Annotated in this window: 54 protein-coding genes, 2 tRNA genes and 1 pseudogene (1 of these 57 only partly in view); 26 read left to right on the top strand and 31 right to left on the bottom strand. The window is 62.8% G+C overall.

The genetic code is table 11. From position 1 onward, the window contains the following. Positions 1 to 608, bottom strand: the 5' end (the start) of a protein-coding gene (locus ACWF6P_RS30120; RefSeq protein WP_452623485.1) for a phosphoketolase family protein. The gene continues 1762 nt to the left of window position 1, outside the view; the window shows 608 of its 2370 coding nt (coding positions 1-608); its start codon is at positions 606 to 608; its stop codon lies off the left edge, out of view. A gap of 242 nt (positions 609 to 850) precedes the next feature. On the opposite strand from ACWF6P_RS30120, the gene ACWF6P_RS30115 reads away from it, so the two are divergent. Both ACWF6P_RS30115 and ACWF6P_RS30110 read left to right on the top strand, forming a co-directional pair. After that, a tRNA-Arg gene (locus tag ACWF6P_RS30115) sits at positions 851 to 926 on the top strand. A 122-nt stretch (positions 927 to 1048) separates the two neighbouring features. Beyond that, positions 1049 to 1222, top strand: a pseudogene (locus tag ACWF6P_RS30110) (LysR family transcriptional regulator); the annotation flags it as partial. Between the two features lie 67 nt (positions 1223 to 1289). On the opposite strand, the gene ACWF6P_RS30105 reads toward ACWF6P_RS30110, so the two are convergent. Next, entirely contained in the window at positions 1290 to 2819 is a 1530-nt protein-coding gene (locus tag ACWF6P_RS30105; RefSeq protein ID WP_378449319.1) for an MFS transporter, read from the bottom strand. A gap of 85 nt (positions 2820 to 2904) precedes the next feature. Between ACWF6P_RS30105 and ACWF6P_RS30100 the strand changes: the two genes are divergently transcribed. Both ACWF6P_RS30100 and ACWF6P_RS30095 read left to right on the top strand, forming a co-directional pair. Continuing rightward, a complete protein-coding gene (locus ACWF6P_RS30100) occupies positions 2905 to 3282 on the top strand; it encodes a MarR family winged helix-turn-helix transcriptional regulator (protein WP_003941367.1) in 378 nt (125 codons plus the stop codon). Positions 3283 to 3515: 233 nt separating this feature from the next. After that, a complete protein-coding gene (locus tag ACWF6P_RS30095; protein WP_378549249.1) occupies positions 3516 to 4667 on the top strand; it encodes a N(5)-(carboxyethyl)ornithine synthase in 1152 nt (383 codons plus the stop codon). Positions 4668 to 4676: 9 nt separating this feature from the next. On the opposite strand, the gene ACWF6P_RS30090 is transcribed toward ACWF6P_RS30095, so the two are convergent. The 5 genes from ACWF6P_RS30090 to ACWF6P_RS30070 form a co-directional block, all read right to left on the bottom strand. Then, the gene (locus ACWF6P_RS30090) at positions 4677 to 5048 is read right to left on the bottom strand and encodes a limonene-1,2-epoxide hydrolase family protein (protein ID WP_452623480.1); all 372 of its coding nucleotides are present in this window, start codon (positions 5046 to 5048) and stop codon (positions 4677 to 4679) included. After that, positions 5045 to 6199, bottom strand: a complete 1155-nt coding sequence (locus tag ACWF6P_RS30085) for a 3'(2'),5'-bisphosphate nucleotidase CysQ (RefSeq protein WP_452623478.1) — start codon at positions 6197 to 6199, stop codon at positions 5045 to 5047. Before ACWF6P_RS30085 ends, ACWF6P_RS30090 begins: the two co-directional genes overlap by 4 nt. After that, positions 6196 to 8040, bottom strand: a complete 1845-nt coding sequence (cysC, locus tag ACWF6P_RS30080; protein ID WP_452623477.1) for an adenylyl-sulfate kinase — start codon at positions 8038 to 8040, stop codon at positions 6196 to 6198. Before cysC ends, ACWF6P_RS30085 begins: the two co-directional genes overlap by 4 nt. Next, entirely contained in the window at positions 8040 to 8966 is a 927-nt protein-coding gene (gene cysD / locus ACWF6P_RS30075) for a sulfate adenylyltransferase subunit CysD (RefSeq protein ID WP_452623476.1), read from the bottom strand. The genes cysC and cysD overlap by 1 nt, the downstream gene beginning before the upstream one ends. Before the next feature lie 145 nt (positions 8967 to 9111). Further along, a complete protein-coding gene (locus tag ACWF6P_RS30070; RefSeq protein ID WP_452623475.1) occupies positions 9112 to 10047 on the bottom strand; it encodes a helix-turn-helix domain-containing protein in 936 nt (311 codons plus the stop codon). Positions 10048 to 10163: 116 nt separating this feature from the next. Between ACWF6P_RS30070 and ACWF6P_RS30065 the strand changes: the two genes are divergently transcribed. Genes ACWF6P_RS30065 through ACWF6P_RS30055 form a run of 3 tightly spaced genes read left to right on the top strand, consistent with a single transcriptional unit; the run spans position 10164 to position 13262 of the window. Next, on the top strand, positions 10164 to 11330 hold the full coding sequence (locus ACWF6P_RS30065) for a hypothetical protein (protein ID WP_452623474.1): 1167 nt from the start codon (positions 10164 to 10166) through the stop codon (positions 11328 to 11330). Positions 11331 to 11332: 2 nt separating this feature from the next. After that, positions 11333 to 12115 (top strand): SDR family oxidoreductase, encoded by a 783-nt coding sequence (locus tag ACWF6P_RS30060; RefSeq protein WP_007726165.1) that lies wholly within the window; start codon positions 11333 to 11335, stop codon positions 12113 to 12115. Positions 12116 to 12122: 7 nt separating this feature from the next. Next, positions 12123 to 13262 (top strand): sulfotransferase family protein, encoded by a 1140-nt coding sequence (locus ACWF6P_RS30055; protein WP_452623473.1) that lies wholly within the window; start codon positions 12123 to 12125, stop codon positions 13260 to 13262. A 72-nt stretch (positions 13263 to 13334) separates the two neighbouring features. On the opposite strand, the gene ACWF6P_RS30050 is transcribed toward ACWF6P_RS30055, so the two are convergent. Further along, positions 13335 to 14180, bottom strand: a complete 846-nt coding sequence (locus ACWF6P_RS30050; protein ID WP_452623472.1) for an alpha/beta fold hydrolase — start codon at positions 14178 to 14180, stop codon at positions 13335 to 13337. Beyond that, the gene (locus ACWF6P_RS30045) at positions 14177 to 15967 is read right to left on the bottom strand and encodes an N-acyl-D-amino-acid deacylase family protein (RefSeq protein WP_452623471.1); all 1791 of its coding nucleotides are present in this window, start codon (positions 15965 to 15967) and stop codon (positions 14177 to 14179) included. Before ACWF6P_RS30045 ends, ACWF6P_RS30050 begins: the two co-directional genes overlap by 4 nt. A gap of 97 nt (positions 15968 to 16064) precedes the next feature. Here ACWF6P_RS30045 and ACWF6P_RS30040 point away from each other — a divergent pair, with 97 nt between their 5' ends. Together ACWF6P_RS30040 and ACWF6P_RS30035 are read left to right on the top strand one after the other, a co-directional pair. After that, a complete protein-coding gene (locus ACWF6P_RS30040; RefSeq protein ID WP_452623470.1) occupies positions 16065 to 16712 on the top strand; it encodes a TetR/AcrR family transcriptional regulator in 648 nt (215 codons plus the stop codon). A gap of 394 nt (positions 16713 to 17106) precedes the next feature. Then, complete coding sequence (locus ACWF6P_RS30035; RefSeq protein ID WP_452623469.1) at positions 17107 to 17232, top strand: hypothetical protein; 126 nt, start codon at positions 17107 to 17109, stop codon at positions 17230 to 17232. 82 nt (positions 17233 to 17314) lie between these two features. Here ACWF6P_RS30035 and dcm read toward each other — a convergent pair whose 3' ends face one another. Both dcm and ACWF6P_RS30025 read right to left on the bottom strand, forming a co-directional pair. Further along, positions 17315 to 18610 (bottom strand): DNA (cytosine-5-)-methyltransferase, encoded by a 1296-nt coding sequence (gene dcm, locus ACWF6P_RS30030; protein WP_452623468.1) that lies wholly within the window; start codon positions 18608 to 18610, stop codon positions 17315 to 17317. Positions 18611 to 18769: 159 nt separating this feature from the next. Continuing rightward, positions 18770 to 18840: transfer RNA gene (locus ACWF6P_RS30025), tRNA-Cys, on the bottom strand. 234 nt (positions 18841 to 19074) lie between these two features. On the opposite strand from ACWF6P_RS30025, the gene ACWF6P_RS30020 reads away from it, so the two are divergent. Continuing rightward, entirely contained in the window at positions 19075 to 20343 is a 1269-nt protein-coding gene (locus ACWF6P_RS30020) for a multidrug effflux MFS transporter (protein WP_378549283.1), read from the top strand. Here ACWF6P_RS30020 and mraY read toward each other — a convergent pair. Further along, entirely contained in the window at positions 20340 to 21416 is a 1077-nt protein-coding gene (gene mraY / locus ACWF6P_RS30015; RefSeq protein ID WP_003941316.1) for a phospho-N-acetylmuramoyl-pentapeptide-transferase, read from the bottom strand. The two genes, ACWF6P_RS30020 and mraY, sit on opposite strands and share 4 nt — an antisense overlap. 85 nt (positions 21417 to 21501) lie before the next feature. On the opposite strand from mraY, the gene ACWF6P_RS30010 reads away from it, so the two are divergent. Then, on the top strand, positions 21502 to 22035 hold the full coding sequence (locus ACWF6P_RS30010; RefSeq protein ID WP_054825961.1) for a MarR family winged helix-turn-helix transcriptional regulator: 534 nt from the start codon (positions 21502 to 21504) through the stop codon (positions 22033 to 22035). A 91-nt stretch (positions 22036 to 22126) separates the two neighbouring features. On the opposite strand, the gene ACWF6P_RS30005 is transcribed toward ACWF6P_RS30010, so the two are convergent. The 11 genes from ACWF6P_RS30005 to ACWF6P_RS29955 form a co-directional block, all read right to left on the bottom strand. Further along, entirely contained in the window at positions 22127 to 22903 is a 777-nt protein-coding gene (locus tag ACWF6P_RS30005; protein ID WP_452623467.1) for an enoyl-CoA hydratase, read from the bottom strand. Then, a complete protein-coding gene (mmsB, locus tag ACWF6P_RS30000; RefSeq protein ID WP_452623466.1) occupies positions 22903 to 23796 on the bottom strand; it encodes a 3-hydroxyisobutyrate dehydrogenase in 894 nt (297 codons plus the stop codon). Before mmsB ends, ACWF6P_RS30005 begins: the two co-directional genes overlap by 1 nt. A 23-nt stretch (positions 23797 to 23819) precedes the next feature. After that, complete coding sequence (locus ACWF6P_RS29995) at positions 23820 to 24878, bottom strand: enoyl-CoA hydratase/isomerase family protein (RefSeq protein WP_452623465.1); 1059 nt, start codon at positions 24876 to 24878, stop codon at positions 23820 to 23822. Further along, positions 24875 to 26035 (bottom strand): isobutyryl-CoA dehydrogenase, encoded by a 1161-nt coding sequence (locus ACWF6P_RS29990; protein WP_452623464.1) that lies wholly within the window; start codon positions 26033 to 26035, stop codon positions 24875 to 24877. Before ACWF6P_RS29990 ends, ACWF6P_RS29995 begins: the two co-directional genes overlap by 4 nt. A 14-nt stretch (positions 26036 to 26049) precedes the next feature. Continuing rightward, positions 26050 to 27600 (bottom strand): CoA-acylating methylmalonate-semialdehyde dehydrogenase, encoded by a 1551-nt coding sequence (locus tag ACWF6P_RS29985; RefSeq protein ID WP_452623463.1) that lies wholly within the window; start codon positions 27598 to 27600, stop codon positions 26050 to 26052. Between the two features lie 132 nt (positions 27601 to 27732). Then, positions 27733 to 28452 (bottom strand): copper homeostasis protein CutC, encoded by a 720-nt coding sequence (locus tag ACWF6P_RS29980; RefSeq protein ID WP_452623462.1) that lies wholly within the window; start codon positions 28450 to 28452, stop codon positions 27733 to 27735. A gap of 1 nt (position 28453) precedes the next feature. Continuing rightward, positions 28454 to 29233, bottom strand: a complete 780-nt coding sequence (nagB, locus tag ACWF6P_RS29975) for a glucosamine-6-phosphate deaminase (RefSeq protein WP_378449301.1) — start codon at positions 29231 to 29233, stop codon at positions 28454 to 28456. Beyond that, positions 29221 to 30462 carry an N-acetylglucosamine-6-phosphate deacetylase gene (locus tag ACWF6P_RS29970; RefSeq protein ID WP_452623461.1) on the bottom strand — a complete coding sequence of 414 codons (1242 nt, stop codon included), beginning with the start codon at positions 30460 to 30462 and terminating at the stop codon, positions 29221 to 29223. The genes nagB and ACWF6P_RS29970 overlap by 13 nt, the downstream gene beginning before the upstream one ends. Further along, positions 30459 to 32132 (bottom strand): phosphoenolpyruvate--protein phosphotransferase, encoded by a 1674-nt coding sequence (gene ptsP, locus ACWF6P_RS29965; protein ID WP_452623460.1) that lies wholly within the window; start codon positions 32130 to 32132, stop codon positions 30459 to 30461. Before ptsP ends, ACWF6P_RS29970 begins: the two co-directional genes overlap by 4 nt. After that, a complete protein-coding gene (locus tag ACWF6P_RS29960) occupies positions 32132 to 32401 on the bottom strand; it encodes an HPr family phosphocarrier protein (protein ID WP_019749212.1) in 270 nt (89 codons plus the stop codon). Before ACWF6P_RS29960 ends, ptsP begins: the two co-directional genes overlap by 1 nt. A gap of 2 nt (positions 32402 to 32403) precedes the next feature. After that, positions 32404 to 33747: a PTS transporter subunit EIIC gene (locus ACWF6P_RS29955; RefSeq protein WP_378449298.1), complete on the bottom strand. Its 1344-nt coding sequence runs from the start codon at positions 33745 to 33747 to the stop codon at positions 32404 to 32406. A gap of 329 nt (positions 33748 to 34076) precedes the next feature. Between ACWF6P_RS29955 and ACWF6P_RS29950 the strand changes: the two genes are divergently transcribed. Together ACWF6P_RS29950 and ACWF6P_RS29945 are read left to right on the top strand one after the other, a co-directional pair. Continuing rightward, a complete protein-coding gene (locus ACWF6P_RS29950) occupies positions 34077 to 34307 on the top strand; it encodes a PTS glucose/sucrose transporter subunit IIB (protein WP_283307394.1) in 231 nt (76 codons plus the stop codon). After that, a complete protein-coding gene (locus tag ACWF6P_RS29945; RefSeq protein ID WP_378449297.1) occupies positions 34304 to 34762 on the top strand; it encodes a PTS sugar transporter subunit IIA in 459 nt (152 codons plus the stop codon). The genes ACWF6P_RS29950 and ACWF6P_RS29945 overlap by 4 nt, the downstream gene beginning before the upstream one ends. 54 nt (positions 34763 to 34816) lie before the next feature. On the opposite strand, the gene ACWF6P_RS29940 is transcribed toward ACWF6P_RS29945, so the two are convergent. The 3 genes from ACWF6P_RS29940 to ACWF6P_RS29930 all read right to left on the bottom strand — a co-directional run bounded on the left by ACWF6P_RS29940 (position 34817) and on the right by ACWF6P_RS29930 (position 39302). Next, positions 34817 to 35566, bottom strand: coding sequence for a GntR family transcriptional regulator (locus ACWF6P_RS29940; RefSeq protein ID WP_452623459.1), 750 nt, complete (start codon positions 35564 to 35566; stop codon positions 34817 to 34819). 149 nt (positions 35567 to 35715) lie between these two features. Next, positions 35716 to 36489, bottom strand: a complete 774-nt coding sequence (locus ACWF6P_RS29935; protein WP_378449295.1) for an SWIM zinc finger family protein — start codon at positions 36487 to 36489, stop codon at positions 35716 to 35718. Then, a complete protein-coding gene (locus tag ACWF6P_RS29930) occupies positions 36486 to 39302 on the bottom strand; it encodes a DEAD/DEAH box helicase (protein WP_452623458.1) in 2817 nt (938 codons plus the stop codon). Before ACWF6P_RS29930 ends, ACWF6P_RS29935 begins: the two co-directional genes overlap by 4 nt. A 92-nt stretch (positions 39303 to 39394) precedes the next feature. Here ACWF6P_RS29930 and ACWF6P_RS29925 point away from each other — a divergent pair, with 92 nt between their 5' ends. Both ACWF6P_RS29925 and ACWF6P_RS29920 read left to right on the top strand, forming a co-directional pair. Next, entirely contained in the window at positions 39395 to 40315 is a 921-nt protein-coding gene (locus ACWF6P_RS29925; RefSeq protein WP_452623457.1) for an NADP-dependent oxidoreductase, read from the top strand. A gap of 80 nt (positions 40316 to 40395) precedes the next feature. After that, complete coding sequence (locus ACWF6P_RS29920; RefSeq protein WP_452623456.1) at positions 40396 to 41097, top strand: HNH endonuclease family protein; 702 nt, start codon at positions 40396 to 40398, stop codon at positions 41095 to 41097. Between the two features lies 1 nt (position 41098). On the opposite strand, the gene ACWF6P_RS29915 is transcribed toward ACWF6P_RS29920, so the two are convergent. Continuing rightward, entirely contained in the window at positions 41099 to 42331 is a 1233-nt protein-coding gene (locus ACWF6P_RS29915; protein ID WP_452623455.1) for an amidohydrolase family protein, read from the bottom strand. A gap of 176 nt (positions 42332 to 42507) precedes the next feature. Between ACWF6P_RS29915 and ACWF6P_RS29910 the strand changes: the two genes are divergently transcribed. Next, a complete protein-coding gene (locus ACWF6P_RS29910) occupies positions 42508 to 43143 on the top strand; it encodes a TetR/AcrR family transcriptional regulator C-terminal domain-containing protein (RefSeq protein WP_452623454.1) in 636 nt (211 codons plus the stop codon). Here ACWF6P_RS29910 and ACWF6P_RS29905 read toward each other — a convergent pair. Further along, positions 43130 to 44704 (bottom strand): molybdopterin-dependent oxidoreductase, encoded by a 1575-nt coding sequence (locus ACWF6P_RS29905; RefSeq protein ID WP_378549325.1) that lies wholly within the window; start codon positions 44702 to 44704, stop codon positions 43130 to 43132. The genes ACWF6P_RS29910 and ACWF6P_RS29905 overlap by 14 nt on opposite strands. Before the next feature lie 128 nt (positions 44705 to 44832). On the opposite strand from ACWF6P_RS29905, the gene ACWF6P_RS29900 reads away from it, so the two are divergent. Continuing rightward, entirely contained in the window at positions 44833 to 45651 is an 819-nt protein-coding gene (locus ACWF6P_RS29900; protein ID WP_452623453.1) for a shikimate 5-dehydrogenase, read from the top strand. A gap of 12 nt (positions 45652 to 45663) precedes the next feature. Next, a complete protein-coding gene (locus ACWF6P_RS29895) occupies positions 45664 to 46125 on the top strand; it encodes a DUF6328 family protein (RefSeq protein ID WP_452623452.1) in 462 nt (153 codons plus the stop codon). Position 46126: 1 nt separating this feature from the next. On the opposite strand, the gene ACWF6P_RS29890 is transcribed toward ACWF6P_RS29895, so the two are convergent. Beyond that, positions 46127 to 46963, bottom strand: a complete 837-nt coding sequence (locus ACWF6P_RS29890) for a sulfurtransferase (RefSeq protein ID WP_452623451.1) — start codon at positions 46961 to 46963, stop codon at positions 46127 to 46129. A gap of 22 nt (positions 46964 to 46985) precedes the next feature. Further along, entirely contained in the window at positions 46986 to 47609 is a 624-nt protein-coding gene (locus ACWF6P_RS29885; protein WP_378539414.1) for a LysE family translocator, read from the bottom strand. Between the two features lie 102 nt (positions 47610 to 47711). Here ACWF6P_RS29885 and ACWF6P_RS29880 point away from each other — a divergent pair, with 102 nt between their 5' ends. The 3 genes from ACWF6P_RS29880 to ACWF6P_RS29870 are packed head-to-tail and all read left to right on the top strand — an operon-like array spanning position 47712 to position 49906. Next, complete coding sequence (locus tag ACWF6P_RS29880) at positions 47712 to 48185, top strand: Lrp/AsnC family transcriptional regulator (protein ID WP_003941284.1); 474 nt, start codon at positions 47712 to 47714, stop codon at positions 48183 to 48185. A gap of 36 nt (positions 48186 to 48221) precedes the next feature. Then, positions 48222 to 49460, top strand: coding sequence for a benzoate/H(+) symporter BenE family transporter (locus ACWF6P_RS29875; RefSeq protein WP_378449284.1), 1239 nt, complete (start codon positions 48222 to 48224; stop codon positions 49458 to 49460). Continuing rightward, a complete protein-coding gene (locus tag ACWF6P_RS29870; protein ID WP_378549340.1) occupies positions 49457 to 49906 on the top strand; it encodes an acyl-CoA thioesterase in 450 nt (149 codons plus the stop codon). Before ACWF6P_RS29875 ends, ACWF6P_RS29870 begins: the two co-directional genes overlap by 4 nt. On the opposite strand, the gene ACWF6P_RS29865 is transcribed toward ACWF6P_RS29870, so the two are convergent. Continuing rightward, entirely contained in the window at positions 49903 to 50931 is a 1029-nt protein-coding gene (locus tag ACWF6P_RS29865; protein ID WP_378640166.1) for a phosphotransferase family protein, read from the bottom strand. The two genes, ACWF6P_RS29870 and ACWF6P_RS29865, sit on opposite strands and share 4 nt — an antisense overlap. A gap of 220 nt (positions 50932 to 51151) precedes the next feature. Here ACWF6P_RS29865 and pdhA point away from each other — a divergent pair, with 220 nt between their 5' ends. Genes pdhA through ACWF6P_RS29840 form a run of 5 tightly spaced genes read left to right on the top strand, consistent with a single transcriptional unit; the run spans position 51152 to position 56309 of the window. Then, complete coding sequence (gene pdhA / locus ACWF6P_RS29860; RefSeq protein ID WP_452623450.1) at positions 51152 to 52240, top strand: pyruvate dehydrogenase (acetyl-transferring) E1 component subunit alpha; 1089 nt, start codon at positions 51152 to 51154, stop codon at positions 52238 to 52240. Then, complete coding sequence (locus ACWF6P_RS29855; RefSeq protein ID WP_452623449.1) at positions 52237 to 53214, top strand: alpha-ketoacid dehydrogenase subunit beta; 978 nt, start codon at positions 52237 to 52239, stop codon at positions 53212 to 53214. The genes pdhA and ACWF6P_RS29855 overlap by 4 nt, the downstream gene beginning before the upstream one ends. Then, complete coding sequence (locus ACWF6P_RS29850) at positions 53211 to 54410, top strand: dihydrolipoamide acetyltransferase family protein (RefSeq protein ID WP_452623448.1); 1200 nt, start codon at positions 53211 to 53213, stop codon at positions 54408 to 54410. Before ACWF6P_RS29855 ends, ACWF6P_RS29850 begins: the two co-directional genes overlap by 4 nt. Positions 54411 to 54420: 10 nt before the next feature. After that, on the top strand, positions 54421 to 55626 hold the full coding sequence (locus tag ACWF6P_RS29845; RefSeq protein ID WP_452623447.1) for an MFS transporter: 1206 nt from the start codon (positions 54421 to 54423) through the stop codon (positions 55624 to 55626). A 29-nt stretch (positions 55627 to 55655) separates the two neighbouring features. Further along, positions 55656 to 56309, top strand: a complete 654-nt coding sequence (locus ACWF6P_RS29840; protein WP_452623446.1) for a hypothetical protein — start codon at positions 55656 to 55658, stop codon at positions 56307 to 56309. Positions 56310 to 56724: the final 415 nt, after the last annotated feature.

Raw genomic sequence — 56724 nt, 5'->3', positions numbered from 1 at the left:
ACGTGCAGGATCGGCAGGACCGCGCCGTCGCGTCGTGGATTCAGGAACGCCGGGAGCTTCCACGAGCCGGACAACGGCCCGGTCTCCGCTTCGCCGTCGCCGATCACGCAGGCCACCACGAGGTTCGGATGATCGAAGGCAGCACCGGCCGCATGGGCAAGGGCGTAGCCGAGCTCGCCGCCTTCGTGAATGCTTCCGGGTGTCTGCACACTCACGTGGCTGGGCACCCCGCCGGGAGCGGAGAATCGCCGACACATCCGGTGGATACCCTCCGCGTCGTCCGAGACTTCCGGATAGATCTCCGAGTACGTTCCCTCGAGATACGTCGACGCGACCAGCGCCGGACCGCCGTGCCCGGGACCGGTCACGTAAAGCCAGTCCGCGTCGGTGGCGACGATGTGCCGATTGAGGAGCGTGTAGATCATCGACAAACCGGGACTGGTCCCCCAGTGCCCGAGCAGCCGAGGCTTGATGTGCTCGGCACGTAACGGTTCCCGCAGAAGCGTGTTGTCTTTCAGATAGATCTGCGCAACGGTCAGGTAGTTGGCCGCTGCCCACCACTTCAGGTCGAGCGCGAGCTGGTCTTCGGAATAGTGGTGATCGGTCATCAACGACTCCCGTACCTCACGAGGGTGCCCGAGCAGTCCGCCCGAGCCTGTGCTCACAGGCGAGCCTAGGCGTAAAAAGCATCCGAGTCAGTCGGTACAGATGATTCGACGACCATGGTCCCCGTCCGCATACTCGACGGCCTGGAGCGAGGACGCCATGCCGAGACGGGACCGGTTTGGTCCTGTGGCCCCGTGATGCGCTACGCTAACGCAGCCCAATCGGCACACCGAAAGTTCGGTGCGCCCCCGTAGCTCAGGGGATAGAGCGTTCGCCTCCGGAGCGAAAGGTCGCAGGTTCGAATCCTGCCGGGGGCACCACGAAGACACAGGTCAGCGATGCATCTTTCGCCTCTTCACGGTGCCACGTCAAAAGTTTCAGGGTCATCTGCCCGAATGCTGTCGATCTAACACCTCGCATCGATCCTGCTCCCACGTACACGATGCGTCAGCTTGCCGCGTTTGTCGCAGTGGCCGAGACCGGGACGACGCGGTAGCCGCGGCTCGAACGCGCGCTCAAAGTTCAACTGTGCGTTCGCCGTCGCTCATTCGGCATTCAATTGACCCGCACCGGTGAATCCGTCCTGGTGCGTGCGCGGGCACTACTTCAGCATGCCGAAGGCAACTCGGCCGCGCAGGAGTCTCTCCTACGCGGCCGAGCGCATTCGCGGATGAAGCAAGTATTCAGTTGACCTCGGCCAACTCCTTTTCTTCCTCAGCGCGCCTTTCACGCACGGATCTTCCACGCAGCGAGCTCCCACGTACGAGCGGCGAGACGGTGATCGCCAAGCCCACCAGTGCGACCCCGGTGACCAGGATCAGTCCGGGATGGAACTGCTCGAACCCGGCGGTACCGGCGCCGGACGCGGTGTGGGATCCGGCGGTCACGAGGGCAGTAGTCAGAGCGAGCACGAGCGCCGCACCGACCTGAGCTGACGTGTTCACCAGACCGGACGCCAAGCCCTGCTCGGAATCGTCGACGCCCGAGGTGGCCTGAGCCATGATCGAGGTGTACCCCAACGCGAATCCGAGTCCGAGCAGGATGACGCTCGGCAGAATCGCCACGACGTACGACGGTGAATCGCTGCCGGCGAAGAGGAACCAGAGGTACCCGACGCTCAGCGACGTCAGTGCCGCGATGATGAGCTTGGCACTGCCGTACAGGTCGACCAGCCGCCCGACGAACGGCGATCCGAAGGCGACGATGATGCCCGCAGGAAGCAGTGCCATCGCCATCTTCAACGGCGACCAGCCGAGAGCGGACTGAAGGAAGATCGTCATCATGAACTGGAAGCTCAGGTAGGAACCGAAGAGCGCGATGATGGCCAGATTCGCACGGACGATGGTGCCGACGCGCAGAAGTCCGAGGCGCACCAGCGGATGCGCCACCTTCTTCTCCACGAAGAAGAACGTCGCGAGCAGCACGGCGGCCACGGCGAACGATCCCAACGTCATCGGGTGAGCCCACCCGCGGGTCGGAGCGGAGACCATCGTGTACACCGTGAGCAGCATTCCCGTCACCAGGGTGACGGCCCCGACGAGGTCGTGTCCCCCGGTATCTGCGGGACGGTCCCGCGGAATGAGGAAGTACCCACCGATCAGTGCGATGACGGCAAACGGAACCGGCATCAGGAACGTGAATCGCCAACCGGCACTGGTCAGCAGCCCACCCAGGATCAGACCGGACGAGTAACCACTGGCGCCGAACACGGAGAACACCGACAGCGCACGGTTACGGGCCGGACCTTCCTTGAACGTCGTGGTGAGAATGGACATTGCGGTCGGAGCGGTGAAGGCGGCAGCCAAGCCCTTCACGAATCGTGATGCGATCAGCAGTGTTCCGTTGTCGACCAGTCCACCGACCAGCGAGGCGATTGCGAACACGGTCAGCGCGATCAGGAAGACCTTCCTGCGCCCGAGAAGATCGGCGGTACGTCCACCGAGTAGCAACAGGCCGCCGAATCCGAGGACGTAGCCGTTGATGATCCACTGCAGCGAGGTAGTGGACAGGCCCAGTTCATTGCCGATGGACGGCAGAGCGACGCCCACCATCGACACATCGAGACCGTCGAGGAACAACACGAGGCAGAGCACCGCGAGGATGCCCCACAGCTTGAGGGACCAGCCCTCCCCTGTGGCCGGATCCGCGGATTCCGTAGAACCCGGGGATTCCGGCGAATCGAATGGTTTGAGTGTCGAGTCTGTGCAAGTCACGTCAGCGAGAATAGATGCACATGCACATAATGCACAAGCATTTAATGCAATTGCACGTAATCGAGTCTTCAACTAGAATGCGGACGTGACGTCGGAATCCGAATTGCGCAACACCTGGCGCTCGCTGTCGACCAGCTACAACGACATCGCGTGCGAACTCGATCGCCAGATGCAGTCGGCGCATGGGCTGAGCATGAGCGACTTCGAGGCTCTCGACCGGCTCATGGACGCCACGTGCGAACGTCCACGCATGCAGGAGTTGGCCTCGGAGATGTACCTGAGTCCCAGCGCGCTCTCCCGCAGCGTCGCCCGCCTCGAGAAGGCCGGACTCGTTCAGCGAGCACTGTGCGAGGCCGACCGGCGCGGAGTGTTCGTCGATGTCACCGACAAAGGACGCCAGGTACACGCGGACGCCAGCAAAATTCAACTGGCCGTACTGGATTCACGCCTGCGCGAGCAGTAGCCGCACGTCAGAGGAGCACCACAGAGCGCCCGGCCACCGGGCGAGGGCCGTTCCGGACTAGACTGAGGACATACCGACGCGCCTTTCTGTTGCCGTCGGCGATCGACAGCAGCGCAGCCAGCACGCTTTCACGCGGTCCTGGCCGAGGCAATCTGCCAGCGTTTCTGCGGCTTCTGCTAGTCCCTCAGGCTCCTGCCTGACATCTCTACCTGCTCCTATCGAGAGATACACAATTGAACAACGCACGCACCCTTGGAGTCATCGGACAGTCGAGCAAACCGGCAGAACGCCGGTTGCCGATCCATCCTGCGCATTTCGATCGCATCGATGCCGAACTACGTTCTCGGATCTACCTCGAAGAGGGCTACGGCCACCCCTTCGGCTACTCCGACGACTACCTCTCGCGCCTGGTTGCCGGAATCCGCACGCGCAAGCAGATTTTGGCGGAAACCGATGTGGTTCTGCTACCGAAGCCGTTGGTGCGTGACCTCGCCGAACTACGATCCGGTCAGGTTCTCTGGGGCTGGCCGCACTGCGTCCAGGACACCGAACTGACACAGATCGCGATCGACAAGAAACTGACTCTCATCGCCTTCGAGGCCATGAACTTCTGGCACAGCGACGGATCGTTCAATCTGCATGTGTTCCACAAGAACAACGAGCTCGCCGGCTATTGCTCGGTACTGCACGCCCTGCAGTTGATCGGTTCCACCGGAGACTACGGCCGCCGTCTCACTGCTGCCGTGATCGGTTTCGGAGCCACTGCACGCGGCGCGGTCACAGCACTCAAGGCGCACGGTATCCACGAAGTGGACGTCCTCACCCAACGTGGAGTCACCGCCGTCAGCTCCCCTATCCACTCGGCGCGCATGGTCTCGTTCGACAACAACAACGGTGACGTCCGTGGCAGCCACGTGATGCTCGACAACCACAGCGTGCCGGTACCCGGCTTCTTGGCCGAGCACGACATCGTCGTCAATTGCGTACTGCAGAACACCGACGCCCCACTGACTTTCCTGACCGAGGAAGACCTCATGGACTTCCAACCCGGCAGCCTCATCGTCGACGTGTCGTGCGACGAAGGCATGGGCTTCAGTTGGGCTCGCCCCACCTCGTTTGCCGAGCCGACCTTCATCGTCGGTGACAACATCACTTACTACGGCGTCGACCACAGTCCGTCGTACCTGTGGAACTCGGCATCGTGGGAAATCAGCGAGTCTCTTCTCCCCTACCTGCCCACCGTGATGGCGGGAGAGACGGCGTGGAAGGCAGACGAGACCGTCGATCGAGCCATCGAAATCCGTGACGGCGTCATCGTGAATCCGGCCATCACACGGTTCCAGCACCGCTCGCCGGACTACCCGCACGCCGTCATCGCGGAGTAGCCGCCCCGATCAGGCCTGGCCGGCTGCCGCGTTGATCGGCGCCATGTCGAAATAGTCGCGCCAGGCACTGATCTGTCCGTCCGCAACTTCGAATACCCCCATCACCGGGAGCGCTACCTCGGCGCCGTTGATGGTGAAGACGTCGACGCGTTCGTTCATCACCACGCTGCCGTCCGCGACCTGACGCTTGATCTGAAAGTCGATGTTTCCGAAGGCACCGACAAATTGCTCGATGAACGCGCGGACGGCCTCGCGGCCGACAACGGGCTCCATCGGAATGTTGTGATAAACGACGTCATCGGTGAAGTACTCGACGATCTTCGCGACATCGGCGTTTGCCCACAGTGCGCAGAATTCGGTGACCAGCTTGTCCGGTGTCATTGTGTGCCAGCCTCTTTCGAATTGTCTTCGTGGGGTTCGATGATTGCCATGATGCTTTCGATCTCGCCTGCCGGTATCCCGAAGTACTCGGTGACGAAAACCGTGACGGCCGCCGCCTGGCCAGGTGTTCCGAGATCCAGCAGATACCGCGCTACGACGCTCTCGCCCCACTCGCGCAGCGCGAGTTCACGTATCGCCACGATTCCGCGATACTGCTGCCCCTGTTCGAGCTCGTTGCTGATGAAAGCACCAGTGTCACCGGTTCGCTGACCGTTCTCGACTCGCCAGGCGTCGGCGGCAAAACGGACCTTCGTTGCGTCATGAGTGAGCAAGGCGTTCACGTATTCACGAGCCATGGCGACGCGCCCGCTGACCGCAGACTCCGTGGAGTGCTTGGCAATTGCACCCAGGATCGACTCAGCCAATTCCGGTCGGCAGATCACGAGGTCTGGCAGGTAGGGGTGGGATTCGTTGTAGAGCAACGGCGAACCGTCGATGCGGCTGCAATGCAGTCCTGCTGCCTGCGCGACGCCGACCGGTGCCGCCGAATCCCATTCCCACTGCCCACCGGCGTGCAGATACGCATCGACCTCACCCCGCACCACCGCCATCGCCTTGGCGCCGGCCGACCCCATGTGCACAACGTCTGCGCCGAGTTCGGCAGCCACGGCTTCGGTGAATGCGGGCGGCCGCGAGCCACTGACGACTACCCGGAGCGGAGAGTTGGCAGTCACCGAGACTGCCTCGTCGCCACTGGAATAGACGGCGCCGAGCGCGGGCTGCGACACCGCGGCTGCGGTAATCCCGCTATCGCGTTCCCAAAGCGCCACGTGCACTGCCCAATCCGAATGATCCGGAAGTCCGTATTCCTTAGAGCCGTCGAGCGGATCGATGATCCAGACTCGGGACGCCTCCAAGCGACTGCGATCGTCGGCAGATTCTTCCGAGAGCACGCCATCGCCCGGCCGCTCGGCCGCCAACCGGTCGAGGATGTAGGAATCGGCGGCCTTGTCGCCCCGTCGACCCAGCTCACGACCGTCGTCGACACCCAGACCCTCGGCTCGGATCCCCAGGAGGATCGCACCAGCGGCCTGCGCCAATTCCGCCGCGAGTGCCTCGTCGGCGATTCTGCTGTGTGTGGATTCGCTCACCGGTCCAACACTTCCATAATTCGCAGCGCAAGTTCGGTAGGCGTTCCGTCTTCGGGTCTGATCACCAACTCGGGGCTTGTCGGAGCTTCGTAGGGATCGTCGACTCCGGTGAATCCCGTGATTTCCCCGGCCCTGGCCTTGGCGTACATACCCTTGGGGTCTCGGGCTTCACATTGCTCGATCGGGGTGTCGACATAGACCTCGACGAACTTCAGTCCAGCGGCCTCGTGCGCCGCCCGCACTCGATCACGATCTTCGCGGTACGGGCTGATCAGGCAGGCCACTGCCACGGCCCCGGAATCGGCGAACAATTGCGCCACCGAGCCGACTCGGCGGACGTTCTCGGCGCGGTCATCGGCACTGAATCCCAGATCCGCGTTCAGTCCGTGCCGGAGGTTGTCGCCGTCGAGGCGGTACGCCGGGATACCCGCGGCCACCAAACGCCGCTCGAGTTCCACCGCGATCGTGGACTTACCCGAGGCCGAGAGACCGGTAAGCCACACAGTCCCGCCGGTAGTCGCACGTTCCTCGCGAGAGACCTCCGAACTGTGCCAGACGACGCGCGATTCCTTGAGTGTCGGTCCGTTGATCATTCCGGCTGCGACGGTGTTGCCCGTGGTCTCGTCCACGAGAATGAAGCTGCCTGTCACGCGGTTGCGGCGGTAGGGATCGAACATCAACGGCTGCTGCGTTTTGATCGAGATGCGACCGATCTCGTTGAGGGACAGAGATTCTGCCTTCTCGTCGCGGTGCAGAGAATTGACGTCCAGGCGATAGTCGAGCTTGACGATCTGCGCCTTCGTGAAGCGCGTGGTGTGCAGCAACGAGTAGCGATTGTTTTCCGACAGCGTGGTCTGTTCGGTCAGCCAACAGACCATCGCATCGATTTCCTGCCCGACCTGCGGCCGGTTGTTGAGCCGACACAATTGGTCCCCACGGCTGACGTCGAGATCGTCGGTCAGTTCGATGCACACGGCCGCGGGCGCAAACGCCTCGTCGATCACGTCGCCGCCCGGCCCGTGCACAGCCTTCACAGTCGACGTGAATCCAGAAGGCAACGCCACGATTTCGTCGCCCGGCTTGAAGACGCCACTGGCCACTGTTCCCGCGTAACCACGGAAATCGTGGAGGTCGGCGTCGGTCTGCTTCTGCGGACGGATCACGTACTGCACCGGAAACCGAGCGTCGATCAAGTTGCGATCCGACGCGATGTGCACCTGCTCCAGATGGTGCAACAGCGACGGCCCGTCGTACCACGACATGTTCTCGGTCCGCGCAACGATGTTGTCTCCCAACAGCGCCGAGACTGGAATGAACGTCAGATCGTGGACGTCCAACTTGATCGCGAACTGCCGGAATTCTTCCTTGATCTCCTCGAATCGTTCTTGAGACCAGCCCACCAAGTCCATCTTGTTCACACACAACACGAGGTGGGGAATACCCAGGAGAGTCGACAGGAAGGCATGGCGCCGCGTCTGTTCGAGCACTCCTTTACGGCCATCCACCAGGATCAGGGCGAGATCTGCCGTCGAAGCGCCGGTCACCATGTTGCGGGTGTACTGCTCGTGCCCGGGAGTGTCCGCGATGATGAACTTCCGATGAGGGGTCGCGAAATACCGGTGGGCCACGTCGATCGTGATGCCCTGTTCACGCTCGGCGCGCAATCCGTCGGTCAGTAGCGCGAGGTTGGCGTACTCGTCGCCGCGTTCTCGACTGCTCCGTTCCACGGCCTCGAGTTGGTCCTCGAAGATCGACTTGGAGTCGTAGAGCAACCGGCCGATGAGTGTCGATTTTCCGTCGTCGACACTGCCCGCTGTAGCGACTCTCAGCAGTTGCGGCATCAGAAGTACCCCTCTTTCTTACGATCTTCCATGCCAGCTTCGGAAATCCGGTCATCAGCTCTGGTTGCGCCACGCTCCGTGATACGGCTCGCCGCAACTTCTTCCACGACAGCGCCCGGTGTTTCGGCCGACGATTCGACACATCCGGTACACGTTGCGTCGCCGACCGTACGGAAGCGCACCAACGCCTCGTAGGACTCTTCGCCGGCGCGAAGCTCGAGGAAACGGGTGCGTGCCAACAACATTCCGTCGCGTGGAACCACCTCGCGACGATGGGCGTAGTAGATGCCGGGGAGGTCGATCTGCTCGCTCTCGATGTACTGCCAGATGTCGAGCTCTGTCCAGTTCGAGAGCGGGAAGATCCGAATATGTTCCCCCTTACGGTGTTTGCCGTTGTACAGATTCCATAGTTCAGGCCGCTGCACCTTGGGATCCCACTGCCCGAACTCGTCCCGGAAGCTGAACACCCGCTCCTTGGCTCGCGCTTTCTCTTCGTCCCGGCGAGCACCTCCGAACACTGCGTCGAACTTGTTGTCGCGAATTCCGCGCAGCAATGCGTGCGTCTGCAGGCGATTGCGACTGGAACCGACTCCGGTGTCCTCGATGACGCGTCCGGCGTCGATGTCGTCCTGCACACTGGAGACAACAAGGCGCAGGTTGAAGCGATCGACCGTGCGGTCGCGGAACTCGATCACCTCGTCGAAGTTGTGACCGGTGTCGACGTGCATGACGGCGAACGGCAATGGCGCAGGCCAGAATGCCTTGGCCGCTACGTGCAGCATCACGACGGAATCTTTACCTCCGGAGAACAGGAGGACCGGCTTTTCGAAAGTCGCTGCCACTTCGCGGAATATATGGACCGCCTCCGCTTCGAGTGCTCGCAGATGCGACAACTCGTAGGCGGGCGGGGTCTGGAGTGTTGCCATGTCTTTCGCTCCTGAGCATCACTGACTCCGTTGCGGGAACTTCGTCACCGCATCGGTACATTTATGTACCGGACTGGTTCTAAATTGAACGCAATCACAGAATAGAACTCGTTCTACCCAAAGGTCAATGACCGGCTACAAGACGTCACAGACCGCGAACCGGACTCCGGCCACCAACCTCCGCCGTCACCGCGTCGGCCGCCGCAACCAGCGCCGCGGCCCTTCGCTCGATCTCGGCACCCGAGATTGCCCCGCCGACATACAGCGTGAGCACCAGCGCCTGATGCCCTTCGGCGTCGTAAGTCGGGGCGGCGATGAGACTGACCGGATGCTCGTCGTCAGAACTGATGTCGCGTCCGAGGTACACCCGCTCACCCAGGCTCGACACCATCTCACCGAGCAGCTCACGCACTTCGGGCGGAAGATCGTGCGTCGCAACGCCCGCCATCAACGTGTGAAGTCGCTGCCCCACCGGATCCAGACTCTCGACCAGATACCCCGCGGCTCGGCACTCGCGGACGACATTCCACAAACGCTCGCGATCCAAGCGCACCGGCAGGCTCGGCTCTTTGCTCAGCCAACTGTCCATGTCGTGATCCGAACCCCAGAGGACGTACATCAGTCCGACCGGCGGAGCGAACGGATACACCTGACCGACCTTGGCGGTGCGACGCGCGCCGATCGGTCCGGTCACTTCGAGAACACTGATCTGATCACCGATCACGCCGGACGCCGTGCACGTCGTGCCGAACTCCGCACTCACCTTCTCCAGGTGGGTGCGGGCAATGGGTCCGACGGCAAACCCTCGCTGAGCTGCACGTCCGGCCGCGATCAAAGCTGGACCGAGCCCGTAGGTCTTGGACACCTCGTCCCGTGTCAGGTACCCACGGTCAGCCAGCGCCGTGAGAATTCCCAGGCAGGTCGGCTTGCTGATCTCGAGGGCGCGGGCGAGTTCCGACAGCCCGAACCGCTGGTCAGGGCGGCCGACGAGGTAGTCGAGCACCTGAACCACCCGTTCGGTGGGAGGCGATTGCCTCCCCCTCGAGCGACCCTCTTCAGGCGCCTTCTCCGGTCCACCCATTGACCACTCCCTAGAACGCGTTCTATTGTCGGAATACCCAACATCTACCCCATAGGTACATATTTGTACCACGACGCTCTGGGCCGGCGACATAGTCGGAACTGTGAGGAGCCAGCGTGCTGACGGACCCGTTTGCCGAGGCGATCGCCGAAGCCGAGAAATTGATCGAGACTGCGCCGCACATCAGATCCGAGCAGGATCTACTGGAGGGATACCAATATCTGGCCGGCGGAATCATCGCGACGACGCATGCCGCTTGGGCCGGCGAAAAGACCCATCCGAGTTTCATCCAGGGCACCGGACCGTTCACCAAGATGGGTCTCGACAACCCTGACACCCTGTACTTCGGCGCTCGTATCAACGACGACAAGGAATACAAGGTCACCGGAAAGCGCGGCACCACAGCCGATCTCAGCTTCCAGGTATTGAGCGGAAACTACACCAACTCGAATGTTCCCGGAAGCGAGATCGCCTTCGACGACCGCGAACTCGAGATAGACGACGACGGCAACTTCGTCGCGTGGTTCGGCCCTGGTCCTGCCGACGGACGAGCCAACTATTACACCCTGGCGCCAGGATCCTCGCAGTTGGTCGTGCGCGAGGTCTACAGCGATTGGAGTCAGCAGCGCGGCGTGATCCGCATCGAGCGCACCGATTCGATCGGCATCGCGCCGCCGCCCCTCACCGCGGAAGAGACCGAGAAGCGGTATGCACGGGCCGGGAAGGCCCTGGTCACGCGGGTCAAGACGTGGCTGCAGTTTCCGGAGTGGTTCTACCTCAAGCTCACGGTTAACACCATGACCGAACCGCGGTTGACTCCGGGCGGACTGGCGACGCAGTACTCGTCGGTGGGACATTACGAACTCACCGACGACCAGGCGATGATCATCACCGTTCCGGCGTCGGACGCACCGTATCTGGGATTCCAACTCGGGAGCCTCTGGTACATCTCGCTCGACTACGTCAATCATCAGACCTCCCTCAACAACGGCCAGGCACAGGTGGATCCGGATGGGATGGTCCGAATGGTCGTCAGCGCGAAAAACCCCGGCGTCACCAACTGGGTCGAAACCGTCGGGCATCCGCGCGGCATTCTTCAGTTCCGTTGGCAGCGCGTATCCCGTGAGCTGACGCCCGAGGACGGGCCAACCGTCGACATCGTTCCAGTCGAAGATATTGCAAAGCACCTGCCGCATTTCGACACCAACGCCATCACCGCCGAGGAGTGGGCAGCGCGAATTGCCCAGCGCCAGGCCGCCATCGACAACCGAATGCTGGGGTAATCATGACCGCATTGCTCGAAGACCGTGTAGTAGTCATCTCCGGAGTCGGTCCGGCACTCGGCCGCGCTTTGGCCCTTCGTTGTGCGTCGGCCGGCGCGAGTCTTGTTCTCGCAGCGCGCACGCAATCGCGACTCGACGACGTCGCGAAGGAAATCGTCGATGCCGGTGGACGCGCAGTCACCGTGGCCACTGACATCACCGACCAGGCTTCCGCCGAGAATCTGGTGGCCGAATCCATCGCCGCCTACGGCAAAGTCGACACCCTGATCAACAATGCATTCTCGATACCGTCGATGAAACCGTTGGCTCGCACCGATTACCAGCACATCCGCGACAGCATCGAGTTGACCGTGCTCGGTGCGCTTCGTCTGACCCAACTGTTCACGCCGGCCCTTGCAGAGTCGGACGGCTCGGTGGTGAACATCAATTCGATGGTGTTGCGCCACTCGCAAGAGCGGTACGGCAGCTACAAGATGGCAAAATCGGCCCTGCTCGCCATGTCGCAGTCCCTGGCCACCGAGCTAGGTCCGCAAGGAATTCGTGTCAATTCGATTGCACCCGGCTACATCTGGGGCGATACCCTCAAGGGTTACTTCGCACACCAGGCGGAGAAGTTCGGCATGACCGTCGAGCAAATTTACGAGCACACCGCCTCGAACACCGACCTCAAGCGCCTGCCGACGACTGACGAAGTATCCGACGCGGCGATCTTCCTGGCGTCTCCGATGGCCAGCGCCATCACCGGTCAATGTATCGACGTCAACTGCGGCGAATTCCATCACTAGGAGCACCATGACTGAACGCACTCACGTCGGCACCGTCGAGGATCTCCACGCCTCGGCGACGCGGATGACCGGACTGACGGACTTCGGCGTCGACGATTACACCGAGGCACTGTCAGTCCTCCTCGAGTCCTACGACCGCGACGAGGATCTGACCCCCTTCGGCAGCAAGATCTCTCGGGTATTCCTTCGCGGCGCGCTGGTGGCACGTCTGCTCAGTGAATCGGCATGGAAGGAGCACCCTGAGCACGCCGACGTCAAGATCGAGCGGCCGATTTTCGTCACCGGGTTGCCGCGCACCGGCACCACGGCCCTGCACCGCCTCCTCACAGTCGATCCGGCCCACCAGGGCCTCGAGATGTGGCTGACCGAGTTTCCGCAGCCTCGGCCACCTCGTGACACGTGGGAGTCGAACCCGGTGTTCGCCAAGATCGAGGAGACGTTCGGGCAACACCACGTCGAGCATCCCGAATTCATGGGCGTGCACTACATGTCAGCCAGTGAAGTCGAAGAGTGCTGGCAACTGCTACGTCAGACGTTCAAGTCCGTGTCCTACGAGTGCCTGGCGAACCTGCCCACGTACTCCGCATGGCTGAAGGACCAGGAATGGTCGAATGCCTATGCACGACACAAGAAGAACCTGCAGTTGATCGGTCTGCCCGATCGGGATCGACGGTGGGTCCTCAAGAACCCGAGCCATCTGTTTGCGCTCGACGAATTGATGCAGGCGTACCCCGACGCGCTTGTCATTCAGACTCACCGCTCCCCTACGACGATCATTCCGTCGGTGTGCAGCCTGGCCGCTCAGGCAACAGAGGGTTGGTCGAACACGTTCACCGACAAGGTGATCGGCGAAAGTCAGCTCGAATTGTGGGCCAGGGGTCTCGAGCAGTTCGACAGTGCACGCGCACACCACAATCCGGCACAGTTCATCGACGTCGACTACCAGGACTTCGTCACCGATCCGCTGGGCACCGTCGAGAACATCTACACGCACTTCGACATCCCGTTGACATCTGCCGCACAGCAGTCGATGGAGGCCATGCACGAGGAAAGCCGCTCGGGTGCTCGCAGACCTTCGCACAAGTACACGCTCGAGGAGTTCGGTCTGACGAAGGAGCAGGTGGAAGAGCGATTCGGAACTCGCTGACAACCGTTGGCCGACCACTTTGCTGACAACTGAAGCCCCGCCGACCGGCGGGCTTCAGTGATCGAAACTCGGTCAGTTGCTGAGATGCTCGCCCAGCAGTCGGTCCAACTCCTCCGGCGCCTCGTCCGGAATCCAGTGGCTCACGCCTCGGAGAACTTCGAACCGGTACGGGCCGTCGACAAACGCGCGGGTGAGCGCAGAACCCTTGGGCCCGATGGCAGCATCGCCGTCGCTCCAGACGTGCATGGTCGGCACGGTGACGCGGGCAGTTGCGGGGTTCGGCTTGGTCATCCACATCGCGCGATACCAGTTCAGACCGCCGCGCAGGCGGCCGGGAGCCAGCATGGCGTTCAGATCTCGCCGCGCGTTCTCCGGCGTCTGTCCGCTCGAGACCAGGAACTTCTCACCCGCCGATGTGGAGGACAGAACCTTCTCCGGTACGAAGGGCAATTGGAACGCCCCCATGTACCACGATTTCAGCCCCTGCGTGCTGGTCACCATCGCCTTGACGAACGCAAGTGGATGCGGAACCGACACCGCGGTAACAGTATTGAGCAAATCGGGCCGCTCGGCAGCAACCTGCCAAGCCACGGCGGCACCCCAGTCGTGGCCGACCAGGTGCACCTTCCCCACACCGAGTGCGTCGATCAATGCGACAGAATCTGCGGCAAGCTCGGACCCGCGGTACGCCCAGCGCGCTTTCGGCCGCGCGCCGGGTGAGTACCCACGCTGATCCGGTGCGACGGTACGGAAGCCGCGGGCGTGCAGTAGCGGTGCGAGCTGATCCCACGAGCTCGAATCCTGCGGAAAACCGTGCAGGAGGACCACGACCGGACCGTCGATCGGCCCTTCGTCGCGTACGTCGAAGGTCAGTCCGGACCGGGAGTACGAGGTGAGGCGATCCGCCGGTGAAGTCATAGCGCCACGCTAGTCTTCGCGACACCCGTAACCGGAGCCTTTTCGCCGGCGCGCAGGAATTGACCCGTTTTTTCGGTTCCGAATCCCGGGGCGAATTCGCCGTCGCTGTAAACGAGTCGGCCGTTGATCACGGTCGCGACGGCTGCATCGTCGCTGCGGTTGACCATCCGGCTGATTCCGCCGTACTCGGGGACGGTTGCCTCGAACAACCCGTCGACCGACTCGTCGAGCCCGGCCGGGTCGATGACAACGAAGTCCGCGCGGTCACCCTGGCGTAGATGCCCGGCATCGATTCCGTACCAGTCCGCCAACTCACCGGTCAGGCGGTGGATTGCGCGCTCGATGGTCAGGAACGGCTTGCGGTCACTCTGGGCGTCCTTGACGCGCTTGAGGAGCCGCACCGGGTAGTTGTAGAACGCCATGTTGCGCAGATGCGCACCGGCATCGCCGAAGCCCATCTGTACGCCGGAACTCGCGGCGAGTTTCTTGGCGAACTTGGGACGATGATTTGCAATGGTGGTGCGCCAACGAAGATCTCGCCCGTACTTGACCACCAAGTCGAGGTAGGCGTCCACCGGGTGCACTCCCCGGATGTCTCCGACCTGACCGAAGTTCTTGCCGATCAACGTCTCGTCCGGGCAACCGACGATGACGGCGTCGTAGAAATTGCGGTGCCAGATGCGGGGTGAGAACTTGTTGTCGTAGTCCTTGCGGAATGCGCGGCGGTACGACTCGTCCTGGAGCAGCTTGTTGCGCTCCACCTGGTCCTTGAGATGCAACGCGGCGGCGCCGGCACCGAACTCCTCGAACACGACGAGGTCGATTCCATCCGCGTAGACCGTGAAGGGAACCGGAAGGTGCTGCCACTTGAAATCGGTCTTGGCGAAACGGTTCAGCAGTGGGGCTGCAGCGAGCATGAAGTACACGATCACCGGGTAGGCCTTCGAATCCGCACCGGAGAGCAGCGAAGTCTTGAGCGGCTTCTTGCGTCCGATCGCGGAACTCTCGGCGAAGAACGCCGCGACGTTCGGATGCAGGTTGATGGTCGGAGCGCTCTGCAAGATCTTTCCGCGATCACGAAGGATACGGTTGAGGAATCGGAACTCCTTCCACCGCGCGTACGTCGACGGCAAAGAGCGAGAACGGTATTCGTCGCCGTCGATCTTGTCGAGGGCATTGGTCATCGACGACAGGCCGAGCATCCCCGCATCGATGGCGTCCTCGAGCATCGAGCCCATACGCCCGAGCTCCGAGCGGCTCGGCTTGACCTTCTTGTCTGTGCCTCGCCCCAAACCGAGTACATGCGTGCGAATGTCGGAGTGGCCGATGAATGCCGCGACGTTGGGTCCGAGCGGGAGTGCGTCGAGTGCGGCGGTGTAAGCGGCGGGGCCGCTCCAAGTCTTGTTCGCTTCGAGAATGCTCAGCACCGCATCGTGGGGAACTGCTTCGACTCGGCTGAACAGGTCCGCGATCTCGCGCGGGGTCGAATACACCGTAGACAGTGAGCAATTACCGAGCACGACCGTCGTGACGCCGTGGCGAACCGATTCCGGAAGCCCTGGGCTGACCAAGGCTTCGGCGTCGTAGTGCGTGTGGACGTCGACAAAGCCCGGGAGAACCCACTTGCCGGCCGCATCGATCACCTCGGTGTCCGGTCCGATTTCGAGGCGCGTCGTGGACACCTCCGCGACCACGCCGTCTCGAATTCCGAGATTTCGACGTAGACCAGGAGCCCCCGTCCCGTCGAACCACAACCCGTCGTTGACCACGATGTCGAAAGCAGACACTGTCGGACTCCTCGCCTCACGTATGTGTTACCTCACGTTATAGACAGCGTTGAGTAAAAGTCAATGAACCTTACGAGCGAATACATAAGATGTCGGAATGGCTGCAGTCCCCCGCTCCCCCGAAGACCGTCAGAGGCAAATCCTCGAGGTGGCAGTGCACATGTTGCGGACCGAGCCTTTCGATCAGCTGTCGATGGACCGGGTTGCGGCCGAGGCCGGCGTCTCACCGCCCCTGTTGTTCCATTACTTCAAAAACAAAAAGGGTTTCCAGAACGCCATACTCGAGGCCGCCTCGGCCGATCTCGAAGATCGAATGCGGCCGGATCCCGAGCTACCGATCACGTCCCAGCTGCGTTCAGGTATCGAGACTTTCGTCGATGCCGTTATCGAGCACCCCACCATTTACCTCGCCGTGATGCGGATGGCCGGCAGCGGCGACATCCGGATGCGCACGATTTACCGCGGGATGCGCCGCACCTTCACCACGTGGATCGTCGCCGCGCTCACGGATCTCAGCATCGAGTCGAATGCGACGGTCGAGGCAACCATTGCCGGATGGCAGGCATTCATGGAGGAAATCGTCGTCAACTGGATCGACGAGCCGACCCTCGAACGAGGCGAGATGGTCGACCTCTGCGAACGAATTTTCTACCACTGCCTACCGGCCGCCGGCATCAGCGTCGAGCAAATTGTGGCGGCAACGGTGGCTGCGACAGCTAGCGAGTCCGGCGCAACACAACTGTGATCTTCGCGCCGGGGTTTCACAGGTGGTCACGATTGGGTATCTTGCTTGCAGTGGCGCTGGACCACGACCCCAACACATAAAGGATCCAACATGGAGTCTGTCGAAAACGTATTGCCCGCTGGCGTCAAGCTCGAAGACGTCTTGAGTGTCCTCAAGGTCGCAGTTGCGGGCATCGGCCTCATCAGCGCGTTGTCGGCATTCAGCTGATCGCAAAGCGTCATCGACAGGCCGGACTTCGGGGAGTCCGGCCTGTTTTTTGTTTTCCTTCCTGAATAATTCGTGAACTTCTCAGCAACTTCAGCGCAAAGTCGTCATTTCGACCCAAACAAGCGTCCAGTTTGCTAATTTGTGTCTGCGACACAAGGTCGTACAGAAACACCACGCAGACACAACCTTGTACACACAAACCTGTACATACGACACGGAGGACCGAAACATGGGTTCCATCAACACCCTCAGCGCCGTCATCGACATCATCAAGGTCGTCCAGCCTTTGATCGCCAAGCTCAACCTCAGCTGATTCGCTTGCACCACACCCCTGCCAGGGCGTAACTCGAAATGGGGCCGACATCGTCGGCCCCATTTTCCGTCGGTGCTCTATCTCAGCCGAGTGCCATCTTGATCTCTCCTGCCAGTACCGACGCCAGCTGCGGCGGCACCGCATTGCCGATCATCGTGCGCACCGCTCCCCACTTGCCTTCGAAGACGTAGTCGTCGGGAAAGGTCTGGAGGCGAGCAGCTTCTCGAACGGTCAACGATCGGGTGTGTTTCGGATGCACGTTGCGTGACGCCGAGATCATCCCGAAAGTAGTTCCGACCGTCGACGCCGGCTCGTCCCATCTCAGTCGCTTGTACGTCGTGTTGTATCCGGACGACGGTCGCATGGCCGGATCTTCGTTGTCGTGAGCCGACATCCCTTCCGGCACATCACGCAGCCACCGCAGGACGTGCTCGGGATGCTCGACGGCCCAGTGCAACGGATCTGTTTCGCATGCCTGCCCCGATTCCAGCGGAGCCAGGTCGACGGTGGCGTCACGAAAAGTTCGCAGCGGCGCAACACTATTCACGCCGTGAGTCTTCGGCGGAAAACGCAGTGGCCCGATATCACTGTCCCGGTGGGTCGCCACGATGAACACTCTTTCCCGGAACTGCGGGACTCCGTAATCCTGCGCATTCACCGTGTTCACCGACGCGTCGTAGCCGCATGCAGCCATCTCGCTGAGAATCCGGTCGACGACCATCCCGCCGTCCGGGTCTTTCATGCTGAGGAGCAGCCGCACGTTTTCCATCACCAAGACCTTCGGCCTCACCAGTTCGGCGAGCTCGAGTAGGTTCCGGAATAGATGGTTACGCGGATCGGCGCGGTCTCGCCGGCCGGCGAGACTGAAACCCTGACACGGCGGTCCCCCGGCCAACACATCGATGTCCACTTGTGCCAGAAGATCTTTCACACGGGCTTCGTCGATGGCCCGGATGTCCTCGCCGAGGCACTTCGCGCCGGGGAAGTTCCGATCGAAAGTAGCGCGGGCCTCCGGCACGACTTCGATGTATCCCTCCACCGAAAACCCTGCCATCCGAAAGCCTTCGGCCATACCGCCACACCCGGAGAACGCCGTCAGTACGGTGGGGCCGCCGCTTCCTGCCCCCGCGACCACACGCCGGGTCACCGAGGCGGGGTAGTTGACAGGTGTCGCCCGACGCGCGCGGGCACTACCGCTCGATCGCTTCCGCGGCGCCGCATACGTGCCCTCACGCTTCGCAGATTCCAACGCGGTGAGGGCCGCGAGAACTGCTCGCTCCGCCGGCGGTTTGGGATACGCCTTGTCGAGTTCCCACGCCGATACGACTGCTGACGAGACTCCTGCTTGGCGGGCGAACTGGAACTGACTGATCCCCACGTCCACGCGCCGCGATCGCAGGTCCTGTCCCGAAATCAAATCAGTGCCTCACTCATGTGGTCCGCTCGCTCCGGCAGCCCAGACTATCGCAGCCGACGACATGGACCAGGACTACACAAGAGAGACCGGCAGGCGGTATGCCTGCCGGTCTCCGACACGAGCGGATGACGGGACTCGAACCCGTGTGAACGGCTTTGCAGGCCGGTGCCTAGCCACTCAGCCACACCCGCGTCACTGAGTAACTCTGCCCCCGAGTGACGGCGTCGATCCACAGTTCCGCTCAGCATGATTCGAGTGCAATCCCATCAAGCGTTCCAGTCTCTGGGAAAACTACGGGCCCTTCGGGAACAAATCGGTCAGTCTCGATGCTGACTCCCTCGGTGGGCGCAGGTCATTCGATTGCGGCCCAAATTTCGACCGAACGACCGAGCAGTTCGCCAGACCCAGACAACCCAGAAGGTTTCATGAGTGCCGAGAACACCGCCATCGCCCCGCCTGTGAAGGCAGCTCCGCCTTTGGAGGCGGCCCCGCTGGAAACGAGCAGTGTCGACCGCAAGCCGAGTGTCGGCAAGATCCTTGCTCTCGGTTCCATGACGGCGCTCGGGCCCTTCACCATCGACATGTATCTGCCTGCGCTGCCGGATATCGGCGCCGATCTCGGGGTCTCGTCGTCAACGGTTCAGCTGACGATCACCGGAACTCTCATCGGTCTCGCACTCGGACAGCTGTTGGTCGGGCCGCTCTCGGACACTCTCGGCCGCAAGAAGCCGCTGCTTGCCGGAATCGGCGTGCACATCCTGGCCTCGCTGCTGGCGGTCTTCGCACCGAGCATCGCGGTCCTCGGCATCCTGCGGGTCTTCCAGGGCATGGGCGCCGCGGCCGCGGCAGTGGTCACCATGGCGATCGTCCGCGACCTCTACAGCGGTAACACCGTTGCCGTCGTGATGAGCCGGCTGATGCTCGTGCTCGGTGTTGCACCGATCCTGGCGCCCAGCATCGGTGGCGCTCTCCTCGTCGCCCTCGACTGGCGCGGGATCTTCGTCGTCCTGGCATTGATCGGCGTCGGCACGGCGATGATCGGTGCGTTCGGACTCGCAGAAACTCTGCCGCGGGAAAAGCGTCGCCCGAGCGGATTGAAGTCGGTTCTCCGTACCTACGGTTCGCTGCTCGGCGACCGCACATTTATGGTGCTGACGCTCGTCTCCAGCGTCGGCATGGCGTCGTTGTTCGCGTATGTCTCCGGGGCGTCGTTCGTCTATCAGGACCAGTACGGCCTCAATCAACAGGAGTTCGCGCTGCTCTTCAGCGCAGGCGCTATCGCGTTGATCGGTGCTTCGCAGGTCAACGTCCGACTGCTCGACCGCTGGACTCCTCAGCAGATCACCAAGTGGGCGCTCGTCGCTGCGGTTGTCTCCGGCGCGGTAGTTATCACTGTCGCGGTCCTCGAACTGGGCGGGCTCGCCGGATTCGTGATCGCACTGTGGGTCATGGCAGGCGCCATCGGCTTTGTTCTCCCCAACGCCCCGGCGCTGGCTCTCGCTCGTCACGGCGAAGCGGCCGGTACTGCAGCGGCGATGCTCGGTGCGTTTCAGTTCGGCGTCGGCGCGGCCATCGCGCCCGCCGTCGGCCTACTGGGAAACACCAGCACGGCTCTGGCCGTCACGATGACGGCGTGTGTGTCGCTCGGGCTGATCGCTCTTCTGGCTACGACCCGAAAGAGCGAATCGGTCTAACCGGCAGCGGAGAACCACTCGCTGTAGAAGGTGGCAAGTCCCAGGACGCACGAGATCGCGACGAAGATCCAGAATCTTGCGATCACGACGGTTTCCGGCCAGCCGAGTAACTCGAAGTGATGATGGATCGGGGCCATCTTGAATACGCGTCGGCCGGACGATCGGAACACCAGAACCTGGATGATCACCGACAGGATCTCAGCGACGAACAGGGCGCCGATGATGACCATCAGCAGCTCGGTGTGCGTCGTGACGGACAGGCCGACCACCAGGCCGCCGAGCGCCAAGGAGCCGGTGTCGCCCATGAAGATCTGAGCCGGGGCGGCATTCCACCAGAGGAAGCCCAGGCACGCTCCGCCTGCTGCGGCAGCGACGATCGCGAGATCGAGAGGGTCGCGAACGTCGTAGCATCCGGCGGCGGGCTCGAGGACACACGAGTTCCGGTACTGCCAGCCGGCGATGACGACGTAGGTCCCCAGGATCATGCCCATCGAGCCGGCTGCGAGACCGTCGAGACCGTCGGTGAAATTGACGGCGTTGGACCAGGCGAACACCAGAATGCAGAAGAAGACCACGAAGCCGATGGCCCCCATCGAGAACACCGAGATGTCACGAACGTGGGACAGATACTGACTGCCTGGTGTGACTCCGTTGTTGTTGGAGAACTGCAGGAACAGAATGCCGAAGATGATGGCGCTCGCCAGCTGACCAACGGTCTTGGCCGTCTTGTTGAGCCCGAGGTTGCGCTTCTTGCGGATCTTGATGAAGTCGTCGAGAAAGCCGACGATTCCCAGTGACGTCGCGAGCGCGAGAACCAACCAACCGGACGCAGACAGCCGCGGTAGCCGCGAGCCGAAACCGATGATGTGTGCCGCCAGGTAGCCCGCCCACATGCCGGCGATGATCGCGATGCCGCCCATCGACGGGGTGCCACGCTTGCCTTGGTGACTCTGCGGGCCCTCGATCCGAATCTCGTGCCCGAGCCCCTGCCGCGAAAGCACACGAATGAGAAACGGAGTCAGGAAGAGGGCGACGAACAACGAGACGCCACCCGCGACGAGGATTGAAATCACCCGTGGGACTCTACAGACGTAAGCGGCTGCGACACACAATCAGACAAGGCACCCGACCGCTTCGGAGCATGGGATGATCGACCTTATGTCTCCCCCCGCACCGCTCCCCCTCGACCCCATCGAAGAGGCGCATCGTCAGTGGACGGAGCACGGGTGGAGCGACGTCGCCGACGGTATGGCTGCGGTCACGTCGGTGATGCGTGCGCAGCAGATCATGATGGCGCGGGTCGAAGAGGTACTCAAGCCGCTCGGGTTGACCTTCGCTCGCTACGAACTGCTGACGCTTCTCACCTTCACCAGGTCGGGCGCACTCCCGATGGCCAAGGCGAGCGCCCGACTCCAGGTTCACCCCACCAGCGTCACCAATGCCGTCGACCGTTTGGAGAAAGCGGAGTTGGTCAGGCGGGTCCCGCATCCCAGCGATCGCCGTGCGACGCTCATCGAGATCTCCGACGCCGGTCGCGCACTGGCCCTCGAAGCGACCGAAATGCTCAACAGCAAGGTGTTCGCTCACCCCGGACTCCAGCAAGACAAGCTCGAACAATTGGTGACGATCCTCACTGAGCTTCGCAAGACCGCCGGGGACTTCGACACCGGCGGCGCGCCCACCAAGTGGTGAACCGACCACCCGTAGACAGAGAAACTGCCCTCACACTCTCGACGAGTGTGAGGGCAGTTTCAGCGGTCTAGAAGTTCAGCGGTGCTCGAGTTCAGCGGTGCTTGAATTCGGCCGACCGCTTCTCCACGAATGCGGCCATGCCTTCCTTCTGATCCTCCGTCGCGAAAGTCGAGTGGAACACCCGACGCTCGAAGCGGACGCCCTCGGCGAGCGTGGTCTCGAAGGAGCGGTTGACTGCTTCCTTGGCCATCATCGCGATCGGCAGCGACATCTCGGCGATGATGGTTGCGGTCTTCAACGCGTCGTCGAGCAAGTCGGCGGCCGGAACGATCCTGGCGACCAGGCCGGCACGCTCGGCTTCTTCTGCGTCCATGTTGCGGCCGGTGAGGCACAGTTCCATGGCTTTGGCCTTGCCCACGGCGCGCGTAAGGCGCTGCGAGCCACCGATACCCGGAATGACACCGAGCTTGATCTCCGGCTGACCGAACTTCGCGGTATCCGAAGCGATGATGAAATCGCAGAGCATCGCAAGCTCGCAGCCACCACCGAGCGCGTACCCGGAGACAGCGGCGATCAGCGGCTTACGAGCTGCTGCAACGCGGTCCCACGGGGTGAAGAAATCCTCGACGTATGCGTCCATGTACGTCTTGGACTGCATTTCCTTGATGTCGGCGCCGGCGGCGAAGGCGCGCTCGGAACCGGTGATCAGGATGGCTCCGATGCCGTTGTCCGCTTCGAGGTCGGCAACCGCGGCGACGACCTCGTTCATCAGCTCGGAGTTCAGCGCGTTGAGAGCCTTCGGGCGGTTGAGCGTGATGACGCCGACGCGACCCTTACGCTCGAGGATGATGGTGTTGAAGTCGGTCACTACTGTCCTTCGGTCGAACGGTCACGGATGTCGTTGATGATGGCAGAGAAGTCCTGACCGCCACCGCCCGCAGCGTGGAAGCGACTGTAGAGTTCGGCAGCCTTGAGCCCGATCTCCGCATCGACGCCGTTGTTGCGCAGCGCATTTGCAGCCAGACCGAGGTCCTTGTCCATCAGCGCGACAGCAAAGCCGGGCTGGTAGTCGTTGTTGGCCGGGCTGGTGGGGACCGGTCCCGGTACCGGGCAGTTGGTGGTCAGTGCCCAGCACTGCCCCGAGGCGTTGGACGCCACGTCGAAGAGCGCCTGGTTGCTCAGGCCGAGCTTCTCGCCCAGCACGAACGCCTCGCTGATCGCGATCATCGAAATGCCGAGGATCATGTTGTTGCAGATCTTGGCAGCCTGGCCGACACCGGCGTCGCCGCAATGAACGACCTTGCGGCCCATCACGTCCAGCAACGGTGACGCGGCCTGGAAGTCCGCTCCGGAACCGCCCACCATGAATGCGAGAGTGCCTGCGGTTGCCCCGACGACTCCACCGGAGACCGGTGCGTCGACGCTGCGGTGACCGGCTGCTTCGGCTTTGTCGTGTGCCTCGCGGGCATCGGCGACGTCGATGGTGGAACAGTCGATGAACAGCGTGCCCGGTGTTGCCACCGGCAGCAGTTCTTCGTACAGACCGAGAACATGCTTACCGCTCGGCAGCATCGTGATCACGACGTCAGCACCGCGAACGGCGTCGACTGCCGAATCCGCTATCGATGCACCGTCTTTGACTGCCTGCTCCAGCGCGGCAGGTGCCAGGTCGAAACCGACGACCTTGTGTCCGGCCTTGACGAGATTGGCCGCCATCGGGCCACCCATGTGACCGAGTCCGATAAATCCAATGGTGCTCATTAGTGATGCTCCTTCGGCGGTGATCAGTTGCCTTGCAGTTGGGGGGCGAGTCCGAGCTCGTTGTCGCCCAGCGGGGCGAAGTAGGCGTCGACGGATTCTGCCGTGACATCGTCGAGAGTTGCCGGCAACCACTTCGGGTTTCGGTCCTTCTCCACGACCTGGGCGCGAATGCCCTCGACCAGATCGTGTGAGGCGAGCGCAGCGGTCGAGACCCGGAACTCCTCGTTGAGGACTTCTTCCAAGCTTGCTGCTTCCTTGGCATGCCGCAGAGATCGCAGGGTCACCGACAGTGCAATCGGGGACTTGCCGAGAATCTGCTCCGCTGCCTTCTCCGCTTCGGGGATTCCACTTGCGCGAAGACGCTCGACGATGGTGGAGACGTCGTCTGCCGAGTACGCGGCGTCGATCCAGCTCTGCTGGGCCAACAGTTCCGACACCGGAGCCGGCTCCGCGTACTGCGCCACGGCATCGGCAACCGAAGACGACGCGAGTGCGGCGATGAACGTCTCGATGTTCTCCGACGGGATGAAGTGGTCAGCGAAACCTGCTGCGATGGCATCGCCGGCGCTCAGTCGCGCCGTGGTGAGCGCGATGTGCGTCCCGAGTTCACCGGGAGCACGCGAGAGCAGGTACGTTCCGCCCACGTCAGGAATGAAACCGATTCCGGTCTCGGGCATTCCGATCATCGAGCGCTCGGTCACGATGCGAATGTCGCCGTGTGCGGACACTCCGACGCCACCGCCCATGACGATCCCGTCCATGATCGCGACGTACGGCTTCGGGTAGTTCGCGATCTCGGAGTTGAGGATGTACTCCTCACGCCAGAAGTCGAGCGAACCGGTCTTGCCGTCCTTGGCGTCATGGTAGATCGAGACGATGTCGCCGCCGGCGCACAGACCACGCTCGCCGGCGCCCGTGAGTACGACTGCCTTGACGTCGTCGTCGGACTTCCATTCCGCGAGGGCCTTGGCCATCGCCTTGACCATCGAGTGGTTGAGGGCGTTGATCGCCTTGGGACGGTTGAGAGTGATGAGCCCCAGTCCGTCACGCTTTTCGATCAATACCTCGAGCTCGTCGCTCATGCTGCTCCCTGCTTTCCCTGACCTGATGCGACCACGCTGCGCGCGATGACCACCCTCATGATCTCGTTGCTGCCTTCGAGGATCTGATGAACCCGAAGATCGCGGACGATCTTCTCGATCCCGTACTCAGCAAGATAGCCGTACCCGCCGTGAAGCTGGAGGGCCTTGTTCGCAACGTCGAATCCGGTGTCGGTGGCAAAGCGCTTGGCCATCGCACACAACTCCACGACGTCGGACGCTCCGTCTTCGAGCGCTGCTGCGGCGCGCCACAGCAGTGTCCTGGCAGCCTCGAGTTCCGTGCGCATGTCGGCGAGCTGGAACTGCAGGGCCTGCGACTCGATCAGTGCCGAACCGAAAGCCTTGCGGTCCACCAGATATGCAACGGCCTTCTCCAGCGCCGACTGAGCCCCACCGACCGAGCAAGCGGCAATATTCAGCCGGCCGCCGTTGAGACCCTTCATGGCGATGCGGAATCCGCTGCCCTCTTCACCGAGCATGTTGGCAGCGGGAACGCGCACGTCTTCGAAGATCACCTGACGAGTAGGCTGCGCGTTCCAGCCCATCTTGACCTCGTTGGCACCGAAGGACAGTCCAGGTGAATCCTTGGGCACGATGAACGCCGAAATCCCCTTGGCACCTGCAGATCCGGTGCGGGCCATCACGACGTACACGTCGGAAGTACCTGCGCCGGAGATGAACTGCTTGACGCCGTTGAGGATGTAGTCGTCACCGTCGCGAACGGCCTTGGTACTCAAGCCTGCAGCATCGGAGCCAGCGCCGGGTTCGGTGAGGCAGTAGCTGCCCAGTTGATCCATCGAGCACAAGCCGGGAACCCACTTGTGGCGCTGTTCGTCGTTGCCGAACTGGTCGATCATCCACGTGACCATGTTGTGGATGGAGATGTACGCGGCGATCGACGGATCACCCTTGGCGAGTTCTTCGAAGATCCGGGCAGCGTCGACGCGGCTCAGTTCACTGCCACCCACGTCTTCACGAATGTAGATACCGCCCATCCCCAGGGACGCCGCCTTACGGAGGACGTCCACCGGGAAATGCTTGGTCTGATCCCACTCCACTGCGTTGGGCGCCAGATGCTCGGCCGCGAAGTCGCGGGCAGTGTCACGAATCGCCCGCTCGTCATCGGTCAGAGTAAACATGGAAAGTGTTCCGATCAGTTCATCGTGGGGATGACGAAGTGGTTGTCAGGAGCGGAGTCTACGGAGCGACCCTCCTGACCTGCTTCCTTCTTGCCGGAAGGCCAGCGCTGCGTCACGGTCTTGGTCTTGGTGTAGAAGCGGAAGGAGTCGGGACCGTGCTGGTTCAGGTCACCGAATCCGGAGCGCTTCCAGCCACCGAAGGTGTGGTACGCGATCGGGACCGGGATCGGCACGTTGACGCCGACCATGCCGACGTTGACGCGAGCGGTGAAGTCACGCGCGGTGTCGCCGTCGCGGGTGAAGATGGAGACGCCGTTGCCGTACTCGTGTTCGGTCGGCAGACGAAGTGCCTCTTCGTAATCGGCAGCGCGTACCACCTGTAGGACGGGTCCGAAGATCTCTTCCTTGTAGATGCGCATGTCCGAGCTGACGTTGTCGAACAGGGTTGCGCCGGCGAAGAATCCGCCTTCGTGGCCTTCGAGGGTGAAGCCGCGGCCGTCGACGACTGCCGTTGCGCCCTCGTCGATGCCGATCTGCACGTAGTTGTTGACGCGGTCGAGGGCATCCTGGCAGACCAGGGGACCGAAATCGACGCCTTCGTCGTCACTGCGACCGATCTTGAGCTTCGCGACGCGCTCCTTCAGCTTCGCAACGAGGGCGTCCGCGGTCTCCTCGCCGACGGGAACGGCAACCGAGATGGCCATGCAACGCTCGCCGGCGCTGCCGTAGCCCGCGCCGATCAGGGCGTCGGCAACCTCGTCGAGGTCGGCGTCCGGCATGACGATCGCGTGGTTCTTGGCGCCACCGAAGCACTGTGCGCGCTTGCCGTGAGCTGCGGCCGTCTCGTAGATGTACTGAGCGATCGGCGTGGAGCCGACGAAGCCGACGGCCTTGATGCGATCGTCGGTGAGCAGAACGTCGACAACTTCCTTGTCACCGTTGACCACGTTGAACACGCCGGCGGGCAGTCCCGCTTCGAGGAACAACTCGGCCAGGCGCAGCGGCACGGAGGGGTCGCGCTCGGAGGGCTTGAGGATGAAGGCGTTACCGGCGGCGAGGGCGGGGCCGGCCTTCCACAGCGGGATCATCGCGGGGAAGTTGAAGGGCGTGATGCCGGCAACGACGCCGAGCGGCTGACGCATGGAGTACACGTCGATGCCGGTGCCGGCACTCTCGGTGAATTCACCCTTGAGCAGGTGCGGAGCGCCAACTGCGAACTCGATGACCTCGAGGCCGCGCTGGATGTCACCCTTGGCGTCGGCGACGGTCTTGCCATGCTCGGACGAGAGGAGGCGGGCCAGAGAATCCATCTCCGCCTGAGCGAGCTGCAGGAACTTCATCAGCACGCGGGCGCGCTTCTGCGGGTTGAACGCTGCCCACACCAGCTGCGCCTCTTCGGCATTGGCGATGATGGCTTCGGTCTCGGCCTTGCTCGCGAGGGGGACGCGGGCCTGCACCTTGCCGGTGTTGGGATCGAACACGTCTGCAAATCGATCAGATGTCCCGGGAACACGCTTGCCACCGACGAAGTGCGTCAACTCGTGAACCGTCGCATTTTCAACCATTGTGCTAACCCGTTCCTTGCTCGTATGGACCGCCGAGGAGGCAGCAGTGAATATGTCTACCATCCTATAGTTGGATGTCCATGTATGTCTAGAGCCCAAGCGCCGTGAGTGGTTAAGGAGTCCCAGGGCTCCCTAAGCACTCACAGCGCGGAGCGCGGCTGCCGCTTCCTGCGCGACTACGCCATCGGTGACGTCGTATCCATCCGAACCCCCACCAGGTCCGCCGGACACCGCGACAACCTTGCGTGCCGAGAGATGCACCGCATCGACGCCGACGGCAGCGATTGCCGCAATGTCGTCGACGGTTATTCCGCCACCCGCCATGATCTGGATCCGGCCCGCGGCATGGTCGACCATTCGCCGGATCTCTTCGAGTCCCTCACTGCAAGTGTCCGCTCCACCGGACGTCAGCACGCGGGTCACGCCGAGGTCGATCAGTTCGTCCAGCGCGGTCAGACGGTCGGTCACCACGTCCATCGCACGATGTACTGTCACCTCGACTCTCGCCGGATCGACGCATCCGATGATGCGGCGCAGCACGACGGTGTCGATCGAATTGTCTTCTGTCAGCGCGCCGATCACGATGCCGGCAGCTCCCCCCGCCACTGCAGCACGGACGTCGTGCTCCATCACCCACACTTCGTCGGGTGAGAACACAAAACCTCCGGCGCGCGGACGGATCAGCGGGTGTACCGCGATCCCCACTTCCGACGCTGCCTCGATCACGCCGATGCTGGGCGTCACTCCCCCCGTCGGGCCGAGGGCCGCACACACCTCGACTCGAGTTGCTCCTACCGAACGCGCGATCCTCGCCCCCCGCACGTCCTGCACAGCCAGTTCCAAGACGGTCATGTCAGAAGGACTGCCACGACGGCTTGTGTTCGAGCGCGTACCGGTAGTAATCGGCAAGCTTGAGCGAACTGGCCGCAGCTTCGTCGATCACGACGGTGACATGGCGGTGCAACTGCATCACCGAGGCCGGGCAGAACGCGGACAACGGACCTTCCACCGCGGCAGCGATCGCATCTGCCTTACCTTCTCCGGTCGCGATCATCACCAGATGCCTTGCATCGCTGATGGTTCCGAGGCCCTGGGTGAGCACGTGGTGCGGGACGTCGTCCACACCGTCGAAGAACCGCGCATTGTCGATCCTGGTCTGTTCGGTCAGTGTCTTCACGCGGGTGCGCGACGTCAAGGACGATCCGGGCTCGTTGAAGCCGATATGGCCGTCGGTGCCGATGCCGAGCAACTGCACGTCCACTCCCCCGGCCGCCGCGATGCTGTGGTCGTACCGGGCGATCTCCTTCTCCGGGCACGGCGCTTCACCGTTGGGGCTGGACACCATCGCCGGATCCAGGTTGACGTGATCGACGAACTCCGACCGAATCACCGAGTAGTACGACTGCGGATGCCGTTTCGGCAATCCGAGGTACTCGTCGAGCAGAAAGGCTCGGGCCAGCGAGAAGTCGAGTTCGGCGTCGCGATGCCGCGCTGCCAGTTCACGATAAGTTCCGATCGGCGACGACCCCGTTGCGAGCCCGAGCGTCGTCGCCCCGGCTCTGACATATCCTTCGACGATGTCCGCGACGGTCGAGTCGACCTCCGCGGGTGTCGGCTGAATTACGATTTCCATGATTTTTCCTTTCCGGCGGCTTTTCCGCCGAGTAGTACACGCCCCAGGCGCAATTGACGATCTGTGACCACGATGTCGGCGCGAGCGCCGACGGCCAACGATCCGAGTAGGTCGCCCAGTCCCAGCAGGCGCGCTGGGCTCCGAGTTGCTGCTGCGACCGCGTCTTCGAGAGCGACTCCACCGTCGAATACGGTGCTACGGACCACATCGAGCAATCTTGCAGTCCCTCCAGCGATGGCACCGGAACTGCCGTCGGTGGTCGCGAGCCTCGCGACGCCTTCGTGCACCGTGACGTCGAGAGCGCCGAGTTGGTAGTCGCCGTCGTCCATTCCGGCAGCCGCCATGGAGTCACTGACCAAGGCAATCTGGTCCGGGCCGACAGCATCGAAGACCATCGACACGGTCTCGGGAGCAAGATGCACTCCGTCCGCGATCAGTTCCACCACCATCTCGCCTCGCGCCGCCGCCGCCAGACACGCCGCTACGGGGCCCGGCGATCGATGGTGCAGCGGCGGCATCCCGTTGAACAGGTGGGTCGCACTGATCTGCCCGGCCCAATTCCCATGCACTGCAGCACCGATGCGCGCCGACGTCGATGCCGCGTCGGCATCGGTGTGACCGAAACTCGGTACGATGTTGCGATGTCGCATGATCGCGAGCAACTCTTCGAAGTTCTCGGTCTCCGGTGCCAAAGTCATGGACCGTACTGTGCCCCGCGCGGCGTCACACACGGCTTCGAGCAGATCCGGATCACCGGGAATGATCGCCGCCGGATCCTGGGCACCGCAGCGGACGCCGTTGATGAACGGCCCCTCGAGGTGGATACCCAGAAGTTCTCCGCGTTCTACCAGGTCGGCGAGCATCGTTGATTGCCGCACCAGATCTGCGCGCGGCGCGGAGACCAGGCTGGCCAACATTCCAGTCGTGCCGTGCTCGCAATGATGCGCTGCGGCGCGGCTCGCACCATCGGCGTCGGTGTTCGGAAAACCAGCACCCGCTGCGCCGTGACTGTGGACATCGATCAGTCCAGGCATGATCAACGAGTCGGAACGATCCGGAACGGCAAAGACGGGCGCCGACGCGACGTAGTCCGCAGCCGAGCCGACCCAGCTGATCTTCTGACCGTCTACGACGACAACGCCGTCGTGAATCTTGCCGATCGGTGACCCGATCACCGTTCCCCGCAGCACAATCGGATCGATTACCGTGGCCGAGCCTGGCGTGCTCATGCGGACTCGAGAATCCGCGCCACGGCTGCTCTACCCTCGATCGGGTTTCGCGCGCCCCGCGCCGCAGCGGCCATGTCCTTGCACCCCGCCAGATCGAGTGACACCAACCGAGCGCGCACGGCGCCCAACGCCGGGACCGACATCGACAGACTCGTGACGCCCAAACCGACCAGAACCGGAGCCAACAGCGGATCCGACGCGGATTCACCGCACACGCCAACCGGTTTCCCGGCGTCGGCGCCCGCCTGACCGACCATCGCGATCAGATCGAGGACCGCCGGCTGCCACGGATCGAGCAGCTGCGCCAGGCTCCCGGTCATACGATCCACGGCGCAGGTGTACTGACTCAGATCGTTGGTGCCGATACTGACAAAATCGAGATGCTCGAGGAGGTCCCTCGCGCGCAAAGCGGCAGCTGGAATCTCGATCATCGCTCCCACCTTGCCGATCCCCCGCGAACGCGCGAGTTCTGCAAAGTCTTTCGCTTCGTCGGCCGTGGCCACCATCGGCGCCATCACCCACAGGTCGGCGCCCGTCGCGTTTCCCGCGGCGGCGAGAGCGTCGAGCTGACTGATCAGAGTGTCGGGATAGACCGTGCCTACTCGTAACCCACGGATGCCCAGTGCCGGGTTCTCTTCGATCCCGAGATCGAGAAACGGCAACGGTTTGTCCGAACCCGAGTCGAGAGTGCGGACCACTACCTTCTGTCCGGCGAAGTGTTCGAGAACCGACGTGTACGTCTGGGCCTGCTCCTCCACCGAAGGAGCGTCGTGACGCCCGAGATACGAGAATTCGGTACGGAACAGTCCGACGCCCTCACAATCCGCCGCCCCGGCCCGGGCGGCGTCCTCGAGGGTTCCGATGTTGGCCGACAATCTCACCGCGAATCCGTCACGTGTGCGACCCGGACCACGCGCCGAAGCCAACTGCTCTGCCGCGCAGGATGCTTCGAGGGCTACCCGCTCACACATTTCCACAGAGGGATCAATGGTGACCGTTCCGGTAGTGCCATCGAGGATGAGGAGTTTGCCCTCCATCAGCAGGTCGGTTCCCGAGCAGTTCACCACGGCCGGGATTCCGAGCGACTTCGCCAAGATAGCCGTATGGCTGGTCGGGCCTCCTTCCGCGGTCAACAGTCCGACCACGTCGCTGTCACCGAGCGTCGCCGTGTCCGCCGGCGCCAAGTCGCGCGCCACGAGGATGTACGGGTGACCCGGAGTGGGGATTCCGGGCATCGGCTCACCGCGGAGCACGGCAACAGCTCGCTGTCCGAGATCACGCAAATCGGTTGCCCGTTCGGCCATGTATCCGCCGAGCGCCGTGAGCTTTTCACAGAACGTGTCGAAGGCGATCGCCACCGAGTGAGCTGTCGGCAACCCGGACTCCAGGTTCGCCTTGGCCGCCTTCACGATGCCCGCGTCGCGCGCCATCGCAGCAGAGGTCGTCAGGATTTCCGCGGGTACACCTTCGACGGACTGTGCACGAGTGAGCAGTTCCTCCGCCACGGCGTCCAGCGCCTCTCGGATTCTGTTCAGCTCCGCCTCGGGACTGCCCGTGACCCGATCCGACGCCGAGGTCGGTTCGGGCGTGGAGAATCGCAGCCACGGCGCACATACCGAACCCGCGCTCACTCCGATACCCGCAATGCGGTTGTCCACACTCGCCGTCATCAGGCTTCGTCCAGTTCCGAAGCGAGAAGCTCTGCGAGTGAACCGACCGCGGCATCGGCGCCGTCACCGTCAGCACGCAAGGTCACCGAATCGCCGAATGCGGCACCGAGAGTCATGACCGACAACATGCTGGAGGCGTCGACGGGTTCGCCGTCGCCGAGAGAGATGGTGACGTCGACCGGTAGGTCGGCCGCGGCGCGCGCGAAGAGCGCTGCGGGTCGTGCGTGGAGTCCGACGCGGGATCCGATTGTCGTGGTTGCGATCGCCATGTTCAGCGTCCTTCCAGTTCCTTGTCGAGCTTGTTTTCCAGTTCGGCGACGAGCGGGGCGTCGGTGCGGCTGTCACCTTCGGCAGCCAGTGCCAGTTCGGCCTCGAGCAGCGCGGGGTCGGGCTCACCTGCGGCCACCTCGACCTCTTCTTCTCGTCCTGGCGTGCGCAGATTCCACTTCTTGATCACGAAGCTGAAAAGGAAGTAGTAGATCAGCGCGTACCCGAGTCCGATCGGGATCAACATCCACGCGTTGGTCGCCTTGCCGAAGTTCAACACGTAGTCGAAGAAGCCTGCGGAGAACGTGAATCCGTCGTGGATACCGAGCGCATTGACCAGCGCCATCGACGTTCCGGTCAACAGTGAGTGGATGACGTACAGCGGCCATGCGACGAACATGAAGGAAAATTCGAGCGGCTCGGTGATACCGGTGAGGAAGGCGGTCAGGCCGGTGGAGAGCATGATGCCGCCGACGAGCTTCTTCTGAGAAGGCTTGGCGTTGCGCCAGATTGCGAAGGCTGCAGCGGGGAGGGCGAACATCATGATCGGGAAGAAGCCGGTCATGAACGTACCGGCGGAGGGGTCGCCGGCGAAGAACCGGTTGAGGTCGCCACGAACGATCTGACCGCTCGCGTCCTGGTAGTCGCCGATCAGGAACCACACGGCGGAGTTCAAGATGTGGTGCAAGCCGGTGGGGATCAGGAGGCGGTTCGCTGCGCCGTAAATGCCGCCGCCGACAACGGTATTGGAAGCAACTGCTTCACCGACCCAGTTGAGGCCGGAGTTGAACAGCGGGTACACGAATGCCATCAGGACACCGACGACAAGACCGGTGATTGCCGTCAGAATGGGAACGAGCCTGCGCCCGTTGAAGAATCCGAGATAATCGGGAAGCTTCGTTCGATAGAACCGCTGCCACAAGATCGCCGACAGCAAGCCCATCACGATGCCGGCGAGCACACCGTAGTTGATCAGGGATTGATCCCCGTTCGGGTCGGTTTTCCCTTCGAGAACGATCGGCGACATCGCCTTGAACACTCCGTCGATCACCATGTAGCCGACGACGGCTGCCAAGGCAGTCGAGCCGTCGGCCTTCTTGGCCCAGCCGATCGCGATACCGACGGCGAAGATCAGCGGCAGCCACGTGAAGACGGCTTGTCCCGCCGCAGAGATCACGGCCGCGGCACTGTGCATCGAACTGAACCGCCCGAGCAGGTCGTCCTGACCGAGGCGGAGCAAAATTCCCGCAGCCGGCAGAACTGCGATCGGAAGCATCAAGCTTCGGCCGAGGCGTTGAACCCCGGCGAACACTTTCGATTCCTTCTTCGGGGTGTCTTCGAGAGTCATCAAAGGACCTTCTTCGTTCGCCGGGCCGCGTCGCGATCGGCCACTGGTTCTTGGAAATTCGGGTGTCGTGCACGTGCAGGTTTCGTGAAAATGCAGGTCACGGTTCATGCTCGGAAGTGAGGGCGAAACCGTTTTGTCGAAACTGTTGTGGAGCCGGACTTCCAACGGGTACTGTCCGGTCATAACCAGTTGTAGTTTTACCTGGTGGAGGCGAGTTGTCAACACCCAAATGTGACATACGTAACCGGGATAGCCTTGACCAGCAACTAGTCAGCCCACCTGTACGACCGTTCAACGATCACGACCAACCCGACAATCAGGAGCAGCAAATGTCGAAAGCGGAAGCAATCATCAAGGGCCTCGGCGGCGCAGAGAACATCGTCGAGATCGAAGCGTGCATCACCCGCCTACGCACCGAGGTCAAGGACGGCGCGAAGGTGAACGAAGCCGCGCTCAAGGCTGCCGGCGCACACGGCGTGCTCAAGGCCGGAACGGTCGTCCAGGTGATCGTCGGACCCGAGGCAGACACCCTTGCCGAGGACATCGAGGACATCCTGTGACGGTCGTCCTCGCCCCGCTGCCCGGCCGGGTCGTCGCACTGGCAGACGTCCCGGACCCGGTGTTCGCTCAGCAGATGGTCGGCTCGGGCGTCGCCATCGAACCTGCCCGCGATCAGGGGCCGCTCACCGTTGTCGCGCCGATCAGCGGGAAGATCCTCAAACTTCACCCCCACGCATTTGTGATCTTCGGCGAGAAGGCCACCGGCGTGCTGGTCCATATCGGCATCGACACGGTCAAACTCGAAGGCGACGGATTCACTCTCATCGCCGCCGAGGGCGACACGGTCAATGCGGGTGATCCCGTCGTCAGCTTCGATCCAGCGCACATCGACACCACCGGTTACTCGGCGATCTGCCCGGTTGTGGTGATGGATTCCAAGCCGGACACCGTCGAATCCCCTTCGGTCGGTAGCGACGTCACCACAGGCGACACGCTGTTCGACTGGTCGGCGTAACGCAAAGGGCGGGCACACCTTCCGGTGTGCCCGCCCTTTTGGTTCGAACGACGGCTACTGGTCGCCCCGTGTCTTGGGCCGCGCTTGACCCTGGACTTCCATCTGCAACTGATAGCGGTCGGATCTGTACCAACTACGAGTGTGCTCGACCGGTGCGATCTCGCTGAACGACACTCGATCGAAGTACAGGACCGGAGCGCCTTTACGAGTGCCCAGGAGAGTCGCGATCTCGGTACTGGCACCGTCTGCACTGACCGTCTGTTCTGCCCGATCGATCGGCTTGTCGTACTTGTCAGCAGTCGCCCGGTAGATCGAACCCGTCAAGTCCATGTCGAGCAGACCCGGCAACAGTGCCGGATTGAACCAGCCGTCGTCGACGCTCACCGGCTCGCCATCAGCGAGGCGTAAGCGCTTGACGTGATAACCCTCGGAACCCGGCCTCATATTCAGTGCGGCAGCAGTACTTTCGGGGACAGGACCCTGTTCACTGACCAGGACCACAGTCGTGGGGTGGTGCCCTTGGGCGCGCATTTCTTCGGTGAAGGACGCAAGGTGCAGCTTGGACTGGACGGCACGGTGCGCCACGAAGGTGCCCTTGCCACGCACACGCACGAGATGTCCGTCATTGACCAGTTGCCCGATGGCCTCACGAACGGTGATCCGACTGACGCCGTAGTCCTGCATCAGGTTTCGCTCGCTGGTCATCAAGTCGCCAGGCTGGAGTTCTTGGGTGCACTTGCGCAAGAGAATGGTGCGCAACTGCTCATGTTTGGGTATTGCGCTGTCGCGCAAATGAACGGGCATCACAGCGACTGTCCCTCCGAGAAATGAATAGTCGTCTATTCGCCGACGATAACGATGTGAAATCGCGGGCAGGTCCCGACCGGACCGGTCCAATTAACGATACTGGAATTCACGACAGGAAACTAGCACCAGTCCGGAGTTGTCCGTTTTCAACCGTCCAACCGTCGGTAGATGGACCGTATTTCGTCCAAGGCGACGTTCTGCTGAGCCATGTCCAATCCCAGTGCCGCAACCGCCTCGCGCAACCGTCGGACATCCAGATCGTCGATCGCCGCACGAAAAGGCACCTTCGGTAGCGCCGGCAGCGCGGCCGCGATTCCGAACCAATTCTCGACGTCGAGCGGAACTGTCGACTCGTCTTCCACTCCGCCGATCAACTGCTCCAGGTCGACACCGCGAAGTCTCAGCAACCTCAGCGGATCGGTGTCGATTCGCTCGGCGGTCAAGAACGCCACGGCCGCAGCATGTTTGCACGGCCAACCGACATCGGGGCAGGTGCAGTCGAAGCGGAAAGCAGACGGGCCGTCCGGTATCAGTTGAGCGGCAAGCATATCGGGGACAGTGCCGGACACCAGTGCGGCAAGGCTTCCCGGCACTCGGCGGATCTTGGTGATGATGTCGTCGATATCCGATTGATCAAGGGTGTCGATCGACAGAGTGGAAACAAATGGCTGCAGCTGGCTGCCCTGAACTTCGGCCGTCACCACTCCCGGTTCGATGTCGAGCGCCAAGACCTGGCCCGAACGCGCGTACGTGCGCCCCCGTGTGACTCGAGGTTTGTCGCCGATTTCTTCGACGACGCGGACAAAAGCCTTGCCCCAGAACGTCCTCCCGAACGCGGGGCGGGGCTTGACCGGCGCAGGGGCTCGTCGCCGAGGCCCGGTGTACTCGCTGAAGTCGGGGCCTTTACCGCGCGGACTCATTCGCCCACCGCGTCGTCGCCGAGTCGCAACAACTCGTCCAGTTGCTCGACGCTCATCTCCGTCACCCAGTTCTCGCCCGTCCCGACTGCAAGTTCGGCGAGTTCGCTCTTACTCGCGATCATGGTGTCGATCCGCTCTTCCAAAGTTCCGACGCAGACCATTTTGCGGACTTGCACATTCTTTCTCTGGCCGATCCGGAACACACGGTCCGTCGCCTGATTCTCCACCGCGGGGTTCCACCATCTGTCGAGGTGAACCACGTGGTTGGCCGCTGTGAGATTCAGGCCGGTGCCGCCGGCCTTGAGCGAGAGCACCATGATGGGCGGGCCGCCTTCACCCTGGAACGCCTCGACCATGGCGTCCCTTCCGGCTTTCGACACTCCGCCATGGAGAAACGGAACATCGGTGGTGAACCGGTCGGCCAGATACGGCACCACTAATTCCCCGAACTCACGAAACTGTGTGAAGAGCAGAACCTTCTCGTCGTCGGCGGTGACCGATTCGACGATGTCCTCGACAAGACCGAGTTTTCCCGATCGGTGTTGCCCGCGGCGCATCATCGGCGATCCGTCGCGCAGGAAGTGCGCCGGATGATTGCACACCTGTTTGAGTTTGGTCAGCGCAGAGAGGACGGCACCCTTGCGCTTCATGCCTTCCGTCCCCTTGATCTGCGCCATCATCTCGTCCACCACCGCGCGGTACAACGCGGCCTGTTCCTCACTGAGATTCGCTCGGACCGTCATCTCCTGTTTCTCGGGTAGATCCGCGATCACGGAGGGATCGGTCTTCACCCGCCGCAGCACAAATGGTGACGTGACGGCTCGCAGTCTCGAGACGGCAAGTTGGTCTTTTTCCCGCTCGATCGGTACGACAAACCGTTTGCGGAACATCTGCTCCGAGCCGAGCACCCCTCGATTGGCAAAGTCGAGAATGGACCGTAATTCGTCCAGGCGGTTCTCCACTGGCGTTCCGGTGAGAGCAACTCGGTGGTCCGCAGGAATGCTGCGAGCAGCGCGCGCCTGAGATGTCTTGGCGTTCTTGATGTGTTGAGCTTCGTCGAGCACCACTCGTCGCCAGTCGAGATCCTTGAGCGCCGCGACGTCGCGAGTCATGAGTGCGTAAGTGGTGATCACCAGATCACTCTCACGAACTGCCTGTTCCAACTCCGCCCCGGTAGCGCGGTCCGAACCGTGATGAACGTACACACGCAGGCTCGGCACGAATCGCGCCGCTTCACGCTGCCAGTTTCCGACCACCGACATCGGGCACACCAAAAGCGTTGCTGTCTTGGACTTCTCGTGTGCGAGCAGCGCCAACAGTTGCAGCGTCTTCCCCAAACCCATGTCGTCGGCCAATACCGCACCGAGCCCGAGAGCACTCATGTACGCCAACCAGTCGAGACCGCGTCGTTGATACGGGCGCAAAGTCGCGTTGACCGTCGACGGCACCGCGACCTGCTGCGGAGCCACCGACTGGTCGAGCAAGGCGGAAGCCCATCCGGTTGCCTTCACTTCCTCGACCGGCAGGTCTTTGAGGTCGTCGGCGATCAAGTCCTTGATCAGATCGACAATCGCTCGGTCCCCGCTCGAATGCCGTTGACTGACAAAACGAGCCGCGCGGGCGAGGACGTCTTTGTCTGCTTGAACCCACTCGCCGCGCAACTGGACCAGATCGGACTTCGCGTCGACGAGTCGGGTCATTTCCTCGGCGGTGAGAACCTTGTCTCCGAGCGCCAATTCCCAATCGTATTCCAGCAATTGGTCCATACCGACCGTACGATTCTCCGCCACAATAGGAGATGCCGCCGACGTCACCCGCACACGCAGTGAGGGAGATACCACGTTCCACGCACGCGGCAGCAGCAGCGTGATCCCTCGCTCCCGCAAGACAATCGCGCCATGTCCGACCAAGTCCATCACGACCGGAGTGGGCAGCAACAGGTCGAGACTGTCTTCGTCTCGCGGCACGTCGCGAAAACGGGGGTAAGCCTTGATCGCCTCTTCGAGCTTGCGGCTGCCGAGCTGGATGCGTTTGGGATCGGCCCGGTGCAGTCGAACACGCTCGGGCGCTTCACCTTCGGGACGTAGACACACCTGAAGGCGCCACAGCGCGTCGTCGTCCGGATCGGCATTGTCGTCAAGTTCCGGTTCGATCAGACGCAGAACCAGGTCCGGCTCTCCGGCGGTGAACGTCGAACCCCATTCGGAGAGTCCCTCAGCCGCTCGTACCGACGCTTCGTCGAAAGAGTCTCCGGACAGCACTGCCTGCCACAGCGGGGTCTGCATCACCGGTGCCGCGCCACCGAGAACTCGACGAACGATCGGATCCGTGAATTCGTTCGTGATGTCTTCGATCGTCGCCCGCGGCGAGCCGACAGCCCGCTGTACCGGCGGCATGGCAACTACCAGTTCACCGATCCAGGCGCGCTGGCGTTCCCCTACCGACAACTGCCAGCGCGGCCACCAACTGCCTTCGGCCCGCGTCAGAGCCGGTACCACTCGCCCAGCGCGTACCCAACGGTCGATCCCTCGCGCGACGTGCACGAGAAAGTGCAGGTCGCCGGCAATTCGCTGGTCGTCGGCCTTGAACCGCAGCAAGAGATCGACTGCGTCCTGTGGTGCCAACGCAACAGCTGCGTACTCACTCTGCAAAGGTCCGCCAGGCACGGGCGGCATAGCGACATTCACACGATGACGGAACTTGCGATGCAGGACAGCACTGACCGGATCACGGGGATCGTCGGTCCCGGCACCGTCGTGCCCGTCGACCCACAGTTTGAGCCCCGATCCCGGTGACCAGAGTCCATGCAGCATCCGACCATCCAATCAGGTGCCACCGACACCACTGCTCCTCACCACCCTTCCGGACCGCCCTATCGATCTGGCAGGGCAATAGGCTGGTAGGCATGACGACGGCATACGGCTTCACCGAGTACGGCGGACCCGACACACAGTCCTACTTCGACGTCACCCTGCCACCGCCCGGCGCGGGACAACTGCTGGTGTCGGTCCGAGCGGCGGGAGTCAACCCAGCCGACTGGAAGGTTCGCGCTGGTACGCGAAAAGACACCGTCCCGGTGACGCTGCCTGCGGTTCTGGGCCGCGAAGTGTCCGGTGTTGTCATCGGAGTAGGTCCGCGGGTCACCGAGTTCGAGGTCGGCGACGAGGTGTTCGGCGCTACCGCCACCGGCTTCGGCGGATACGCCGAGTCGACATTGCTCAACGTCTCGTCGTCAGCGCACAAGCCACCTACCGTGCCGTGGGCGGACGCCGCGGTGCTGACGGTTGCGGCGGGAACGGCCTACGACGCTCTCCACGATCTCGGCCTCGAGCCCGGGGCGACACTCCTGCTGCTCGGCGCCGGTGGCGGCGTGGGTCGCAGCACGATCGCGCTTGCACTGGCGCGGGGTATCAACGTGATCGGTGTCGCGAGCGAGTCCAAGAGAACCGCGATCGAGGAAGCCGGAGCGCGCTGGGTTGCCTCGGGGGACGGATTTGCCGACGACGTGTCCGCGTTGTCCCCAGTCGGAGTGGACGCGGTTTTCGACCTGGTCGGCGGGGACACTCTCGCCCGCGGTGCCGCGCTCGCGCGATCGGGCGCGCCGATCCTGAGCATCGCCGATCCCTTGGCGGCGAGCCGCCTTGACGGCGGCGGAGTCGAACGCCGAAGGACTACAGCAGTATTCACAGAGGTGGCGGCACTCGTAGCCGATGGGACCCTGAACCCGTTTGTGTCGGGTCGCTACCCCTTCTCCCGCGCTGGTGACGCACTCGCTGCAGTCGAAGACGGCCATGCCGCCGGCAAAGTGGTGATCGAGTTCGGCTGATTCCTGTCGGCCCGCGGTGGTTCAATCACCGTCTACGACGGGCGGGGTTCAATCACCGTCTACGACGGGCGGGGGCACAGGTGGTTGCACGGTTATTCGCGATCACGTCGATGCTCGTGCTCGTATGTCTCGTCGCGTCCTGCGGATGGTTCGGGGACGAGCGTCTCGAGTCGGCCCCGGGCAGCCCGACGCGATCGGAACTCGAAGAGTTGCTGTCCCAGACCGCGATCGTCGACAAGCGTCCACATCCGGGTGGATACGAGCGCGGCTGCGGTAACGGCGAGGCCTGCGTCTTCGGCCCCGCTTGGTCCGACGACCAGGACGCACCAGGTGGCCACGACGGGTGCGATACCCGCAACAACGTCCTGGCCCACGATCTCTCGGACGTGGTGTTCAAACCCCGTACACGTGATTGCGTCGTGCTGTCCGGAGTGATGACCGACCCGTACTCCGGTGATCACATCGAATTCGAACGCAGCCAGGCCAAGTCCGTCCAAATCGACCACGTCTTCCCGCTCGCCGCGGCCTGGGACTTCGGCGCGAACTCCTGGACTCCTGCGCTGCGGATGAGGTTCGCGAACGACATGTCACTGAACCTGTTGGCCGTCAACGGCCCCGACAACCAGTCGAAAGGCGACAGCACGCCCAGTGACTGGTTGCCGCCCGATCCTGCGTACCGATGCTTCTACGCCGGCAAGTACCTGACCGTCGCGATTTCCTATGGCTTACCGGTCAGCCGAGCTGATCATTCGACCCTGACGGATCTTGCCACTCGCTGCTGATCTAGCGGCAGTCCTTCACCACTCGCCCGCTCTGGATGACGAGTGCGATCCGCTCACGATCGGCAAAGATCGAGGGATCCGTCAACGGATTGCCGCGGAAGGCAACGAGGTCGGCGAACTTACCGACTTCGATGGTGCCGACCTCGTCGGCGATTCCGAGAATGTCGGCGTTGATCCGGGTAGCGGAAACCAGTGCATCCATAGGTGTTTCGACCTTCGCGCGCAGGACCAACTCCATCCCACGGCCCGTTTGATCGGTACCGATGAGGTCGGATCCCAGCCCCACTCTGACCCCGGCATTTCGAGCGGCGAGGAGCCCGTCGATCTGCCCCTGCATCATCTTTCCGATGCGAGCCGAAATCGATTCGGGCAGACCCGCCGACGCCGCACTGTCCGAGAGCGCCTGCACCACAGCCAACGTCGGCACCAAGGCGACGTCGTGCTCGGCCATCAACTTGGCGGTCTCGTCGTCGATATCGGAGCCGTGCTCGACGCATTTGGCGCCGGCAGTGACCGCGTTCCGGATTCCTACGTTGTTGTGGGCATGCACCGTGACATACGTACCGCGCGCATTGGCTTCCTCGACTGCGACTTCGATCTCGTCGACCGTGAACTGCGTGTCGGTGAGCTTGTCATGAGTCGATACCACTCCCCCGGTGACGCACAGTTTGAGGAAGTCGGCACCTCTACGGAACGTCTCGCGAACGTTCTTTCGCATTTCGTGCGGACCGTCGGAAAGCAGAGACATACAACGCAATCCGGGGATGTCGTGATCGGACCAGTCCGAAGTCGGCTCCCACTCCGCTGCCAGATGTCCGTGTCCACCGGTCTGGCACTGGATCGGGCCGCACTGAATGATCCGCGGTCCCGGAATCTTGCCCGAGGCGACGACTCCGGCCAGTCCGCCGTCGATTCCGCCGCAGTCACGAACAGTGGTGAATCCCCCGTCGAGGGTCGACGCGCAGGTCGCGAACATATCGGCAGCAAGCTCGGCTACCGAGATCTGACGCCGCAGGCTCGGTGCGAGATCGCTCGATCCACCGAGATGAACGTGTGCGTCGATGAGGCCGGGCGTGATCGTCAGCCCGGTGCAGTCCAGCACCTCCGCTCCCTCGGGTGACGTGCCACCGAGTGCACTGATGCGCCCGTTTTCCACAGCAACAGCGCAGTTCTCGATCGGGTCGGCGCCCGTTCCGTCGATGATCGTTGCACCGGTCAGCCATACGACAGACATATTGAATCTTCCTCCGACGTGTACCGATCGCCGGAAGAATCCGCCGACATACCGAATAGGGTTCGGTTAGTATGATGCATATCGACTCCCGAAATCAAGAAGTTGTCATCAATCGATCAAGTCCGAAGATTGCCCGCGAGTCCGAGATTGCCCCGAATCCCTTACCAGGAGAATCGATGCCGCGTCCCACCCAGCCGATACTGAATACCGGCAACATCACCGATGCGGCATTGGACGCTGTCGACGCGACCGGCGACTTCACCATGCCCGGGATAGCCAAGCAACTGAACGTGACTCCGTCTTCGCTCTACACACACATTTCAGGTCGATCCGAGATCGTCGAACTCATGCGCATCCGCGTGATGTCGTCGATCTCTGTCCCCCTTCCACCGGCAGGGTGGAGCGAACGGATCAGCGCGTGGGGGTGGGCCTATCGCCGAGCTGCGGTCGAGCACTGGCGCCTCATCCCGCTGCTCATGACACGCAGCGTCCGCACCGAGGTAACTTTTGATATCGATTCTGCACTGGTTCAAGCATTTTCGGACGGCGGTTTCGATCCGACCGACACTCGTCACGCAATTTCCACACTCGACAGTCTGGTTCTCGGATCAGTCGTGAAACTGTCGACGCCTGACGTCGCATGGACCCAATCCTCCAACCCGAGCGAGATCACGCGTGAGGCTACGACACCACTGCGAACTGACGACACCTTCGACTTCGGCCTGCGAACCCTGATCGCCGGATGGATGGCTCAGCGAGTCGTCCGCCTGTATACCGAACCCCATTCGGATTTTCCGGTCACTTCACGGTGAACGACCTGGTGTGCCAGCCAGTGGCTCCACCGGGAATCGGCGGAGTGCGCTCTTCCACCTGAACGTTCCCGTCCAAGTCCGTCGCTCTGACCTGCACCGTGTGCAAGCCTGAGCCCGCGTCCCACATCCAGGACCATTGACGCCACGTGTCGATCGAGTACTCCTGCGCCAGCGTCGCCGGTTGCCATTCACCGTTGTCGACGCGCACCTCGACCTTCTCGATCCCGCGATGCTGCGCCCAAGCAGTTCCCGCCACAAGCACCTGCCCCGGCTCTATCGGCGCCAAAGCTGCCGGTACCTCGATACGCGAGGACGTCTTGATCGGTGCCTGCGCGCCCCAACCGCGCTGGGTCCAATAGGCCTCGACCTTGTCGAAACGCGTCAACTCCCACTCCGTCACCCACTTGGTGGCGGACACGAAACCGTACAGTCCCGGAACCACCTGCCGAACGGGATAACCGTGCTCGAACGGCAACGGTTCACCGTTCATCGCCACGGCGAGGATCGCGTCGCGGCCGTCCGTGACTATCTCGACGGGAGTCCCGACCGTGAAGCCGTCGACGCTGGTCGAGAGGAGCATGTCGGCGTCGGGATGGACACCGACTTCGTCGAGCAGATCCTTCATGGGGTAACCGATCCACTTCGCATTCCCGGCCAGAACGCCACCTACCTCGTTGGAAACGCAGGTCAGCGTGATCACTCGTTCGATCGGCGTTCGCGCCACCAGATCGTCGAACGACAACGTCATCTCGCGGTCCACCATTCCGTGAATCCGTAGTTCCCACGAATCCGTCGTCAGTTGCGGAACAAGGAGCGCGGTGTCGATTCGATAGAAGTCGTCGTTGGGCGTGATGTACGTCGATGCGCCCGAAATCCCGATGTCCGCACCCGCCGGAATCGGCGGTGCCGGGTCAGCGGCGGTGGGCACGACGAAGTCTTCACGATTCGCCACCGCGCCGGCGATTCTCTGCCCCACGAACTTTCCGGCCGCGCCCGCTGCCGCAGCCACTGCCAACGCCGCACCTGCCAGCAGAAGGAACTGACGACGAGGCAACCACGAGTCGGCGACGCCCGGCGAGAGCGGCACCTCCAGTTGCGTGATCAACAATCGCAGCGTCGCGACGCCCGCCACCACACCGACCAACGTCGGGAACACGTACATCGCATCGGCAGTCGGGCGTTGCATCGCCGCATACACACCAACCGCACCCAGAAGAACGAGGATGACACTGCCGATCGGGCGGCGTCGCCGTTCCAGTAATCCGGCCACCGCGCCGAGCAGAACTATCAAGATCGACATTCCGATGAACAGCGCCGGCTTGTCGTTGGTGCCGAAGGTGTCGATCGCGAACTCTCGGGCCCACGCCGGCGTTCGGTCGACGGTGGTTGCACCTACCGCATAGAACGGCGATGCGTCCGGGTTGATCGGCAGCGCCACCAGTTCACCGATACCCAGGACGACAGCCGCGGCCAACACTCCGGAGATCGCATGGGCAGCCCACCTACGGCGCGGTGGACGAGATTCGGTGCTCGGGTGCTCGTCGATGTTCTGTGTGACCATGTCGTCTCGGCTCTGTCGGTGCGAGTGGTGCTTCGATCGGATACCCGACATTCGGCGCTGCGGGTCATCCGGATGGGTGTCCCTCCTCCATCAAGAACTACCCCGTCGTCGTGATTAGAGTGGGAACGATGACCGTCGACCTCAACAAGGACACGCTGCTGTGCATGTCGCTCTCCGGGCGACCGAGCAATATCGGCACCAGGTTTCACAATTACCTCTACGAGGAATTGGGCCTGAACTTCGTCTACAAAGCCTTCACCACCGAAGACGTACCCGCGGCGATCGCCGGCATACGAGCACTCGGGATTCGAGGCTGCGGGGTGTCGATGCCGTTCAAGGAACAGGTCATCGAGCACATCGACGTCATGCACGATTCGGCCAGCGCCATCGACTCCGTGAACACGATCGTCAACGAGTCCGGAGTGCTGCACGCCTACAACACCGACTATCAGGCGGTGGCCGATCTGCTGCGTGACAACGACGTCGACACGAGCCTGTCCGTCGCTGTCGCCGGCAGCGGTGGCATGGCAAAAGCAGTCGTCGCTGCGGTGCGCGACACCGGATTCACCGACGTCACCGTGATCGCCCGCAACCAGCAAGTGGGGTCATCGCTCGCGAAGCAGTACGGCTTCGACTGGCAGACCGAGCTAGGCGAGCTGCGTCCCGGTGTGCTGATCAACGCGACTCCGATCGGCATGTCCGGCGGCGCGGAAGCAGATGCATTGTCGTTTCCCGAGCAAGCAGTGCGCGCAGCCACGGTTGTCTTCGATGTCGTCGCGATGCCCGCGAACACGCCACTGATCGCGTTGGCCACCGAACTCGGGAAGACGGCGATCACGGGAGCGTCGGTCATTGCCCTTCAGGCCGCCGAGCAGTTCGTGCTCTACACCGGCGTGCGTCCGAGCGCGGAACAGATCCAGCGAGCGTCGGAATTCTCACGGGCCTAGGACCACGACGCCGTGAACGAGACCGGGGAGACTCCACCTCAACAACTCGCGCGGAACTTCAACGAGTTGTTGCAAGAACTGCGCGTCGCGCTCTCTGGTGTGCAGATCCTGTTTGCCTTCCTGCTGGCCGTGGCATTCACCGAACGCTACGAGGAAGCGTCGGCGTATATCCGCGGCATCCACTTGGTGACGGTGATACTTGTTGCGATCTCGTTCGGGTTCCTGATGGCACCCGCAGTCTGGCATCGCATGCTCTTCCGCCGTGGGCACCGCGAGAACATATTGCCCATCGCCAACCGATTCGCCCTGTGCGGCATAGCCTTTCTCGCCGCCTCCATGACCGGCACGGTCCTGTTGATCGCCGAGGTCGCCGTCGGCGGAGTTGCTGCGAAGGTTTTGGCAGCGTGCGCCGCGATCATGTTCACGGCACTGTGGTTTCTCGTGCCGTCATTCATCGATCGCACCAAGAGCTGACTCAAGCTCCGGTGTCGACGGCGCGAGTGCTGTCGTTCGACCACTGTGACCACGAGCCCGGGAACAGCGTCGCGTCGTAACCGGCGATCGCGAGTGCCGCAATCTCATGCGCTGCAGTTACTCCGGATCCGCAGTACACCGCGACACTGTCTCCGGCGCCCAGTCCGGCGAACCGCTCACGCAGGCCGTCCGCATCCAGGAATCGACCGTCGCCGGTGATGTTCTCTGCGGTCGGCGCATTCACCGCACCGGGAATGTGTCCCGCGACGGGATCCATCGGCTCGACCTCGCCACGGTAACGCTCCCCTGCTCGGGCGTCGAGAAGGACACCGCCCCCACCCGTCCAGCTGCCGACGCCGTCGATGTCGACAGTCGGCATGTTGCCGCCGGTGACAGTCACGTTGCCTTCGGTGACCGACTCACCGATTCCGGCCGCCAACGGCAGTCCCGCGGACTCCCAGGTCTGTAGCCCGCCGTCGAGGAGTCGGACGTCCGAGAGCCCGGCCCACCGCAGCAGCCACCAGCCGCGGGCAGCGGCAGTGTTGCCGGTGGCGTCGTAGAGCACCACCGAATCACCGTCGTCGATTCCCCAACGCCGGGCAGCGTCCTGCAGGTCTTCGAGACTCGGCAGCGGGTGCCTTCCCCTTTTCGGCGACGGCGGCGAGGCAAGTTCCTCGTCGAGGTTCACGAATACGGCACCGGGAATATGGCCTTCGCGGAAATGCTGCTCGCCGTTCGAATCACCCAGCGCCCATCGGACATCGAGCAATCGCGGCGAGGCGCCGGCCTCGATGAGGGCGGACAGTTCTTCGACGTCGATCAGCACGGGAAGTGTCATGAGCCCATCCTGACACGAACTCTCACGCAACCCCGAAGAAGGCACCGAGGCCCACCAACAACACGCCCGTCACCACATCGATCCTCTTGCCGACGCCAGGACGACGCAGCTTCTTGCCGGCTCCGGCCGCCAGCACCACCACGATCGCCCACCACAACGCCGCGGCGACGACCGTCGCGCCGGCCAACATCAACGTGCGGAGCCCTGCGCCTTCACCCGGCTCGATGAACTGCGGGAGGAGTCCGAGAAAGAACAACAGCGCCTTCGGGTTCAGCAAGTTCGACAGGAATCCGTAGCGAAACGCCGTAGTGGCGGCGATCGGTTCCTTTGCCGCCGGAATTCCCTCGTCCGAGGCTCGGGCTTTGAATGCACTTCGGATCGCCGAGATGCCGAGCCAGGTCAGATATGCCGCCCCGGCGTACGTGAGCGCGGAGAGCAACTGCGGACGCGTCGCGACGAGGGCAGAAAGACCCAGTGACGCCGCAGCGGTGTGAACGAACAGCCCCGAGATCACGCCGGCAGCTACCACCGCGCCGGTCCGTCGATCTGCCAGGGAATGACGCAAGATCAGGACAAAATCCGGTCCCGGCGTGAACAGGACGATGGATAGCAGGGAGCCGAAAGCAAGCCACTGACCGACACTCATCCGAAATACCTCACGCCCGAGCTGATTCGAGACACATGTTCATGCCAGGAGTGTGCAACTGGATCCGGGAAGTTCAAAACGACTCCGGATATAGTTCGGCAGATGACGAAGAATGAGCCTCTGGATCCGGTGGACTGGAAGATTTTGGCCGAATTGCAGAACGACGCGTCGATCACCAACAAGGTTCTGGCCGATCGCGTCGGCCTTGCGACGTCCTCGTGCCACGAGCGCGTACGACGCCTCCGTGCAAACGGGACGATCAGCGGCATCCATGCGGTTGTCGATCCGGCTGCGGTGGGTCGGTCGATGCAGGCGATCATCGCCGTGCAGTTGCGACCGCATCGGCGCGACCTCGTCGACCGCTTCACAGCCGACGCGCTCGCATTGCCGGAAACCCTTGCCCTCTTCAACGTCTCGGGCCCGGAGGATTTCTTCCTCCACGTCGCGGTCCGCGACAGTGCTCATCTACAACGGGTACTGATCGACCACCTCGCCGCGCACCCCGAGGTCTGGCACGCCCAAACGCACCTCATCTACGGCAAAGCGGTCACCTCGCCCATCCGACCGGACAGGTAATTCGCGCCCCGAGGTGGTCGGGCAGAATCACTGACCATGTCGGACTCCACAGAAACAACCGAACCGGAAGCCGTTCGCAGCAATTCACAACCGATGAGCGCAGGCATCGTCACGGCCCTCGTCGGCTTCACCAGTTCGTTCGCGGTGGTGCTCACCGGGCTCGCCGCCGTCGGTGCGGACGCAACCGAGGCGGCGTCCGGTCTGTTGGTTCTGTGCGTGACCCAAGCGTTGGGAATGCTCTGGCTCTCACGCCGGTATCGGATGCCGATCACCCTCGCCTGGTCGACGCCCGGTGCCGCTCTGCTCGCCGGCGCGGGTGCGGTCGAGGGTGGGTGGCCGGCCGCGGTCGGCGCCTTCGTCGTCGTGGGAATCGCGATAGTTCTGACCGGATTGTGGCCGACGCTCGGAAGAGTCATCTCGGCAATCCCGACGCCCCTCGCGCAGGCGATGCTCGCCGGAGTTCTGATGCCGCTGTGCCTGGCGCCGATCATCGCCGTCCGGGACGCACCGGCAGCGGTCGCACCGGTCATCCTGGTCTGGCTTGCGGCGCAACGCTTCTCCAAGCGATGGGCGGTTCCGCTCGCGTTTCTCACCGCAGCGATCGTGATCGGGATCAGCCTCGTCACGTCGGATCGCGCGCTCGACGCCGGCGCCATGATCCCCCGCATCGATCTCACCGCGCCGTCGTGGACCTGGCAGGCGATGATCGGCATCGCCGTTCCGCTCTACATCGTCACGATGGCTTCGCAGAACATTCCCGGTGTGGCGGTGATGAATTCGTTCGGATACACCGTTCCCTGGCGACCGTCGATGATCGTGACGGGTATCGGTACCATCGTCGGCGCTCCGGCCGGTGGCCATGCGATCAACCTCGCGGCAATCAGCGCAGCCCTGGCCGCCGCCCCCACCGCACATCCGGATCCCAAACGCCGATGGATCGCTGCCTTCACCGCAGGCTGGGCGTATCTCGTTCTCGCTGCGGGCGCGGCCGCCGTGGCCGCCTTGGTAGCTGCCGCTCCGGCCGGCGTCGTGGAAACTGTTGCCGGACTGGCACTCCTGGCAACACTGGCCGGTGCCCTCACTTCGGCGCTGAGCGAGGCGAGTGAACGTGAAGGCGCCGTGGTCACGTTTCTGATCGCCGCATCCGGCGTCAGTATCCTGGGAATCGGTTCGGCATTCTGGGCACTGTTGGTGGGACTGATCGTGCGTGCCGTCCTGCAGGGCACCACCCTGCCCTCACTCTCGCGAAAGTCCTCACTACAGTCGAAGCCGTGAGCACAGCGCAGACGCCCCCGTCGATCAGCGAGTTTCCCGTCCTCTGGCCCGTCCCGACGCGGTGGGACGACAACGATCACTACGGCCACGTCAACAACGTGACCTACTACTCGTACTTCGACACCGCGGTCAACGCCTGGCTGATGTCGTCCACGGGAACTGACATCCGCAACCTGCCTGCTATCGGCGTCGTCGCCGAGACGTCGTGCCGGTACCTGAGCGAACTGTCGTTCCCCGAGCAGTTGCAGGTGGGTATCTCCGTCGAAAAGCTGGGCACCAAGAGCATCGTCTACTCCCTCGCGATTTTTCACGAGGTCGACGGCGGCAATTGGGAACCCGCTGCCAGCGGACGCTTTGTTCACGTCTACGTCGACGCTGACACCCGCAAGCCGGTGGAGATCCCGGCCGCCATCAGATCGGCAGCCGGGACCTTGACCGGAAGCTAGCTCAGACCGAGCTGATCTGCCGTCAAGACGGCGCGTGCAACGATTCCGTCGATCAGCGTGACCGTCGGCCCGCCGTGCTCAGCCTTGTTGCGCGGATCGTCGAGAATGCGTCGCAGCACGCCCTCGGCGATGATCGAGAGCTTCCACAGAGCGAGTACGTGCCAATATCCGACAGCTGACACGTCGCGGCCGGTCGCCTCGACGTAGGCAGCGACCAGCTCGTCACGGTTCGGGAAGCCTTCCAACGTGGACGCCATGAACGGACCGGCAACTTTGTCACCGGCTTCCGGCCAGTACGCGAGGAGCGCACCGAGATCCGCGAGTGGCTCCCCCAACGTGCACAGCTCCCAGTCGACGACGGCAACGATGCGTCCCTCGACCGGATCGGTGATGACGTTGTTGAGGTGGAAGTCGCCGTGGACCAAGGTCACTTCGCTCTGTTCCGGAATGTTTCGGTGCAGAATCTCGGCCAACCTGTCGACGTCGGGAACATCGCGGGTCTTCGACTTCTCCCACTGCGCCGACCACCGTTTGAGCTGACGCTCGGCAAAGGGCTTGCGGCTGGCCAGATCGTCGAGGCCGGTCTCTTCCAGGTCGACCCCATGGATGCTCGCGAGGGTTTTCGGCATCGCCAATCCGACCGCACGACGCTCGTCCTCGGTCAGCTTCTGAGCCACCGGTACGCCGTCGATCACGACGCCGTCGATGTAGCTCATGAGAACCAGCGGAGCGTCCGTGATCTCCGGGTCTTCCGTGATGCCGAGAATCTTGGGAACGGGCACTTTGGTGCCCTGGAGCGAGGACAGAATGCGGTGCTCACGAACGACGTCGTGCGCTGACGCCAACAACGTGCCCAGTGGAGGTCTGCGCAGTACCCACCGTCCTCCGCCCGCATCTGTCACGGAGTAGGTCAGGTTCGATTGCCCGTTACCGATCCTCTCGAAAGTCAGTGGTGTCGTGGCGCCGACCCCCAGTTCGGCGATCCACGCGGAAACAGCTTCTTCGTTCAAACCGACTGCAGTCACCGCACCGATGCTAGCGGTTGATTTCCGATCAGTTGGCCGTACCGACACGTTTGTTACTCGCCAGTTCACAATTCTGGCCTTGATACAGCGGTAAAACACTTGCGGATTTCCCGATCAGGGGGATCCTGATGGTAGAGCGACAACTGCATACAACACATCGGGATTGTGCGGCGTACTCACGAGGCGCGCCGGGCATGAGCAGAAACCGAGGTGAGCGAAGATGATCGACAACCTCGATTATCCGGTCCAACTCATCCAACCGAACGGCGCACGCGTGTGCCGTCCCGAATTCGACCGTCTCATAACAGACATCGGGCCCGACGAACTGCTGTCGTTGTATCGCGATCTCGTCGTGAGTCGCCGAATCGACACCGAAGCTGTTGCCCTGCAGCGTCAAGGCGAAATAGGTTTGTGGGCTCCGATGCTCGGCCAAGAAGCCGCCCAGGTCGGTTCCGCGAGAGCGCTCGCCCCAGACGACTTCGCGTTCACCAGCTACCGCGAACATGCCGTCGCGTACTGCCGGGGAGTTCCCCCCGAACTGCTCACGACCATGTGGCGCGGAATCTCCCATTCAGGCTGGGATCCAGCACAATTCAACGTCACCAATCCGGCGATTGTCGTCGGCTCTCAAGGTCTGCACGCCACTGGATACGCACTGGGCGCGCATCTGGACGGCGCCGAGATCGCGACGATCGCCTACTTCGGTGACGGCGCCTCTAGCCAAGGCGATATCGCCGAGGCGATGGGATTTGCCGCCAGTTTCCGTGTCGGCGTTGTCTTCTTCTGCCAGAACAACCAGTGGGCCATCAGTGAACCTGTATCCCTGCAGTCCCGCACACCCATCTCACATCGGGCGATCGGTTACGGCATTCCGGCGATCCGCGTCGACGGCAACGACGTCCTTGCCGTGCTCGCCGTGACGCGCTCGGCGCTCAATCGCGCACGCGAAGGCAGCGGCCCGACGTTCATCGAGGCGATCACCTGCAGAATGGGCCCGCACACGACGTCCGACGATCCGAGCAGGTACCGCACCGATACGGATATGTCGGAGTGGAGAAACCGCGACCCGCTGGAGCGAATGCGTCTGCTCCTCGGACATCGCGGCCTTCTCGATGAGAACGCCCTCACCACCATCGCGGCGGCCGCCGACGACGTCGCAGCCGGGCTGCGACGCGCAACCATCGCACTCGCCGATCCGCACCCGTCAGCGCTGTTCGATCACGTCTACGTCGAGGCACACTCGTTGATCGACGCTGAACGCGAAGAGCATCGCGCGTATCTGGGCAGCCTGGAAGGGGCTCTGTCATGACCGTCATGAATCTGGTGACCGCGCTCAACGCCGGCCTGAGACGCGCACTCGAAGACGATCGTCGCGTGGTGATCATGGGAGAGGACGTCGGCCGTCTCGGCGGCGTATTCCGGGTTACCGACGCCTTGCAGAAGGACTTCGGCGATACCCGCGTGATCGACATGCCGCTCGCCGAATCAGGGATCGTGGGAACAGCTTTCGGCTTGGCTTTGCGCGGATACCGTCCGGTCTGCGAGATCCAGTTCGACGGTTTCGTCTACCCGGCCTTCGATCAGATCGTGTCCCAGGTGGCAAAGATCCACTACCGCACCCGAGGCACTGTGACCGCACCACTGACGATCCGAATTCCCAGCGGCGGCGGAATCGGTGCGGTGGAACATCATTCGGAGTCACCGGAGGCGTACTTCGCTCACACCGCAGGACTGCGAGTGGTGTATCCGAGCAATCCGGTCGACGGTTTTCACATGATCCGACAGTCGATTGCCGCCGACGACCCGGTGATTTTCCTCGAACCCAAACGGCGCTACTGGGACATCGCCGACGTGGATACCGATGCCGCGCCTGAGCTTCCGCTCCACCGTGCCCGCGTCGCCCGCTCAGGAAACGACGCGACAGTGGTTGCGTACGGATCCATGGTCACCACCGCACTCGACGCCGCGCGGATCGCCGAAGAAGAAGGCCATGACCTGGAAGTGGTGGATCTACGTTCGCTCTCCCCCGTCGACTTCGACACGATCGAGACGTCCGTGAACAAGACGGGCCGTCTGGTCGTCGTCCACGAGGCGCCGAAGTTTCTCGGCGTCGGCGCCGAAATCGCAGCACACGTCGCGGAACACTGCTTTTACCAGTTGGAGTCGCCGATCCTGCGGGTCACCGGATTCGACATCCCCTATCCGCCCGCCAAGCTCGAGCAGTTTCACCTTCCTGACGCCGACCGGATCCTCGCGGCGCTCGACCGGACGCTGGCGGCATGAGTACAGCGCAGGAATTCCGATTGCCGGATCTCGGCGAGGGCCTGACGTCCGCCGATCTGGTCGAGTGGACGGTCAAAATCGGCGAAACTGTGGCACTCAATCAAGTTCTCGCCCAGGTAGAGACGGCCAAAGCTCTGGTCGAACTGCCCTCTCCCTACGTCGGCGTTGTCAGAGAACTCCTCGTCGAACCTGGCACCACTGTTCCGGTCGGCACTCCGATCATCCGTATCGAAGGGCCTGCCGATCCACGTGATTTACAGTCGCCGAATGTGCTGGTCGGGTATGGACCCACGGCTGAGCAACCGAGCCGGCGACGGAGCAGGATCGCACCGCACCCCCAGCCCCGACCGACACCCGAGCGACAGCCCGCAACCCCCGCGGCGCGGCGCGCGGCCCGCGAAGCCGGCATCGATCTGAGCGAAATCACCGGAAGTGGATTCGACGGTGCCGTCACCGCGGCTGACGTCGCAGACGCGCTTACCGTGCAGGCGCCTTCGGATAACGCGACACGCCTGGCCTCGTCCGGCATGCGGAAACAAATGGCGTCGGCGATGGTTGCCAGCACCCGCGCTCCGCAGGCCAGCGTCTTCCTCACCGCCGATGTCACGCCTTCGATGGAACTGCTCGGCAGGCTCCGTTCCTCGGACGCGTTCACCGGACTGTCCCTCACTCCGCTGACTCTCGCGGCCAAGGCAGTGGTGACCGCAATCGCGTCGCACCCGATGGTGAACGCGCATTGGGACGAGGCTCGCGGCGACGCCGTCATCGACAATCACGTGAATCTCGGCATCGCCGTGGCCTCCGAGCGTGGGCTGTCCGTGCCCAATATCAAGAGCGCCGAGACCCTGAACCTGGTGCAACTCGCCCGCGCCGTGACCGAACTGACTGTCGCTGCCCGCACGGGAGTGACCGACGTCCATCACCTGACCGGCGGCACCGTCACCATCACCAATGTCGGAGTCTTCGGCGTCGACGGCGGCATTCCGCTTCTCAATCCAGGTGAAGCCGCCATCCTCTGCTTGGGCTCGGTGAGCGAGCGTCCGTGGGTGATCGAGTGCAAGATCGAAGTGCGAAGCGTCGTGACACTGACGTTGACCTTCGACCACCGCGTGCTGAGCGGTGAGCAGGCCGCGAGATTCCTCTCATTTGTCGCGGAGATGCTCGCGGACCCGGACCGGTTGCTGTCTCACCTGTAAAAAGGAACGAGTGAGCGTCAACCCCACCGACCGCGCAGTCCCCACCTCCGCCCTGGTACGCGCCCGGGCCGGCATCTTCGGCATCTTCGGCATCAACGGATTTCTCCTCGCAATGTGGGTCGTCCACATTCCGTCCATCGAACACCGTGTCGGAATCAGTCACTCGACGCTCGGCTCACTGCTTCTCCTACTCGCTGTCGGAGCCATTGCCGGTATGCAATTGAGCGGCCCGCTCGCCGATCGATATGGCAGCAGGCGCATGGTCATCCTCGCGGGCAGCGGGTTGGCATTCGCCACCCTCGGCCCGGGGTTTGCCACAAACACCTGGCAACTCGGCGCTGCCCTTGTGGTGTTCGGCTTCGCGAACGGCGCTTTGGACGTGTCGATGAACTCGCAGGCTGTCGAAGCCGAACAGCTGTACCGGCGTCCGATCATGGCGGCCTTTCACGGCATGTTCTCCGTCGGCGGTGTGCTGGGGTCCGTCATCGGATTCGGCACTCTCGCACTGGATCTTCCGCCGTACGTCACGCTCAGCATCGCGTCGGCAATCGGTTTGCTGGCGCTCTGGCTGTGCTCGCGCCCCCTGCTCCCCCACGTCCACGTGCACGCAGAAACGGCGTCGACTGATGGAAAGACGCACGGCAGATTCTCGGCTCGCGTGCTCGCGCTCGGAACCCTCGCCTTTGTTCTGATGCTGGCCGAGGGAGTGGCAAACGACTGGAGCGCGCTGCAGGTCAAGGAAGATCTTGGCGTTTCGAATGCCGTTGCTGCACTGTCGTTCGGCGCGTTTTCCGCCATGATGACCGTCGGCCGGTTCACCGCAGATCGGATCAGCGCGGCAGTAGGCCCAGTGGCTGTGGTTCGCTACGGCGCGTTGCTCTCTTCGGTCGGCATGCTGACCGTCGTGGTGTCCGGCTGGCTACCGCTGACGCTGCTCGGTTGGGCACTGTTCGGCGCCGGCCTGTCGGGATGCATTCCGCAGATCTTCACCACTGCGGGAAATCTCGGCTCAGGTTCGGCTGGTACCAACATGTCTCGTGTCGTCGGCATGGGATACATCGGATTCCTCGCCGGCCCGGCAACCATCGGATGGGTCACCAAGCTTGTGCCTCTCACCACAGCGATGTTGATCCCGTTTGCATGCGTCCTGGTCGCAGCGGGTTGTGCGGGTGTCGTTCGGCGCGATTCTCCGACCGCTGACAGACCTCACAGCTGATCCTCACGATCGGCACAGACTCAACAGGGATGCTGGTACTCGTGACCGTTTCGACCTCCACCCAGCACCCCGCTCCCTCCACAACCACTCGCTTCCTCGTCCTTGCTGCGATCGCCGTCGTAGCGTTGGGCATCTTGTATTTTGTGCGACCCACCTCGCCCGGCGTGAGCGTCCCGGATCACGTACGCACACTTGCCGAGTGGACGGTGGGCCGATTCGACGTCACCGCTGTACTCGCAGCCACTACCGCTTTGGCCGTCGTCTCGATGGTCCGCGGACTGCCATACGGTATCGGCGCGATCCTGCTCCTCGGAATGGGCGCCAATCTCACCAACGCGGCATTCGGTTCCTGGCTCCCTGATGTGCCCCAGGACCTATTGCCCAGCGGTCACGTGGCAGCGGCGGCAGCGCTGTACGGCTCGGCGATCTTGATCTCCGCCCCGCAGTGGCGTCCGGTGGTCGCCGGACTCGGGTTCGCCGGAGTTGCTGCGATCGGTGCCAGCGCACTGGCCGCCGAGTTGAGCGGCCTTTTCGGCGTGATAGCTGGCGTTCTGATCGCTCTGGTATGGGCCTGTGCCGCAGCCATTTTGATGGCACGATCGCCCATCGCCGCGAAACGTGAAGAGCTACGCCCGGATACGGCGGCAATCGCGTTCTCCAGGCACCGGAGCATCCGACTTTAGTCCTAAATCTTTGGGATCCAGAGATTTTCGCCGATAGCTCTCCCGCCACGCTCGGCCATGACGTATGTTCGGAAATGTCCGAATCAAGTAGTTCCACAGCGAAGGAGTCTTTACCGTGAGCCTCGAAGATCTGAACCCGCTCGAACTGATCCAGAAGTTGATCGAACTACTTTCCGGCTTCTCCTCCGACCCCGAAACTCCCGAGGTCCCGTAAACGTCACCAGAGGCGCCTGATCCGAGTTTTCTCTCGGACCAGGCGCCTTTGTCGTTGCAGCACAAGAAGTCGTTGCAGCACACGGCCACGAAGAAGGGGGGGCCCCCGCGCGTGGGGGTGGTCGGCCCCGCCGCGTGGCCCCCCGCCCCCGCCGGGGTGGTTTAAACAAAAACCAGCCCCCCCGACCCCCGAGCCACGGGG

The organism is Rhodococcus sp. NPDC055024 (assembly GCF_053608585.1).
Note: the sequence above shows the minus strand (reverse complement) of the source record. Positions and strands in the feature narration are given on the sequence as shown.

Coding starts and splice junctions, on each gene's coding strand:
- ptsP (WP_452623460.1), bottom strand. CDS start 32,132: ATGACGGCGAGTGTGGACAACCGCATTGCGGGTATCGGAGTGAGCGCG.
- ACWF6P_RS29995 (WP_452623465.1), bottom strand. CDS start 24,878: ATGAGCGACGAGCTCGAGGTATTGATCGAAAAGCGTGACGGACTGGGG.
- cysC (WP_452623477.1), bottom strand. CDS start 8,040: ATGCCGCAACTGCTGAGAGTCGCTACAGCGGGCAGTGTCGACGACGGA.
- ACWF6P_RS29940 (WP_452623459.1), bottom strand. CDS start 35,566: ATGCCCGTTCATTTGCGCGACAGCGCAATACCCAAACATGAGCAGTTG.
- ACWF6P_RS29935 (WP_378449295.1), bottom strand. CDS start 36,489: ATGAGTCCGCGCGGTAAAGGCCCCGACTTCAGCGAGTACACCGGGCCT.
- ACWF6P_RS29990 (WP_452623464.1), bottom strand. CDS start 26,035: ATGTTTACTCTGACCGATGACGAGCGGGCGATTCGTGACACTGCCCGC.
- ACWF6P_RS29840 (WP_452623446.1), top strand. CDS start 55,656: ATGCTGGTACTCGTGACCGTTTCGACCTCCACCCAGCACCCCGCTCCC.
- nagB (WP_378449301.1), bottom strand. CDS start 29,233: ATGGAAATCGTAATTCAGCCGACACCCGCGGAGGTCGACTCGACCGTC.
- ACWF6P_RS30060 (WP_007726165.1), top strand. CDS start 11,333: ATGACCGCATTGCTCGAAGACCGTGTAGTAGTCATCTCCGGAGTCGGT.
- ACWF6P_RS30090 (WP_452623480.1), bottom strand. CDS start 5,048: ATGACACCGGACAAGCTGGTCACCGAATTCTGCGCACTGTGGGCAAAC.
- ACWF6P_RS29960 (WP_019749212.1), bottom strand. CDS start 32,401: ATGGCGATCGCAACCACGACAATCGGATCCCGCGTCGGACTCCACGCA.
- ACWF6P_RS29850 (WP_452623448.1), top strand. CDS start 53,211: ATGAGTACAGCGCAGGAATTCCGATTGCCGGATCTCGGCGAGGGCCTG.
- ACWF6P_RS29905 (WP_378549325.1), bottom strand. CDS start 44,704: ATGGTCACACAGAACATCGACGAGCACCCGAGCACCGAATCTCGTCCA.
- ACWF6P_RS29985 (WP_452623463.1), bottom strand. CDS start 27,600: ATGGTTGAAAATGCGACGGTTCACGAGTTGACGCACTTCGTCGGTGGC.
- ACWF6P_RS29925 (WP_452623457.1), top strand. CDS start 39,395: ATGACGACGGCATACGGCTTCACCGAGTACGGCGGACCCGACACACAG.
- ACWF6P_RS29930 (WP_452623458.1), bottom strand. CDS start 39,302: ATGCTGCATGGACTCTGGTCACCGGGATCGGGGCTCAAACTGTGGGTC.
- ACWF6P_RS29950 (WP_283307394.1), top strand. CDS start 34,077: ATGTCGAAAGCGGAAGCAATCATCAAGGGCCTCGGCGGCGCAGAGAAC.
- ACWF6P_RS30050 (WP_452623472.1), bottom strand. CDS start 14,180: ATGACTTCACCGGCGGATCGCCTCACCTCGTACTCCCGGTCCGGACTG.
- ACWF6P_RS30040 (WP_452623470.1), top strand. CDS start 16,065: ATGGCTGCAGTCCCCCGCTCCCCCGAAGACCGTCAGAGGCAAATCCTC.
- pdhA (WP_452623450.1), top strand. CDS start 51,152: ATGATCGACAACCTCGATTATCCGGTCCAACTCATCCAACCGAACGGC.
- ACWF6P_RS29900 (WP_452623453.1), top strand. CDS start 44,833: ATGACCGTCGACCTCAACAAGGACACGCTGCTGTGCATGTCGCTCTCC.
- ACWF6P_RS29875 (WP_378449284.1), top strand. CDS start 48,222: ATGTCGGACTCCACAGAAACAACCGAACCGGAAGCCGTTCGCAGCAAT.
- ACWF6P_RS29885 (WP_378539414.1), bottom strand. CDS start 47,609: ATGAGTGTCGGTCAGTGGCTTGCTTTCGGCTCCCTGCTATCCATCGTC.
- ACWF6P_RS29980 (WP_452623462.1), bottom strand. CDS start 28,452: ATGACCGTCTTGGAACTGGCTGTGCAGGACGTGCGGGGGGCGAGGATC.
- mmsB (WP_452623466.1), bottom strand. CDS start 23,796: ATGAGCACCATTGGATTTATCGGACTCGGTCACATGGGTGGCCCGATG.
- ACWF6P_RS30055 (WP_452623473.1), top strand. CDS start 12,123: ATGACTGAACGCACTCACGTCGGCACCGTCGAGGATCTCCACGCCTCG.
- ACWF6P_RS29880 (WP_003941284.1), top strand. CDS start 47,712: ATGACGAAGAATGAGCCTCTGGATCCGGTGGACTGGAAGATTTTGGCC.
- ACWF6P_RS29915 (WP_452623455.1), bottom strand. CDS start 42,331: ATGTCTGTCGTATGGCTGACCGGTGCAACGATCATCGACGGAACGGGC.
- ACWF6P_RS30010 (WP_054825961.1), top strand. CDS start 21,502: ATGTCTCCCCCCGCACCGCTCCCCCTCGACCCCATCGAAGAGGCGCAT.
- ACWF6P_RS29955 (WP_378449298.1), bottom strand. CDS start 33,747: ATGACTCTCGAAGACACCCCGAAGAAGGAATCGAAAGTGTTCGCCGGG.
- ACWF6P_RS29890 (WP_452623451.1), bottom strand. CDS start 46,963: ATGACACTTCCCGTGCTGATCGACGTCGAAGAACTGTCCGCCCTCATC.
- ACWF6P_RS29970 (WP_452623461.1), bottom strand. CDS start 30,462: ATGAGCACGCCAGGCTCGGCCACGGTAATCGATCCGATTGTGCTGCGG.
- ACWF6P_RS29855 (WP_452623449.1), top strand. CDS start 52,237: ATGACCGTCATGAATCTGGTGACCGCGCTCAACGCCGGCCTGAGACGC.
- cysD (WP_452623476.1), bottom strand. CDS start 8,966: ATGGCAACACTCCAGACCCCGCCCGCCTACGAGTTGTCGCATCTGCGA.
- ACWF6P_RS30020 (WP_378549283.1), top strand. CDS start 19,075: ATGAGTGCCGAGAACACCGCCATCGCCCCGCCTGTGAAGGCAGCTCCG.
- ACWF6P_RS29910 (WP_452623454.1), top strand. CDS start 42,508: ATGCCGCGTCCCACCCAGCCGATACTGAATACCGGCAACATCACCGAT.
- ACWF6P_RS30070 (WP_452623475.1), bottom strand. CDS start 10,047: ATGGGTGGACCGGAGAAGGCGCCTGAAGAGGGTCGCTCGAGGGGGAGG.